Origin of the sequence: Phenylobacterium sp. VNQ135 (assembly GCF_049445735.1) — a bacterium.
Lineage (GTDB): Bacteria > Pseudomonadota > Alphaproteobacteria > Caulobacterales > Caulobacteraceae > Phenylobacterium.
Window position 1 is genome coordinate 215,291 of sequence record NZ_JBMSDS010000002.1, and the last position, 55,384, is coordinate 270,674.

The window sequence follows — 55,384 nt, forward strand, 5'->3', positions numbered from 1 at the left end:
CCGCCGCGTCCTTCTGGGCGCGGCTGATCGCGGTCGTGGCGGGCGCGGGCGTCATGGCGCTGGCCTCCCAGGTCGCCCTGCCGGCGCCCGTCGCGCCCATCACGCTGCAGACCTATGCGCTGTTCGTGATGAGCGGGGTGCTGGGCGGGTCGCTGACGCTCCGGGCCGTGCTGATCTGGCTGGCGGCGGCGGCGCTCGGCGCCCCCGTGCTCGCCGAGGGCGCGGGCGGACCGGACGCGCTTTTTGGGCCGACCCAAGGCTATCTGTTCGGCATGGCGGTGGCCGGCGGGCTCGCGGGCTACGCCGTTCAGCGCCGGTCGGACTGGGCGACGCTGCTCGCAGCCTTTCTCATCGGCCACGCCCTCGTGCTGGCGATCGGCTTCCTGGGGCTGCTCGACCGCATGGACGCCGGCTCGGCCTTCCGCGGCGGCGTGCTGCCGTTCCTGCCCGGCGCGGTGGTCAAAACCCTGGCGGCGGCGGCCACCCTGAAGGCGCTCGGGGTGGCGTTCGCCCGCAGAGCCGGGCTAGAGGCAGGCGAATGAAGTTCCTCGACCAGGTGAAGATCTATGCCCGCTCGGGCGCGGGCGGCGGCGGGGCCGTCTCGTTCCGGCGCGAGAAGTACATCGAGTACGGCGGCCCCGACGGCGGCGACGGCGGCCGCGGCGGCGATGTGTGGATCGAGGCGGTCGAGGGGCTGAACACCCTCATCGACTACCGCTACCAGCAGCACTTCAAGGCCGGCACCGGCGTGCACGGCATGGGCCGCAACCGCCACGGCGCGGCCGGCGAGGACGTGGTGCTGAAGGTCCCCGTGGGCACCGAGGTGCTGGACGAGGACAAGAACCTGATCGTCGACATGGACGAGCCGGGCAAACGCTTCCTGCTGCTGAAGGGCGGCAACGGCGGCTTCGGCAACACCCATTTCAAGGGCCCGGTGAACCAGGCGCCCCGCCACGCCAATCCCGGCCTGCCCGGCGAGGAGATGGCGCTGTGGCTGCGCCTGAAGCTGATCGCCGACGTCGGCCTGGTGGGCCTGCCGAACGCCGGCAAGTCGACCTTCCTGGCCGCCGCCAGCGCGGCCAAGCCCAAGATCGCCGACTATCCCTTCACCACGCTCGCGCCGAACCTTGGCGTCGTCGACCTCTCGGTGGGCGAGCGTTTCGTGCTGGCCGACATCCCGGGCCTGATCGAGGGCGCGCACGAGGGCGCCGGCATCGGCACGCGCTTCCTGGGCCACATCGAGCGCACGGCGGTGCTCATCCACCTGGTCGACGGGACACAGGAGGACATCGTCGGCGCGTGGCGGACGGTGCGCCACGAACTCGAGGCCTATGGCGAGGACCTGGCCGACAAGCCCGAGATCCTGGCGCTGAACAAGATCGACGCCCTGGACGACGAGATGCGCGCCGAGAAACAGGCCGAACTCGCCAGGGCGGCCGGCGCGCCGGTGCGGCTGGTCTCGGGCTTCACCGGCGAGTTCGTCACCGAGCTGCTGCGCGAGGCCTATGCCCTGGTGCGCCAGCGCAAGGCCGAGGCCGCCGAAGAGGCTCAGGCGCAATCCTCCGAGGGCTGGCAGCCCTGATGGAGCTGTCGTCGGCCAGGCGCGTGGTGGTGAAGGTCGGCTCGGCCCTGCTGGTCGGGCCCGACGGCGCCGCCCATTCCGGCTGGCTGGCCGACTTCGCCGCCGACGTGGCCCGGCTGCGGGCGCGGGGCCAGCAGGTGGTGGTGGTGAGTTCGGGCGCGGTGGCGCTCGGCCGACGCCGCCTCGGGCTGGCCAAGCGCGCCCTGACGCTCCCCGAGAAGCAGGCCGCCGCCGCGGCGGGTCAGTCCGCGCTGATGCGGGCCTGGGAGACGGCGCTGGAGCCGCACGGCGCGGTCTGCGCCCAGGTGCTCCTGACCCGCGACGACACCGAGGTCCGCCGCCGCTGGCTGAACGCCCGGGCGACGGTGGAAACCTTGCTTGCGCTGGGCGTGGTCCCGGTGGTGAACGAGAACGACACCGTCGTCACCGAGGAGATCCGGTATGGCGACAACGACCGGCTGGCGGCGCGCGTGGCGCAGCTGGTGGGAGCCGACGCCCTGGCGCTGCTGTCCGACGTCGACGGGCTCTACACCGCCGACCCGCGCAAGGACCCCGGAGCCCGGCACATCGCCCGCGTCCCCCGCCTGACGCCCGAGATCGAGGCGATGGCCGGCGGGGCGAACGCCGAGGGCGGCGTCGGAACTGGCGGCATGGCCACCAAGATCGCCGCCGCCCGCATCGCCGCGGCCAGCGGCTGCGCGACGATCATCACCGTGGGCAGCCGCAAGGCGCCGCTCGCCGCCGTCGAGGCCGGCGAACGCGCCACGGTCATCGAGCCGGCCACCACGCCGGCCGCAGCCTACAAGGCCTGGATCGCCGGCAGCCTCGCCCCGGCCGGCGTGCTGACCGTCGATGCGGGCGCGGCGGCGGCCGTGCAGAAGGGCAAGAGCCTGCTGGCGGCGGGCGTCCGCCAGGTGGAAGGCCGCTTCGACAAGGGCGACGCGGTCATCGTCCGGGACGAAGCGGGCCGTGAGATCGCCCGCGGCCTGACGCGCTACGAGGCCGAGGACGCGCGCCGGATCTGCGGCCTGAAGTCCGAGGCCATCGAGGACGCTCTGGGCTACACCTCCGGCCCGATGGTGCATGCGGACGATCTCGCTCTGGCCCAGGCCGCGCCGGCGGAGTAAGGCTCATCTTGAGCATATGGGGTCGGCGGTGGACGACGGCGGAACGAGCATGCGGGGCGCGGCCCGGCTGGAGGCCTTGAGCCCCGGCCAGCCGATCCCGTTCGGCGGCGACCGCGTGGCCTATGTGACGCCCGAGCTGGCGGCCGCCTTCAAGGCCGGCGACCGGCTGCTGACGGCCGACGGCGCCCTGCTCCACGTCCCCGCCGCCGAGCACGCCCTCGTGGAGGCCGCGGTCGGGCGCGCGGCGACCGCCTTCGCCCGCATGGGCGAGGTGACGGACTCCGCCATCAGCGCCTTCTTCGAGGCTTTCGCCGCACGCTTCGCCGATGACGCGGTGTGGGCGGGCATCGCCGAAGCCAACGTCCGGGATGTGGACGCCGCCAGGGCGCGGGGCCGCTCCACCACGCGGCTCCAGGTCTCCGAGACCATGCGCGCCGACATGGTCGCAGGCCTGCGGGCCTGGGCAGGCGCGCCGGCCTCGCGCGGCCGGGTGCTGGAGCGGATCGAGCATGCCGGCTGGACGGTCGAACAGGTGGTCGCGCCGCTGGGCGTCCTCGGCTTCGTTTTCGAGGGCCGGCCGAACGTCTTCGCCGACGCCACCGGCGTGATCCGCACCGGCAACACCGTCGTCTTCCGCATCGGCTCCGACGCCTTGGGCACCGCCCGGGCCATCGTGGCGCTGGCGCTCGAGCCCGCGCTCGCCGACGCCGGCCTTCCCGAGGGCGCGGCCGTGCTGGTCGACTCCGCCGCCCACGCGGCGGGCTGGGCCATGTTCGCGGACAGCCGCCTGTCTCTGGCGGTCGCGCGCGGCTCGGGCCCCGCCGTCGCCCAGCTCGGCGCCATCGCCCGGCAGGCGGGCACGCCGGTCAGCCTGCACGGCACGGGCGGCGCGTGGATGGTGGCCGGCGAGGCCGCCGACGCCGAACGGTTCTACGCCGCCGCCTACCACTCGCTGGACCGCAAGGTCTGCAACACCCTCAACGTCTGCTGCATCGTGGAGGCCCGCGCCGACGCCCTGGTCCCGGTGTTCCTGCAGGCGCTGACCGCCGCGGGCGAGCGGCGCAAGGGCTGCAAGCTGCACGTCGCGGAGAAGGACTTCGACCGGCTGCCTTCGGCCTGGCGCACGGCCCGCGCCACGGTGGTCCGCGCCGAGGGGCCGCGCGAAGAGGCCCTGGCCGAACCCCTCGCCGACGCCGACCTCGGCCGCGAGTGGGAGTGGGAGGAGACGCCCGAGGTCAGCCTCCGGATCGTTCGCGACGAGGCCGAGGCCGTGGCGCTGTTCAACCGCTACAGCCCGCATTTCGTCGCCACCCTGATCTCCGAGGACGCCGAGGCCCACAGGCGGTTCTTCGCCGCCGTCGACGCGCCGTTCGTCGGCGACGGCTTCACCCGCTGGGTGGACGGGCAGTACGCCCTGAACCGCCCGGAACTCGGCCTGTCGAACTGGGAGCACGGCCGCCTGTTCGCCCGCGCGGGCGTCCTGGCCGGCGACGGCGTGTTCACGGTGCGCAGCCGCGTGGCCCAGGCCGATCCCCACCTCGACCGCGCCGGCGCGCCGACGCCGCAGAGACAGCCTTGAGCGGCCGCATGTGGTTCGCAGGCCCCGCGCGGCGGGCCCCCGCGGCGGGCCGGCCGGCGGCGCTTCGGGTCGGGTTCCGCCTGGAGCGCGGCATGCGGGTCGGCCTGTTCGGGGGCTCGTTCAATCCGCCGCACGAGGGCCACGCCCACGTCGCCGAGACGGCCAAGCGGCGGCTGAACCTGGATCGGGTGATCTGGCTGGTCTCGCCGCAGAACCCGCTCAAGTCGCGCCACGAGACCGCCGACCTCGCCGAGCGGATGGCGCAGGCCGCCGCCGTTGCGCGCGGACCGGGCATGATCGTCTCCGACCTCGAAACGCGATTGGGGTCGGCCTACACCATCGACACCATCCGCTGGCTCAAGGCCCGTTATCCGGGCGTGAAGTTCGTCTGGATCATGGGCGCCGACAGCCTGGCGACCTTCCATCGCTGGCGCGGCTGGACGCAGATCATGCGCGAGGTGCCGGTCGCGGTGGTCTCGCGCCCGTGGATTTCGCTGAAGAGCCGGTTCTCGCCCGCCGCCCGCCGTTTCGCCTCGCGGCGTCTCCCCGCGCACCAGGTCCGCACCCTCGCAGACCGGACCCCTCCGGCGTGGGCGTTCCTGTTCGGCCGCTTCAACTTCCTGTCGTCGACGCTGCTTCGGGAACGACTGCGCCGCTCCCGCTCTTGATGTGATCGCGAGACCGGCTGACCGGGCGGCTCGCCCGTGCTAGGGTCTTTGATTGAGCGAGGACACCAAAGGAGCAACCCCGCTGCAACGTGAACCCGCGCCTAGTGCGCACGAGGCGCCGGCGTCCGCCGCCGACACCTCCTCGGACGACCAGGGTCCCATCGGCGCCCTGGAGGACCTGATCCTGGCCCGCCTGGACGAAGACAAGGCGCAGGACGTCGTACTCATCGACCTCAAGGGCAAGAGCCCCGTGGCCGACGCGCTCGTCGTGGCGTCCGGCCGGTCGCAGCGCCATGTCGGCGCCATGGCCGACCACCTGCTGCGCGCGCTGAAGGAGGCCGGCTACGGCAAGTGCCGGGTCGAGGGCATGCCCCATGCCGACTGGGTCCTGATCGATACGGGCGACGTGATCGTCCACCTCTTCCGGCCCGAAGTCCGAGCCTTCTACAACATCGAGAAGATCTGGTCGGTTGAGACCGGCGGCCACCGCGCCGCCAATTGAAGATCGCCATCGTCGCGATCGGGCGGCTGCCGCGCTCTCCGGAGACGGAGCTCGTGAAGCTCTATCTCGAACGAGCGACCAACGCGGGGCGCTCCCTGGGACTCGGCCCCGTGGAGGTGGTGGAGGTCGAAAGCCGCAAGCCCGGCAAGGGGGCGGAGGCCGAGGCGCTCGGGGCGCATCTCGCCGACAGTCACGTGATCGCCTGCGACGAACGGGGAAGGGCGCGGCCGTCTCGCGCCTTCGCCGACGAGATCGCCACCCTCAGGGATCGCGGCGTGCGGCGGCTGGTGTTCCTGATCGGCGGGGCCGACGGCCTCGATCCGGACCTCGTGGCGGAGGCCGACAGCAAGCTCGCCTTCGGGCCCCAGACCTGGCCGCATGCGCTGGCCCGCGCCATGCTGGCCGAACAGGTCTATCGTGCGGTCTCAATTCTGGCGGGTTCCCCTTATCATAGGGATTAGATGCACGGTCGGATCCTTCTTGTAGGAACCCTGGCGGCGGCGGCGCTCTCGGTCGTCGCGGCGGCGGCGACCAGCGACCGGCTACAACGCCTCAACCTGGCCGAGACCGAGATTTCCGCCGATCAGGCGGCGACCCGCCACCAGCTCGCCCGGCTGCTCTCGGTGCTGGAGCAGCTTGAACGCGATCCGCCGCCCGCCCTGCTGGTCTCGCCCAGCGACGCCAAGGACGCGGTGCGCGCAGCCATACTGGTGAAGGCGGTGACGCCGGAACTGCAGGTCCGCGCCAGGACCTACGCCCAGGACGCCGGAGAGGTGATGCGCCAACGCCGGCTGGCCGCAGTGCAGAGCGAGGCCCTGTTCGAGCGCGAAAGCCTAGCCGCGGAGTCACTGCCCGAGCCGGAGTCGAACGCGGGCCTGGCCTTGCGGGGCGCCGTCCGGCCCCGCCCCGAGGACGCGCTGCGGGCGCCGGCGACCCTGTTGGCGCCGGCCGCCGGGCCGATCGTCCGGCGGTTCGGCGAGCCCCTGGCCGGCGGGGGACGGGCCAACGGCGTCACCCTGGCGGTGGGGCGCGCCGCAAGGGTGATCAGCCCCGGCGAAGGCGTGGTGCAATATGTCGGCCCCGTGAAGGGCTGGGGCGTCATCGTGATTTTAAGACTAGCGGGCGGCTATCATCTCGTGTTGGCTGGCCTCGAAAGAACATCGGTCCAGGCCGGACAATCCGTCGCGGCGGGGCAGCCTGTCGGTTGGGCCCCCGATGGTCGACAATCGACTTCGGAACTCTATCTGGAGGTCCGGGAGCAGGGTTCGCCGGTCGATCCGGACCGGTGGTTGAACAAAAGAGCGGGCTGAACGCTGCTGTAAGGGAAGCGTCCGGGGGCCTGTCAGAACGCGGCGAGCACCGCGAAAGGGGAGCCTGAGGAAGGCGATGAAGAAGTACCTCCTGATCGGCGCGTCCGCGTTCGTCCTGGGCGCCGGATCCATGGCCTACGTCAGCCAGCAGGCGATCGCCTCGGCCGAGCCGCGAGCCAAGACCTACCGGATGCTGGGCCTGTTCGGCGACGTGCTGAACACGGTCGAGAACCAGTACGTGACCGACGTCGACGACACCAAGCTGATCCAGGCGGCCATCGACGGCATGCTGACGTCGCTGGATCCTCACTCGGGCTACCTCGATCCCGCGGACTTCGACGACATGCGCGATCAGACGCGCGGCGAGTACGGCGGCCTGGGCATCGAGGTCAGCAGCGAAGACGGCGTGGTCAAGGTGATCTCGCCCATGGACGGCACACCGGCCTTCAAGGCGGGGATCAAGGCCGGCGACTACATCACCGCCGTGAACGGCGAGAGCGTGCTTGGGCTGTCGGTCAACGACGCGGTCAAGCAGATGCGCGGCCGGCCCGGCGAGGCCGTGACCCTGACCATCGCCCGTGAGAAGTCCGACCCGTTCGACGTGAAGCTGGTGCGCGAGGTCATCAAGCCGAAGTCGGCGACCGCGCGGATGGAAGGCGACTACGGCCTGCTGCGCGTGGCGAGCTTCAACGAGAAGACGACCGACGAGGCGGAAGAGGCCTTCGCCGAGCTGCGCGCCAAGAACCCGAACATGAAGGGTCTGATCCTCGACCTCCGGAACAACCCGGGCGGCCTGCTCGACCAGGCGGTCGGCGTGTCGGACCTGTTCCTCGAAGGCGGCGAGATCGTCAGCCAGCGCGGCCGCGATCCGCGCGACGTGGAGCGGTACAACGCGCGCCCGGGCGACATCACCAACGGCCTGCCGATGGTGGTGCTGATCAACTCGGGCTCGGCGTCGGCGGCGGAAATCGTGGCGGGCGCCCTCCAGGACCGCAAGCGCGCGGAACTGGTCGGCCTGACCAGCTTCGGCAAGGGCTCCGTTCAGACCGTGATCCCGCTGCGCGGCGGCATCGACGGGGCCCTGAAGCTGACGACGGCGCGCTACTACACCCCGGCCGGGCGCTCCATCCAGAAGACCGGCATCGAACCGGACCTGGAAGTGGCGCTGACCCGTGACGAGGCCCAGGCGATCGCCAACCGCAGCTACCAGTTCTCGGAGGCCTCCTTCCGCAACGCGCTGAACGCCGACGAGGGCAAGGTGCGCCGCGGGGCCCATGAGCCGGCCGAGGCGCCGCCCGAGGCCTTCGACGAGAAGAAGGACTTCCAGATCGCCCGGGCGCAGGACGTGCTGAAGTACGGCTCGGTCGCCCAGACGCCGAAGCTGCCCAAGCCGCAGCCGAAGCTCGCCAGCATCGTGGCCAAGGACAAGGTGGCCGTCGTGAAGCCGCCGGCGACCACGACCCAGAAATAAGGCCGGTCAGCCACCGGCAGGCGAAGGGCGGCTCCCTCGGGCGCCGCCCTTTTCCTTTGCGGCCGCGGGCTTCTGGTTGATGCGGCGTTAACCATGTTGCGGGAGGCTCCTGGGCGAAGGAGCGTCCGCCCGTGGCGAACATCGCACTGCCGCAGATCAAGGCCCCCGCCATCAACCTGGGCGGCCTGCTGAAGAGCCCCTTCGTCGGCGTGGGGGCGGCCGCCGTGCTTTTCGTGGGCGCTGCGTTTGCGCTGCTGCAGATGCTGGGGCCGCTGGACGGCGGCGGCGGCCATGCGCGGCAGTCGCTCGACGAGGTCCTCCGCGCCGCTCCGCCGGGGTGGCGCGAGGCCCTGAAGCCCCTGCACGGCCCGGCGACGCCGCAGCCCGACGTGTTGCGGCTGTCGGAACGCCCGCTGGCGCCCATGGCCGGCGCGGGCTTCAACGGGCCGGCCTCGCCTCCGGTCCGGTCGCTGGCCGGCGGCGCGCTGCCGCCCGCTCCGATTGCCGGCTTCTTCGCGCCGGGCCCCGGTGGCCCGTTGCCCATCATCGCCCAGGACGGCCGCACGCCGGCCCAGGCCTATGCCCGCCCCTTCACGTCCAACGGCCGGCCGAAGATCGGGCTCGTGGTCGGCGGGCTTGGACTCAACGCGCGCGCGACCCGCCAGGCCATCGAGACCCTGCGCCCCGAGATCACCCTGTCCTTCGTGGTCTATGCCGAGGGCCTGCAGGGCTGGATCGACATGGCCCGCGCTCACGGCCACGAGGTGCTGCTGGAAGCCCCGCTGGAGCCGCTGGACTATCCTGACAACGACCCCGGCCCCTACACCCTGATGACCGACGCCTCGCCGCCGGAGACGGTGAAGAAGCTGGAATGGATCCTCTCGCGGGCGACGGGATACTTTGGCCTGACCAACTATCTGGGCTCCCGCTTCCTCGCCGACGACCGGGCCTATGAGGCGCTGGCCAGTTCGTTGCGGGCGCGCGGCCTGGCGTTCGTGGACGACGGCTCGGCGGTGCGCCGCGGCGGGAACCTGCCCCGCGCCACGGCCGAGCGGGTGATCGACGACCAGCTTTCGGCCGGCGCCATCGACCAGCAGCTGCTCGCGCTGGAGGCCGGCGCCCTGCAACGCGGCCAGGCCCTGGGTTCGGGCTTCGCCTATCCCGTCACGCTCGAGACGGTTGCGCGGTGGGCCGGCGAGGTGGAACAGAGGGGCTATCAGTTGGCGCCCGCCTCCGCCCTTACGACCCGCCAATGACCGACCTTTCGCTGTACCGCCCCAACGTCGGGGTGGTGCTGTTCCATCCCGACGGCCGCGCCTGGCTCGGCCGCCGCGCCGGCACGCCGCCGCCGCACAACTGGCAGTTCCCGCAGGGCGGCGTGGACGACGGCGAGGACCTGGAGGCCGCGGCGCGCCGCGAACTGGCCGAGGAGACGGGGGCGACCCGCGTCACCTACCTCGCCCGCACCGACGGCTGGCTGACCTACGATTTCCCGCCGCTGGTGGGCGAGGCGCTGCGGCGGGGCTGGAAAGGTCAGCGGCAGGTGTGGTTCGCCTTCCGCTTCGACGGCTCGGAGGATGAGTTCGACCTCGCCGCCCACCACCAGCCCGAGTTCGACGAATGGCGCTGGGGCTACCTCGCCGAGGCGCCCGGACTGATCGTGCCGTTCAAGCGGCCGACCTACGAACAGGTTGCCCAGGCGTTCGCGCCGCTCGCGGCGCCGATGCCGGCGAACAAGCGCGACAACTGAAACCCTCGACCGCCCGGCCGTGTTTGCGGCTACACTGTCCCTCAGAGCAATGGCTCCGGGGGGAGCGAGGCTTGATGACCACGGCGGTAATGGTCCACGGCGCGTTCTGCGGCGGCTGGGCTTTCGAATATTTCCGGGAGCCGTTCGAGGCGGCGGGCTGGCGCGTGCTCGCGCCGGACCTGCGCGGCCATGGCGACGGCGAGGCGGTGGCGGGCCTCTCCATGGAGGACTACGCGCGCGACCTGGAGCGGCTGTGCGCGGATCTCGCCGAGCCGCCGGTGCTGATCGGACACTCGATGGGCGGGCTGGTCTGCCAGATGGCGGCCCGGCGCATCCGGCCGAGCGCCATGGTCCTGCTCGCGCCGTCGCCGCCCTGGGGCGTGACGGGCGCCAGCGTGGAGGAGGCGATCACCGCCGCCGCCGTCGGCCTGCTGGACCCGTTCTGGTCCGGCGCGGTGGATCCCGACCGCGCCCTGATGCGCCGTCACAGCCTGGACCGGGTGCCGGCGCCCTACCGCGACGCGGTGCTCGCGCGGGTGCGGCCGGAGAGCGCCCGGGCGCTGCGCGAGGTGCTGAACTGGTGGATGGACCCCTTCATGACGACCAGCGTCGGTGCAGGCCCGCTGCCCGTCCCCACCCTGATCGTCGCCGGCGGGCGCGATCAGGTCCACCCCGCGGCTACGGCTCGCCGCACCGCCGAGCGCATCGGCGCCGCCTATCGCGAGGCCGCGGAGATGAGCCACTGGCTGGTCGCCGAACCGGAATGGGCGCAGGTGGCGGCGCTGGCGCTCGACTGGCTGGACGGTGAGCGCCGCGCGGCCGCCTAGGACGTCTTGGTCAGCAGCTTGAGTCCGAGAATGCCGGAGAGGATCAGGCCGACGCAGACGAGGCGCGCCACCGTCGCCGGCTCCTTGAACAAGACGATCCCCAGGATGACGGTGCCGGCCGCGCCGATCCCGGTCCAGACCGCATAGGCGGTGCCCAGCGGCAGGCTGCGCACGGCGACGCCCAGCAGGCCCATGCTCGCGGCGAGGCTGACGGCGGTGAACACCGTGGGTCCCAGGCGCGTGAAGCCTTCCGTGTACTTCAGGCCGACGGCCCAGCCGATCTCGAACAGGCCGGCGATGAACAGGACGACCCAGGCCATGCGAGGCCTCCTTCTTGCGACGGAGGTCGTCCTCCCGGGGAGAGGATCGCGCCGGGGTCGTCCCCGGCGCGCCGCGCCGCGCCTAGAGCTTGCGTTCCTGGTACTGGAAGGTGGCCAAGTCGTAGCCGCGGTTGACCGGGCTGTCGTCCGGCTTGCGAACCGTGGAGATGTTCAGGCCGATCGACTGGGCCGAGGACAGGTGCTCCCACGAGCGGCGGACACGCTTCAGGCCATCCGGATCGACCGGCTGGGTGTAGTTGGCGGTCGGGTCCAGCGGCGGCTGCTGCACGAAGGCGTAGATGTTCAGCGCCGAGGTGATCGGCGCGTCCTGGCCCTGGGCGAACCGGATCTCGCCGAAGCAGACGTCCTTGTTCGAGCCCTGGGGGTAGAGGACGATCTGGTAGGTCTTCGCGCCGCCGAGCGGCTTGGCCCACGTCTGGTCGCGGCGGTTCTGCTTGAAGCCGTTGGCCTTGGCCAGGTCGTCGAACTTGCCGCCGCGGACGGCCGGCTTGCAGACGTTGTCGATCACCGAGATCAGCGCCGCGCCGTCGCCGGTGGTGGGCAGGCTGGGCGGAGCCTGCGGGGCGGCCGCGGCAGGCGCGGCGGGCTGTTCGGCGGCCGGAGCCGGAGCAGCGGCCGGAGCCGGAGCGGCCGTGGCGGCCGGAGCGGCGGGTTGCGCGGCGGGCTGGGCCGGATCCTGGGCGCTGGCGGCGGTGGCCAGGCCGGCGGCGAGGACCAGGCTGGAGATGGCGAGACGCATGGACAGAGTTCCCCTGACTTCAGGCCGCGCATAAAACGTGAGCGGGGCGCCGGAGGCAAGGCCCGACGGCGCCCAACTCAAGGCGATTTTACCTCTGTCGTTTTATGCCGCTTCCGAAGCGTGCTCGGCGAGGATGGTGAGGCCTTCCGGCGTCACGTCGGCGAAGCCGCCGCGGACGTCGTACACCGTCACCTTGCCGTCGTGATGCACCCGGACCTGGCCTTCCTTCAGCGCCGTCATGAACGGCGCGTGGTTGGCCAGCACCCCGAAGTCGCCTTCGGAGCCCGGCGCGTCCACCTGGTCCACGAGCCCGGCGAAGAGCTCGCGTTCCGGGGACACCAGCGAGAAGTGGAGCTTGTCGGCCATCTTGCCTTACGCTTCCGACGCCAGCTTCTCGGCCTTGGCGACGGCCTCTTCGATGGCGCCGACCATGTAGAAGGCGGCTTCCGGCAGGTGGTCGTACTCGCCGTCGCAGATCGCCTTGAACGAGCGGATCGTGTCCTTCAGCTCGACGAAGGCGCCGGGCGTGTTGGTGAACTGCTCGGCGACGTGGAACGGCTGCGACAGGAAGCGCTGGATCTTACGGGCGCGGGCGACCGTCAGCTTGTCCTCTTCCGACAGCTCGTCCATGCCCAGGATGGCGATGATGTCCTTCAGCGCCTTGTACTGCTGCAGGATCTCCTGCGTGCGGCGGGCGACCTGGTAGTGCTCTTCGCCGATCACCAGCGGGTCCATGATCCGCGAGGTGGAGTCCAGCGGGTCCACGGCCGGGAAGATGGCCTGGGCGGCGATGTCGCGCGACAGCACGGTCGTGGCGTCCAGGTGGGCGAACGAGGTAGCGGGCGCCGGGTCGGTCAGGTCGTCGGCGGGCACGTAGATGGCCTGGACCGAGGTGATCGAGCCCTTGTTGGTCGAGGTGATCCGCTCCTGCAGGTTGCCCATCTCGGTGGCCAGCGTCGGCTGATAGCCCACGGCCGAGGGGATGCGGCCCAGCAGAGCCGACACTTCCGCGCCGGCCTGGGTGAAGCGGAAGATGTTGTCGACGAACAGCAGCACGTCCTTGCCTTCCACGTCGCGGAAGTACTCGGCCTGGGTCAGGCCGGTCAGGGCGACGCGGGCGCGGGCGCCCGGCGGCTCGTTCATCTGGCCGTACACGAGGGCGCACTTGGAGCCTTCGGTCGCGCCGTTGTTCTTCTTCGGGTCCACGTTCACGTTGGACTCGATCATCTCGTGGTAGAGGTCGTTCCCTTCACGGGTCCGCTCGCCCACGCCGGCCAGCACGGAGTAACCGCCGTACGCCTTGGCGATGTTGTTGATCAGCTCCTGCATCGTCACGGTCTTGCCGACGCCGGCGCCGCCGAACAGGCCGATCTTGCCGCCCTTGGTGTAGGGGCACATCAGGTCGATGACCTTGATGCCCGTGACGAGCACTTCGGCCGAGGTCGACTGCTCCGCGAAGCTCGGGGCCTCGCGGTGGATGGGCGAATATTCGGTGGTGTTGATCGGGCCGGCCTCGTCGATCGGCTCGCCGATGACGTTCATGATCCGGCCGAGCGTGCCCGGGCCCACCGGCACGCGGATCGAGGCGCCGGTGTCGACCACGGGCTGGCCGCGGGTGAGGCCCTCGGTGGTGTCCATGGCGATGGTGCGGACGGTGTTCTCGCCCAGGTGCTGGGCGACTTCCAGCACGAGGCGGAACGGCGCGCCGGTCCGCTGGTCGGTGTTGGAGGTTTCCAGCGCGTTCATGATCGCCGGCAGGTGGCCGGTGAACTCCACGTCGACGACGGCGCCGATGACCTGGACGATCTTGCCGGTGGCGACGGCTTGCGCGGCCGGGACTTGCGGCGCGGCGGCCTTCTTGGCGGGAGCCTTGCGGGCGGGCTTCTTGGCGGGAGCTTCAGACATGTCGGGCTCTTTCGGTGACTAGAGCGCCTCGGCGCCGGAGATGATCTCGATCAGCTCCTTGGTGATCTGCGCCTGGCGTGAGCGGTTGTACTGCAGGGTGAGGCTGGCGATCATGTCGCCGGCATTGCGGGTGGCGTTGTCCATCGCCGTCATCTGCGCGGCGAAGAACCCGGCCTGGTTTTCGAGGGTGGCCGAGAAGAGCTGGGTCGTGACGTTGCGCGGCAGCAGCGTCTCGAGGATCTCCTCCTCGCCCGGCTCGTACTCATAGACCGCGCCCTTCAGGTCGAGCGGCGCCTGGCCCCCGCCCACTTCCGCGGGGATGAGCTGGCGCGTGGTCGGAACCTGCGTCACCACCGACTTGAAGCTGGAATAGATCAGGTGGACGGTGTCCACCTCGCCCGCCTCGAACATCTCCTGGATCTTCGTGGAGACCTCTTCGGCCACGGCCAGCGAAGGATTGCCGCCCGCCTCGTAGGTGGCGATCAGGCGATCGCCCGCCAGGCGGCGCAGCTGGTCGCGGGCCTTGCGGCCGATGGTCAGGACGCGGACGTCCTTGCCCTCGGCCGACAGCGAATTGATCTTCTCGCGCGCGGCGCGGACGATCGAAGAGTTGAACCCGCCCGCGAGGCCGCGGTCCGAGGTCGCCACCACCACCAGGTGGCGGCGGTCCGAGCCCGTGCCGGCCAGCAGCTTCGGCGCGCCGTCGCCGGACACGCCGGCGGCCAGGTTGCCGATCACCGCGGCCATCCGCTGGGCGTACGGACGCGCGTTCTGGGCGGCGTCCTGCGCCTTCCGCAGCTTGGCCGCAGCGACCATCTGCATCGCCTTCGTGATCTTCTGCGTGGCTTTCACGCTTCCGATCCGATTGCGCATCTCCTTGAGGCTGGCCATCGCCGGCTACTCGCTCCCGGTCAGATCAGCTTCAGGCGAAGGTTTCGGCGAAGGCGGCCAGGGCCGACTTCAGCTTGTCTTCGACCGGGCCGAGATCCTTCTTGGTGCGGATCGTGTCGAGGATGTCCTGGTGCTTGGCGTGCATGTGGCTGAGCAGCTCGGACTCGAAGCGGCCGACCTGGGCGGTCGGGACCTTGTCGAGGTAGCCGCGGGTGCCGGCGTAGACGCTGACGACCTGCTCTTCCACCGACAGCGGCGAGTACTGCGGCTGCTTCAGGAGCTCGGTCAGGCGCTCGCCGCGGGCCAGCTGGCGCTGGGTGGCGACGTCGAGGTCCGAACCGAACTTCGCGAAGGCGGCCATTTCCCGATACTGGGCGAGCTCGCCCTTGATCGGGCCAGCCGCGGTCTTCATCGCCTTGATCTGGGCCGAGGAGCCCACGCGCGACACCGAGATGCCGACGTTCACCGCCGGGCGGATGCCCTGGAAGAACAGGTCGGTCTCGAGGAAGATCTGGCCGTCGGTGATCGAGATCACGTTCGTCGGGATGTAGGCCGACACGTCGTTGGCCTGCGTCTCGATGATCGGCAGGGCGGTCAGCGAGCCCAGGCCGTTGTCCTCGTTCAGCTTCGCGGCGCGCTCCAGCAGGCGCGAGTGCAGGTAGAACACGTCGCCCGGATAGGCTTCGCGGCCCGGCGGACGCCGCAGCAGCAGCGACATCTGGCGATAGGCGACGGCCTGCTTGGACAGGTCGTCATAGATGATCACGGCGTGCATGCCGTTGTCGCGGAACCACTCGCCCATGGCGCAGCCGGCGAACGGGGCCAGGAACTGCAGCGGGGCCGGCTCCGAGGCCGTGGCCGACACGACGATGGTGTACTCGAGGGCGCCGCGCTCCTCGAGCGTCTTCACGATCTGGGCGACGGTCGAGCGCTTCTGACCGATGGCCACGTAGATGCAGTAGAGCTTCTGGCTCTCGTCGCCGCCGGCGTTGATCTGCTTCTGGTTCAGGATGGTGTCGATGGCGACGGCGGTCTTGCCGGTCTGACGGTCGCCGATGATCAGCTCGCGCTGGCCGCGGCCGACCGGGATCAGGGTGTCGATCGCCTTCAGGCCGGTCTGCACGGGCTCGTGCACCGACTTGCGCGGGATGATGCCCGGAGCCTTCACGTCCACGCGGCGGCGTTCGGCCACGTTCTGGATCGGGCCCTTGCCGTCGATCGGCTCGCCCAGCGGGTTCACGACCCGGCCCAGCAGGCCCTTGCCGACCGGCACGTCCACGATTTCGCCGAGGCGGCGGACTTCGTCGCCTTCGCGGATGGCGCGGTCTTCGCCGAAGATCACGATGCCGACGTTGTCGCGCTCGAGGTTCAGGGCCATGCCCTTCACGCCGGCCGAGGGGAACTCGACCATCTCGCCGGCCTGCACGTTGTCGAGGCCGTAGACGCGGGCGATGCCGTCACCCACCGACAGCACGGAGCCGACGTCCGAAACGTCGGCTTCCTCGCCGAAGTTGGCGATCTGGGACTTCAGGATGGCCGAAATCTCGGCGGCGCGGATATCCATGGGCTTTACGCTCTCTTGAGGGCGAACTTGAGGGAGTCGAGCTTCGAGCGGAGCGAAGCGTCGAACAGACGGGAACCGACCTTCACCTTGATGCCGCCCAGCAGGGACGGATCGACGCGGGTCGTGATTTCAGGGTCCTTGCCGAGCGCCTGGCGGAGCGCCGCGGCCACGCCCTTGGCCTGGGCGGAGGACAGGGGAAGGGCGGTGACCACCTCGGCCGACACCGCGCCGCGCGCCGCGGCCGCCAGACGCTCGAAGCCGGCGATCGCTTCCGGCAGGGCGGAGGCGCGGCCGTTGGCGGCCACCAGGCCCAGGAACTTCTGGGTCGTGGGGCTGAAGCGCGCCTTGGCGGAGATCGCCGCCAGGCCCTTGCGCTTGTCCTCGGCGCTGAACGCCGGCGAGACCAGCAGCGTGCGCAGGTCCTTGCTGTCGGCGATCGCCGCCTTCAGGGACTTCAGGTCGGCCTCGACGGCGCGCACCTGGTTCTGTTCGTTCGCGAGGTCGAAGAGGGCCTGGGCATATCTGCCGCCCACATTCGATGCCTTGGAGTCGTCCGCCACTTAAAACTCGCCCGGTGCGTGTCATGAGCCGCTAGCGGAGCTTCCGTTGCGGCACTAAAAGCTTGAAAGCGCTTGAAAAAGGCACAACGAGCCAAAAGCCCGAAAGGCCCCTGGCCCAAAGCCGCGCGCCTACTAGCACGCGATCTTTTGCGCCGCAACCGAGGGGGCCCCGGCCGACGGCTTTTCTGTCCGACGACGGCGCCGCGGGGGCCGTACGCCCGGCGACCTTGGGCATAACACGCGAGCGTGAACCTACGCCGCAGGAACAGACCGCAGTTTCAAAGGGTTGGTGGTCGCTGCCGGGGACTGGCGCCGCGGCGGCCCGCGAACGTGCGCCGTCGGGGAGCGCGACGCGGCTGGTCCTCGGAGTCGCATATGTCCTTGAAGAGTTTCACCGGCGCTCGGGCGAAGGCCTGCGGCGAACGTCCGCTCCTGCACGTGGCGGAGGGCTGAACCATGGCCGGGACCATCCCCACCATCTCCATCGCCTCGGTTCCCGGAGGCCAGATCGGGGTCTCCGAAACCGGCCTGCCCGGCGGAAGCCAGGCCGGCCAGGCGCGCACCTCGGGCAGCTGGACCTTCACGATCAACGCCCCGGACGGCGTCGACGACCTGACCGTCGGAGGCTATCGCGCGATCACGGACGGCGTCTTCACCGCAGGTTCCATCGCCTTCGGGCCGGGCGTGCTCTCGGTGACCGGCTACAACCCGGCCGACGGATCCGTCACCGCCGCCTTCGAGATCACCTCGCCGTATCACAGCCCTCAGGCCGGGCCGCAGCAGCGCTACGGCGATTTCCTGAGCGCGCCGATCACGTTGAGCGATCGCGACGGCGACCATGCCCAGGCCAGCCTGGGCATCCAGATCCGCGACGACGAGACCCTGACGCTCAGCCAGGACAGCGCCACCGCGGTCGCTGGCGGCGCGGCAGTCACCGGCAATCTCATCACCGGCGGAACGCCCGACGTCTTCACCGCTGACGGCTTCGCAGGCGTCACGCGCATCGGCCGCATCGACGGCGCCTGGGTCTCCAAGGACGCCTCCGGCGCCTTCGTCTACCAGGGTCAATACGGAACGGTGACCGTCAGCGGGGCCGGCGACTACAGCTATGTCGCGCGGGCGGACGCGCCGGCCGGCTCCGTCGAACACATCACCTACTGGGCCGCGGACGGCGACGGCGACGAGGCGTACTCGTGGCTGCACATCCAGGTGCAGGGCGGCTCCAGCAGTTCGCCCGCAGAGGGACAGACGATCACCTCCCCCGGCCCGAACTCCACGCTGGCCGGCGGGGCGGGGGCCGACACCCTGACCGCCAGCCAGGGCGGCGACACGATCACCACCGGCGCCGGCGCCGACGTCCTGGTGCTGAAGGGCGCGCCGTGGTCGCCGCACGAGGTGAAGGACTTCACGCTCGGAACCGACAAGCTGGACTTCCAGGCCCTGAGCAGCGTCTACGGCGGCTCGGACCCCGTCCGCGACCGCTACATCACCTTCCTCGACGACGGCGCCGGCGGGACAAAGGTGCTCTACGACTGGGACGGCGCGGGCTCCCAGCAGCAGTGGCCCAGCTACGTCCTGCATCTGCAGGGCGTGTCGGCGCAGGGCCTGACGTGGACCGCGCTCGCCAATCCCGGCGGCGCCCCGCCGCCGGCCGACAGCCAGCCGTCGATCTCCGCCAATGCGGACGGGACCGGCGCGCTCGTCGTCACCGTCAGCGACGCCAACATCGCCAACGGCACCAATCCCGACGCCGCGGCCCTGACGCGCAGCGGCTTCATCTATCTGCGCGCCACCGATGGGATCGACGACTTCACGGTCAACCAGACCGCCGTGATCCGCGACGGCGCGTTCACCGCCGCGACGCTGACCTCGACTTACGGCAACGAGCTGCGCTTCACGTCCTTTGACGCCGCGACGGGCGCGCTCGCCTACAGCTACGTCCACAAGTACGCCAAGTCGCACTTCGAACCGGCGCCGGGCCAGGAGACCTCCGTCCTGGTCGAAGGCTTCAACCTGGTGCTGACCGACCGCGACGGCGACCGGGCCAACGTGGGCCTCCAGGCCCGCATCGAGGATGACAGGCCGATCACCCGCGACGACGCCGACACGGTGACCGCCGGCACGACGACGCCGGCCACCGGCAACGTCGTCACTGACGCGTCGGAGGGCGATTCGGGAGACGGCGACAGCGGCCGTGACCTGCGGGGGGCCGACCAGTCGAACCCCTATGGCGTCGCCTCGGTCAACATGGGGACCTCGAACGTCGGCTACGCGTCGAACGGGCAGTGGCAGCTGAACGGCCAGTACGGGACGCTGAAGCTCGGGATCGTCGGGGACTACACCTACACCCCGTTCAGCGGCGTGGCCGCGGGCGCGGTCGACACCTTCACCTACTATCTCAAGGACACCGACGGGACGCCGCCGGTTCCGGGCAAGCTGACCATCACCTTCACAGGCGGCGGCACGGGCGGCGGAAGCCCCGGCGGCGGGCAGACGATCGTCTCGCCCGGCCCGAACTCGACGTTGAACGGCGGCGACGGCGCGGACACGATCACCGCCGGCCAGGGCGGCGACGTCATTACCGGCGGCGCCGGCGCGGACTGGTTCGTGTTCAACAAGAACCCCTGGTCGCCGCACACGATCAAGGACTTCCACGTCGGCGAGGACAAGCTCGACCTGTCGGCCATGCTGCAGGCCGCGCGCTACACGGGAACGGACCCGGTGGCCGACAAGTACGTCTGGCTGCAGGACGACGGCGCGGGCGGCCTGAACGTGCTGTTCGACTGGGACGGCGCAGGACCCAATCCGCAGTGGCCGAACTTCCTCGCGAAGCTGGAAGGGGTCTCGGCGTCCACCACGACCTGGGCCCAGCTCACCGGCGGCGGCACGGGCGGGACCGCGGAACCGCCTCCTCCGCCTCCGCCCCCAGGCGGCGGCCAGACCATCACCTCGACCGGGCCGGGGGCGACGCTGACCGGCGGCGCGGGCGCCGACACGCTGGTCTCAAGCCGCGGCCAGGACGTGCTGACCGGCGGGGGCGGCGCGGACCACTTCGTCTTCAATCAGGAGAACTGGGCTCCGGCCCGGATCACCGACTTCGAGGACGGCGTCGACCGGATCGACATCCGCGGCATGCTGGACGCGGTGGGCTACACCGGGAGCGACCCGTTCGCGGCCGGCTATCTGAAGCTGATCGACGACGGCGCCGGGGGAACCAAGGTGCTGTTCGACAGCGACGCGGGCGGCCCCAATCCGCAGTGGCCCAACTACGTCTTCCAGGTGGAGAAGGTCGCGCCGTCCGCCCTCGGCGCATCGGACTGGATCTTCCAGTAGCCGGAAAAGAAAACCCCGCCGGCGGCGCCGGCGGGGCTGAGGCGACAGAGCTCGACTAGAGAGAGCTGCTGGGAGACTTACTGCTTCGCGAGCTGCGTACCGTCGGCCTTGGCCACGGCCTTGCTGTTGCAGTCGGCGAGCTTGGCGTCTTCGAGCGACTTGCGGCCCGCGAACGACGACACGGCGCCGACCTTCGAAGCGATGGTCTTGCAGGTCGCGGTGGCGAAGGTCTGCGAGGTGGGGGCCGTCGCCACGCAGGCGTCGGCTTCGCAGACGAACATCGCGCCGCCGGCGATGAACTTGGTCTTTTCGGCGACCGGAGCTTGCAGCTTCGCGGTCACGGCGTCGGCGGCGAAGGCAGAGCCGGCGGCCAGGGTGGTCAGGGCGGCGCAGGCGGCCGCAAGGGTACGGAGCTTCATCGAGAGCCCTCCAGCGTTTCGGGGAGTGGCGGCGTCCCTGCTCGAAGACGCCGGCCCCTTCCGCCGCGTGGGTTCGCCGCGGGTATCCCCACCCGCAGCGCACGACGAACTGAGCAACGTAAAGATAACGGTGTTAAGATCAGCTGCGCAACCGCTATTTGCGCAACGTTGCTATGCGGGAATGCAGAGCTGGCGTCCCCGGGAGCCGATGGACGGCGGCGGAGCCGGCGACGTTCACATCCCGTCAATCTTGTTTGGCGTTCCGTGCGCCTGGGATATGGCAGGGGCCAGAGCTGGGGCGGCTCCGAACGGTTAGGACGACGCTGAGATGGCCAATGCGGGACAGGGTGGTCGCGGACCCCGGCCGCCCCGGGAGAAGCGTTCGCCGCTGCAGGCGCTGATCTACTGGGTGCTGGTCCTCGGCGTCTGGGGCCTGATCTTCCTGGTGGCGTTCTTCGCGGTGTTCGCGGTCGACCTGCCGGACACCTCCAGCCTCTACGACGTGAAGCGCCAGCCTTCGGTCTCGTATCTGGACCGCTCGGGGGCCCTGGTGGCGGTGCGCGGCAGCCAGTACGCCCCGCCCGTCGACCTGGACCGCCTGCCCGAGTACGTGCCCGAGGCCTTCATCGCCATCGAGGACCGCTGGTACTACTGGCACTTCGGCTTCAACCCCTGGGGCATCGTCCGCAGCCAGATCTACAACATGCGGCGCGAGAGCGGCCCGCTGCGCGGCGGCTCGACCATCACCCAGCAGCTGGCGCGCAACCTGTTCCTGACGCCCAGCCAGAACTATCGCCGCAAGGCGCAGGAGCTGATCCTGGCCGTGTGGCTGGAGGCGCGGTTCTCCAAGAAGCAGATCCTCGAGCTCTATCTGAACCGGGTCTATTTCGGCGCCGGCGCCTACGGCATCGAGGCCGCCTCCCAGCGCTATTTCGGCAAGCCGGCCGAGCGGCTGACCCTGGGCGAAGCCGCCCTGCTGGCCGGCATGATGAAGGGCCCGTCGCGGTATTCTCCCGTATCGGCCACGGATCGGGCCGCGCGTCGCGCCACCGTCGTGCTCGACAAGATGGTCGAGGCGAAGTTCATCACCCCGCAGGAGCGCGAGGCCGCCTTCCGCACCAAGGTTCGCGTGAACCCGGTGCTGGCCAACCAGCGGGCGCAGTACTTCACCGACTGGGTCGACGATCAGGTCCGCAGCCTGGTGGGCGAGCCCACCGAGGATCTGGTGGTGGAGACCACCCTCGACCTGCCGCTGCAGGCGGCCGCCGAGCAGGCCGTCCAGCGCGGCGTCGCCGCCGCCAAGGGCCAGGGCGTGGAGCAGGGCGCGCTCGTCTCCATCGACGGAGAGGGCCGCGTCCGGGCCTATGTGGGCGGCACCAACTATCTGCAGACCCAGTTCGACCGGGCGACGATGGCAAGGCGGCAGGCGGGTTCCGCGTTCAAGCCGTTCGTCTACCTGGCCGCCATGGAGGCGGGCCGCACGCCCGATACGCCGGTCGTCGACGAGCCGGTGAAGATCGGCAATTGGGAGCCGCGCAACTACACCGGCGAGTACCTGGGCCCCATCAACCTTCAGACGGCGCTCGCCCAGTCGGTGAACACCGTCGCCGCACGGCTCGCCAACGAGGTCGGCACGTCGAACGTCGCGGCCGCCGCCCGCCGCCTGGGGATCACCTCGAACATCCAGCTCGATCCCTCCATGGCCCTTGGCGCCGTCGAGGTGAGCCCGCTGGAGATGGCCCAGGCCTATGCGCCGTTCGCCAACGGCGGCTTCCTCGCCAGGGGTTACGGTATCGAGCGGATCCGCACGTCGAGCGGCCGCGTGCTCTACGACCACAGCGTGGACCGGCCGCCGCGCCAGGCGGTGATCGGCCAGCCGGCGCTGGCCTACATGAACCAGATGATGCGGACCGTGATCGTCTCCGGCACGGGCACGCGGGCGAACGTCTCCGGCTACGACATCGCGGGCAAGACCGGCACCACCAGCGACTACCGCGACGCCTGGTTCGTCGGCTACACGGGCGGCTTCGTGACCGCCGTCTGGGTCGGCAAGGACGACAACAAGCCCATGCGCCGGGTGACCGGCGGCGGCGCGCCGGCCGGCATCTGGAAGGACTTCATGACCGCGGCCCTGCCCCGGCTGAAGGTGCAGCCCATCCCGGGCGGCATCGCGCCGGCGCCCGCCGAGCCCGACCCGATCGGCGACGTCATCGACGGCATCACCGACTTCTTCGGCGGCGACCGCGGCGAGGAGCCGAGGTCCGAGTTCGACGAGGGCCAGCCGCCGCCCCAGCGCCGCCGGGAAGAGGTTCCGTTCTAGCGGCCGATGCTACCGGCCGAAGGCGTGCAGCCGCGCGCCCTCGGCCCGCAGCCAGGCGCGATGTCGGCGCTCGTCGCCCACCAGACTGCGGACGTGCGCCCAGAAGCGCGGCCCGTGGTTCAGCTCCAGCAGATGGGCGCATTCGTGGGCGACCACGTAGTCGGCCACGTCGAAGGGCGCGAGCGCGAGGCGCCACGAATAGCGGATCGAGGCCGGCAGCCGTCCCGTCGCGGGACGGCACGAGCCCCAGCGCGACTTGGCGTCGGCGACCGTGACCTTCGGTACGGCCACGCCCAGGCGCTCGCAATGGAAGGCGGTGCGTTCGGCCAGCACCTCGGCCGCCTTGCGCTTGATCACGAGCATGACGGCCCGGGCGAAGCCCTCGCCCTCGCCCATGGCGGCGATGCGCGGGGTGGAGCCGTCCTCGGGCTCGATCCAGCGGGCGCGGCCGGCACCCTGCTCTAGCCGGACGGGCCGGCCCAGCACCTCGATGAGCTGCCCCGGCGCGAGCGGAGCGGCCTCGGGGAGTTCGGCCACGCGCTCGGCGATCCAGGCGGCGCGGTCGTGGGCGAAAGCGGCGGCCTCGGCGAGGCGGCGGGGGCTGGGCGCGGTGGCCACGATCTCGCGGCGCGTGCGGTCCAGGCGCAGCGACACGCGCCGCGCGCGGCGGTTCACCCGCAGGCGCACGACGGCGCCGGCGACCTGGAGTTCGTCTCCATCGTTGAAGGACGCGCGGAAGGGACCCACGCCCCTTACTTAGGCAGCGACGTCGCCCATGTCGAAGGCCTGATCGGTGCGACGGATGAACGCCCGGACCCGCGGGTAGATCTCCTCGCGGAAACGCTTGCCGTTGAAGACGCCGTAGTGGCCGACGTGCGGCTGGACGTAGTCCTCCTTCAGCTCGGCCGGGATCGACGAGCAGAGGTCGTGCGCCGCCTGGGTCTGGCCGATGCCTGAGATGTCGTCGTTCTCGCCTTCCACCGTCAGCAGGCCGATGTCCGAGATCCGGTCGGGACGCACGTGGCGGCCGCGGTGGTAAAGCTCGCCCTTCGGCAGCAGGTAGCGCTGGAACACCACGTCCACCGTCTGGAGGTAGAACTCCTCGGTGAGGTCGAGGACCGACAGGTACTCGTCGTAGAACTCCAGGTGCTTCTCGGCGCTGTCGCCGTCGCCGTCCATCAGCTGCTGCAGGTAGCGCAGGTGCGCTTCCTGGTGCTTGTCGAGGTTCATCGACATGAAGCTGGCGAGCTGGACGAAGCCCGGATAGACGCGCCGGCCCATGCCGGGATACGGGCCCGGCACGGTGTAGATCATGTTGCTCTCGAACCAGGCGAAGGGCCGCTCCTCGGCCAGCCGGTTCGTGACGGTAGGCGACAGGCGGGCGTCGATCGGCGAGCCCATGAAGGTCATGGAGGCCGGGCGGCTCTCCTCGCCGTCCTCGCTCATCAGCGCCGCGGCGGCGAGCACCGGCGGCCCGGGCTGGCAGACGGCGACGACGTGCGGGCGCGGCCCCAGGGCGCGCAGCATCTCGCGCACGTGGTCGATGTAGTCGTGGAAGTCGAAGCGGCCTTCCATCATCGGCACGTCGCGCGCGTTCGACCAGTCGGTGATGAACACCTCGTGGTCCTGCAGGAAGGCCTCGACCGTGCCCCGGAGCAGGGTGGCGTAGTGGCCCGACAGCGGCGCGACGATCAGCACCGCCGGCTCCAGCTCGCGACGGCCGGCGCGGCGCAGGTCGGCGCGGTCGCGGGCGAAGTGGGTCAGCCTGGCCCAGGGGCTCGACCAGACCTCGGTCGGGCGGACCCGCACCTCCTGGCCGTCGATGGCCACCTTGTCGATGCCCCAGGCCGGCTTGCCGTAGCGGCGGGTCAGGTTGGTGACGAGATCCGAGACGGCGAACAGCCGGCGGCCCGCCTCGGTCTCGGCCGCCGGATTCAGCGGCGAGCTCCAGAACTGGCGGGCGGCGAGGGCCGCAAAGCGGAATGGCGTGGAGGCGTGATAACCCGCCTCGTAGAGGGTGTAGAGCATGGACGCCCCATTATGCTGCGTCGCAACATAACATGTGAAGCGTAAAGAAGCTCCACACGCTTAAGCTGTCCGATCAGCAGCTTTCGGCGTTCGGGCCGGCCTTCATCGCGGCGGCGATCTTCGCGGCGGCCTGCTCGGGCGTCAGTTCGTACGGCAGGACGCAGACGAAACGGCCCTTGGGGCTCATGAGGTAGGTGTAGGAGGCGTGGTTCACGAGGTAGTCCTCGCCCTCGCCCTGCTTCGAATAATAGACGTGATAGGCCCTGGCGGCCCGATCCACCTGCGCCGGCGTGCCGGTGAGGCCCACGAGCTGCTTCGGGAAGGCGTCGTTCTTCACATAGGCGGCCACCTGCTCGACCGTGTCGCGCTGCGGGTCCACGGAGATGAAGACCGTCTGCAGGTCCTTGGCCTGGCCGCCCAGGAGGCGCTCCACCTCGGCCATCTCGAACAGCGTGGTCGGGCACACGTCCGGGCAGTGGGTGAAGCCGAAGAAAACCGCGCTCCACTTGCCCTTCAGGACATCCTGGTCGACGCTGGCGCCCGATGTGTCGACCAGCTGGAACGGTCCGCCCACGGCGGCGGTTTGCTCTCCCGAACCAAGGACGCCGCGACGGACCGCGAGGCCGGTGAGGATGGCGAGCGCGACAGCCAAGACCGCGACGAGCGCGAGGACACGCCTGGACATGCTTGCCTCCCTTCCTGCCTTTTCGAACGAGCGGCGCGGCCGCTCCGACGGGGCCTGAGCCGCGATGCCCGCAGCACCTGCGCACACGGCGGCGTCCGGTCCAATGGAAGGCGGGGATAGGACGGGCTCGCAGACCGCGCAAGGCGTGTGGGACCAGGCCGACGTCAGCCGCAGCCACCTGAGGGTCCGCACCCTCGTCACGCTGCGCTGGTGGGTGCTGGGGGCGCAGGCGGCGCTGCTCATCCTGCTGGGCCTCGGGCTGCGTTATCCCGCGCCCTACCTGCTGGCCGGCCTGATCGTGGGCGCCTGCGTCGCCTGCAACCTGGTTATCAGCCTCGTCTGGCCGCTTCAGCGGGTGACGAGCGATCGCGAGGGCATGGCCCACCTGGCCGCGGACGTCCTGCAGATCGCAGTGTTCCTGGGCCTGGTCGGCGGGACCGCGAACCCCTTCATCGTGCTGCTGATCGTGCCCGTGGCGCTGGCCGCCGCGACCCTGCCGTGGCGGGCCGTGCTGGCGGTCGGCGTGCTGGCCGCTTCGGCCACCCTGGCGCTGGTGTTCCTGTCGCTGCCGTTCCCGATGTCGGAGCCGCCCTGGCTGCCGCTCGAGCATCGGCTGGTGGCCGGCGTCGCCACCGTGATCGCCATGGGCCTGGTCGCCGTCTACGTCCGCCAGTCGGCCGAAGAGGCGGCGAGGATGGCCCTCGCCCTCGACGTCACCCAGGCGGTCCTAGCCCGCGAGCAGAGGCTCTCGGCCCTGGGCGCGCTGGCCGCCGCCGCCGCGCACGAGCTGGGCACGCCCCTCGCCACCATCTCGATCGTGTCGAAGGAGATGGTCCGGGAAGCGCCCACGGCGCAGGTCAAGGAGGACGCCGAGCTGCTGATCGCCCAGGCCGAACGCTGCCGCGAAATCCTCAAGCGGCTGTCGGAGACGCCGGACCAGGCCTCGGACGAGGTGCACGAGCGTCTGTCGCTGCGCCAGCTCGTCCAGGAGGTGATCGAGCCGCACGCCGCCATCAAGGACGTCCGGGTCGAGGCGATCGTCACCGGGGCCAAGGGCGTGAAGACCCCCGATATCCGCCGCCTGCCGGAAATCCTGCACGCCATGACCACCTTCGTGGAGAACGCCGTCGACTTCGCGACCTCGGAGGTGCTGGTCACCGCCCGGTTCGACGCCGACACTGTTTCGATGGAAGTGCGAGACGACGGGCCGGGCTTCGCGCCCGACATCTTGGCGAAGCTGGGCGAGCCCTATGTCACCAGCCGCCCCGGCGTGGAGGGCGGCCGCACGGGCCACGTCGGCATGGGTCTGGGATTCTTCATCGCCAAGACGCTCCTGGAACGGACCGGCGCCCAGGTCGCGTTCCAGAACGGCAAGCCGCGCGGCGCCGTGGTTTCGGCGCGCTGGCCCCGCCAGACCATCGAGGCGCCGAACGCGTGAGCGCAGCCAAGCTTGCGGAAATGCGTTCAGGTGCGACAGACTGTCGCAGTACAACCATAGGGAGCCCCTGCCCGGGGTCCAAGCATGACCGACCTGTCTTCCGACATCGCCGCGCTTCCTGACAAATCCCTGCTGGTCCTTGATGACGATGCGCCGCTGCGGAACCGGCTGGGGCGCGCCTTGGAGCAACGCGGCTTCGAGCCCACGCTGGTGGGCAGCGTCTCGGAAGCCATCGCCGCCGTCCGCGCCAAGCCGCCGGCCTACGCGGTGCTCGACATGCGCCTGGAGGATGGTTCGGGCCTGAAGGTGGTGGAAGCGGTGCGCGACGCCCGGCCGGACGCCAAGATCATCATGCTGACCGGCTACGGCAACATCGCCACGGCGGTGCAGGCGGTGAAGGCCGGGGCCGTGGACTATCTCTCGAAGCCGGCCGACGCCGACGACGTGGCTCGCGCGCTGCTGGCCCGCGGCGATGCGGCGCCGGCCCCGCCGGAAAACCCCATGAGCGCCGACCGGGTCCGCTGGGAGCACATCCAGCGGGTCTACGAGCTCTGCAATCACAACGTCTCCGAGACGGCGCGGCGGCTCAACATGCACCGCCGGACCCTCCAGCGGATCCTGGCCAAGCGCGCGCCGCGCTAGAGGGCGTTGGTCTCCACGCCCGCGGCCGTGAGGGCGGCGAGGCGGGCGAACGCCAGAGTCAGCGCCTTGCGCCGCGCGCCCGCGAGCGGCGTCACCGGCGCCTCGCGCAGGATCGCGCCGCCGAAGCCGTCGGCGACGATCAGGCCCGGCTCGTCCGGCAGGATGTCGCGCGGGAACTCCGGCGCCACGGCGAAGGCGAAGGCGTCGCAGTACGGCAGGTACTCGTGCCACTTCTGGTCGGTGCGGAAGTCGTCGACCCCCGACTTCACCTCGACGATGAACACCTCGCCCTTGGGGCCTAGCGCCATCAGGTCGGCGCGGCGGCCGTTCGGCAGGGTCACCTCTGCGAGCGGCGCATAGCCGAGCGCCGTCAGGAAGCGCGCGGCGCCGCGGGTGACGGCGGCGGTGGTCTCGGGCCGGGAAAAGGCGACGACGGTGACGGACACGTCCATGGCCGCCACTCTGTTCCGCCTACGTTCCAGAGGCAAGCGCCGCCGCCAGGTTTTTCGGCGGCGGCCCGGCCCTATTCGGCGGCGATGAGGACCTGCTTCGCGCGATCCTTGAAGTTGATCTCCTGGAGGTACTTGATGCCCTCCTCGGCGATGTCGTCGCCGACCATCCGGTCGCCCTCGCCGCGCAGCTCGTCGAGGTCGACGTAGGTGGCGTAGAACGCCTTGGTGCGGTCGGTGACGATCCCGGCGTTGACCAGCGTCTTCACGAGCACGCGGAAGATGTTGGTCTGCTCCTTCATGTTCTGGCGGCGGGTGTCGTCGGTGACGATCTGCGCCATCTCGGCGATCACCCGCTCGGGGTCGAGGCCAAACGCCTCGTAGAGGTCGCGCTGCTGGGTCGGCGCCACGAGATTGAAGAGCAGCGTCTGGAAGCAGTGCGCCGCCCACATCTCGATGATCTCGTGTTCCTTCTCGGTCAGGTGCGGGATGGTCCGGTCGGCCCAGATCTTCCCGAACTTGTGGTGGAAGGCCTCGTCCGTCATCACCAGCTGGGTCAGCTTCTTCGCCAGCGGGTCGTTGGTCTTGGCGTAGATCGTGGCGAAGGCGCCCATGGCCAGGCCCTCCACCAGCATCTGCATGCCGATGATCTTCTTGTAGACCTCGGGGCTGCCGATGATCTCGACCAGCAGGGCCTTCAGGGTCGGGCCGCATTCCACCGGCCGGCCCCAGCGCGCCTTGATGTACTTCGCGAAGGCCGTGACGTGGCGCGCTTCCTCGCGGGTCTGGTTGGCGGCGTACTCCTGCGCGCCCTGGTCCTTCAGCACATGGCAGAGGCTGGCCGACAGGTTCAGCGCGCCCTGCTCGCCGTGCAGGATCGAGGAGAAGGTGCGCAGCGTCGACTGGTTCACGAACCGGACGCGCGTCTTGTGGTCCTTGAGGTGGTTCGAGACGTAGTCCGTCTGCAGGGAGACGATCATCTCCTCCGGGAGGATCATCTCATTCTCCATGTCGAACGGCTCGGAGAAGTCGATGTACTTGGCGTCCAGCGGATCCCAGAAGTGGTCATGGGTCGCCGAGATGATCTTGTCGAAGGCCGTCGAGCGGGCGTTGTAGCGGTCGAGTTCGAGCATCGACTCGAAGTCGTCCGGCGCCACCGCGTCGTAGATGATGTCCTTGGTGATGTTGCCGTCGGCGGCCATGTGCTTCGCTCCTACCCTGTCGTGCGGCGCGCCCCCGCCGTCTCTTGAGCGGCAGCATGTGGCGGGACCGGCGTTCAGTCAAACAAAATGACGCCCCCGTCAGGTTTGCCCGCGACTACTCCGCGGCCGCCTCGATGGCGTGGATGTCGGCGTCGGACAGGCCGAAGTGGTGGCCGATCTCGTGCACCAGCACGTGGCCGACCAGCTCCTCCAGCGTGACGTCGCCGCGCTCGGCCCATTCGTCCAGGATCGGCCGCCGGTAGAGGAAGACGCGCGACGGTTGGGGCGAGACGTCGAACACGGACCGACGTCCGAGGTCGACGCCCTGGTAGAGGCCGGTCAGCTCGAAGGCGTCCTCGATGCCGAGCTCGTCCAGCACCGCCTGCTCGGGGAAGTCGTCGACGCGGAACACCACGTCCCCCGCCAGCCGGCGGAAGCCTTCCGGAAGATCTGCGAAGACGCGTTCGGCGATCGCCGCCAGGTCGTCCAGCGAAGGGGCGCGGCCCACGCGAAGCTCACTCATCGGGCATCACGATATGCGGCGCCTCGGGGGGGCGTGTCTCGAACAGGCCGATGTCCAGCGGCTGCTGCGGCTTGACGGCGCGCAGTGGGGCGCGGGCGATGGCGCGCAGGGTCTCGGGTTCCAGGGCCTGCCTGGACTTCCGCGCCTGGCGGGCCTGCGGCGCTTCCAGCGGGCGTTCGGCGGTGGGGACGCGCCAGTACGAGACCGTTAGCCGCCAGGCGGTCTGCGGCGGCGGCGCGGGCTTGGGCCAGCGGCGGCCGTCCTCGTACGTCGGCTCCACGGGCCCGGGCGGCCGGCCGGCCTCGGCCACCACCTGCTCGACGAGCTGGCAGTAGCGGTCCCCGGGCTCGGAGGGCTCCAGCCGCTCGGCGTAGGCCGCTAGGGCCGCCTCGCGGGTCGGGAACGCCGGCCCCGCCGGATCCGTGGTGAAGGCCACGTCCCCGCCGGCCCTGCGCCGGGCCTCGCTCTCGCGAGCCGCCCGGCCCAGCGGGCGGGAGAGCGCCTGCTCGGCGTTCGTGGCGACGGGATAGAGGATGGTCATGCGCCCATTCTTGCGAACTTTCCTCCACATAGGAACGCGCCATCACGTGCGGCAGGGCGTGACCCGCCGTAAGCTCCGAGGGAGTGATTCGCCGGGGCGGGGATGAGTTCGGACCAACTGATCCTGGCGGCGGCGGCCGGCGCGGTGTCCCTGGCCATCTCCGCCGTCCTTTGGGCGCTGGCGCAGCGCCGGCATAACCAGACGCGCCTGGACGAACTGACCGCCAGGCTCCGGGGCCTGGAAGCCCGGGCCGAGGCGGCGACGGCCTCGGCCGAGGCGTTCGATTCCGCCCTGCTCGCCGTCGAGGACGGTCAGGCCCTGCTGGCCTCCGGCGAGGAAAGCCTGGCGATCTGCGCCGAGGCGCTGGGTCTCGCCGAGGCCGAGCCGCAGGCGCTGCTGAACGCCCTGATGCGCGCCGACCCCGATCATGCCCGACGGCTGCGGGCCCTCTTCGAACGCGGCGAGCCTTGCGCCTTCGAGGTGCAGGGATCGGGCGGGGCGGTGGCGGTCGAGGGCCGCGCGGCCGGGGCCGTGGCCTGGCTGCGGGTCTCGGGCGTGCTGGGCGAGGACGCCGGCCTGCCGACGGCGCCCCGGTTCGCCGCCTTCCTGAGCTCGCGCGCCTGCCCGGCGTGGATCGCGGCCGCCGACGGCTCGCCCGTCTGGGTCAACGGCGCGTGGCTGAAGGCGGTGGGCGCCGAGAGCCTCGACGAGGCCGCCGGGCGCGGCGCGGCCTTCGACCGGGGCGCGGACGCCGTCGCGTCCGAGGCCGCCAACCTTGGCCAGAAGCGCGAGGCCGTGCGCTGGCTGTCGCTGGACGGCCGCCGGCGGGCCTTCCACATCGTCGCCCAGCCGCTGGAAGGCGGCGGGGTCGGCGTCTGGACCGACGACGTCACCGAGCTGGAGGAGCTGCGCGAGCAGCTCAAGCGCAACATCGAGGCGCACGACCAGACGCTGAACCGCATCGACGACGCCGTCGCCATCTTCGGCGAGGGCCGGCGGCTGATGTTCCACAACACGGCCTTCGCCGAGCTCTGGGGCCTGGAGCCCGCCTGGCTCGAGGAACGGCCGACGCACGGCGAGGTGCTGGACCGCCTGCGCCAGCGCCGCCGCCTGCCCGAGACCGCCGACTACGGCAAGTGGAAGGCGGCCGAGCTCGACCGCTACGAGAAGCTCGGCGAAGAGCCGGACGACATGTGGAGCCTGCCGGACGGGCGCACGCTGCGGGTCGTCCGCCAGCCGCACCCGATGGGCGGCATGCTGGTGCTGTTCGCCGACATCACCGGCGAGCTGAAGCTCAAGACACAGTACAACGCCCAGATCCAGATCCAGCAGGCCACGCTGGACAAGCTGTCGGACGCGGTGGCGGTGTTCGGCTCGGACGGGCGGCTTCGCCTGCACAACGAGAGCTTCGAGCGCTTCTGGGGCATCGGCCATGAGAAGCTGGAAGCGGCCGGCGACTTCGAGGGCGTCGTCGAACTCTGCGTGCCCAAGCTGCACGACATGGGCTTCTGGCGCGAGCTGAAGGGCCGGGTCGCCGACCCCGATCCCAGCGCGCGGACGCCGATGACCGGCGAGACCCGCACCTCCGACGACCGCATCGTGGAATATCGCTCCCGGCCGCTCCCCGACGGCGCGACCCTGATCGCCTTCACCGACGTCAGCGACGCCCGGCGCCTGGAGAGCGCGCTCGCCGACCGCGAGGCGGCCCTGTCCGAGGCCGAGCGGCTGAAGCGCGATTTCGTCGGCAACGTCTCCTACGAGCTGCGCACGCCGCTCACCACCATCATCGGCTATTCCGAGCTGCTGGAGCATTCCGGCGACGCCCTGCCCGAGCGCTCGCGCGGGCACGCGGCCGCCGTGAAGTCGGCGGCCACCCAGCTGGCCCGCTCCATCGACGACGTGCTGGACATGGCCCAGATCGACGCCGACGAGATGGCGCTCGACCTCGCCGACGTGAACGTCGCCGAGCTGCTGATCGGCGTCGTCAGTCGCTGGCAGAGGCCGGCCGAGACGGCGAAGGTCTCGCTCGTCATCGAGCGGCCGGACGACATCGGGCTGATCCGCGGCGATGCCCACCGCCTCGGCCAGATCCTGGATCACCTTGTGGAGAACGCGCTGACCCAGACGCCGGCCGGCGGCACGGTGACGCTGGCGGCCCGCAAGGCCCTGGGCGAGATCCAGCTGCAGGTGTCGGACACCGGCCGGGGCATCCCGTTCCACGTGCAGGCGCACATCTTCGACCGCTTCATCGGCCGCGAGCGCGGTGGGCCCGGACTGGGCCTCGCGCTGGTGAAGGCGCTGACCGAGCTGCACGGCGGTTGGGTGGCGCTGGAGAGCGAGCCCGGCGCGGGGGCGCGCTTCACCTGCCACCTGCCCGAGGGGGCCGAGGCGGTGACGACCCAGCGGGAGCTGGCGCTCTAGCCGAACGTCGGCGAGGCCATCAATTGACGCCCACGGCTACGTTTCCGGCCGGGTCGCGTTCATGCCGCATGGAGCGACCCTCGGCCTCGTCCGCCAGCCCGATCGACCCCCGTCTGGCGGAGCAGATCGTCCAAGGCGCCATCGACTACGCGATCTTCACGCTGGACTTCGAAGGGCGCGTCGCCTCGTGGAGCAGCGGGGCCGAACGCATCCTCGGCTATTCCGCCGACGAGGCTATCGGGATGGACTTCGCCGTCCTGTTCCTGGAGCCCGACCGCGCCGCGGATCGTCCGGCGGAGGAGCTGACGCGCGCGATCCACGACGGTCGCGCCGAAGACACCCGTTGGCACGTCCGCAAGGACGGCCAGACCTTCTGGGCGAACGGGGTGACCATGCGTCTGGCGGGCGCCCCGACGCTCGTGAAGGTCATGCGCGACGAGACCTCGGCCAAGCTCGCGGAGGACCAGCGCGTCCTGCTGCTGAACGAGCTGAACCACCGCATCAAGAACACCCTGGCGACCGTACAGTCGATCGTCGAACAGACGCTTCGCACCGCAGGGGTCGATGCGGCCACGCGCGAGACGCTCACCGATCGGCTGATGGCCCTCTCCGAGGCGCACAACGTGCTGGTCGCGGAGAGCTGGGCCGGCGCCGACCTCGAGGCCGTTCTTCGCCGAGCCCTGTCCCCGCATCAACGGACGGACGGCTCGCCCTTCGAACTGGAAGGGCCGCCCGTGCGGCTCAGCCCACAGCAGGCGGTGTCCATGTCGCTGGTCGTCCACGAGCTGGCCACCAACGCGCTGAAGTACGGCGCCCTGTCGGTCCCGAGCGGCCGCGTCGCGGTCACCTGGAACCTGGGGTACGACGAGCGCGGCGCGAGGCGCCTGGTGCTGCTTTGGCGCGAGGCCGGCGGACCGGCCGTTCAGCCGCCCGCGCGGCGAGGCTTCGGCAGCCGGCTCATCGAACGCAGCTTCGATCCGTCGCGCGACGGGCAGACGCGGCTGCTCTACGAGCCCGACGGCCTGCAGTGCGTCCTGGAACTCCTGCTCTCAGGGTCCGAGGAGCTTCCGATCCTGGAGGTGCGGGGCGATCCTGCCGCAGGAGCGGCTTCGACCACCTCGCGACGCCCGGCCTAGTGCTGGCTTTCCGGCATGCGGACGACGAGGCCGTCCAGGTCGTCGGAGACCTTGATCTGGCACGAGAGCCGGCTGTTCTCCTCGACGCCCTCGGCGAAGTCGAGCATCGACTCCTCCATGGCCGAGCGCGTGCCCGTCTTGGGCAGCCAGGCCTCGTCCACATAGACGTGGCAGGTGGCGCAGGCGCAGGCCCCGCCGCAGTCGGCGTCGATGCCCGGGATATTGTTCTTCACCGCGCCTTCCATGACCGACAGGCCCGGCTTCACGTCAATCACGTGCTCGGTTCCGTCGTGCTCGATGTAGGTGATCTTGGCCATGGATCCTCTCGCGGCCGCGTCTAGGCGGCGACCTCTTTCATGGAAATGGACGTGTCGGCAAGCTTGGCCTTGTCGACGGGCTTGCGGTTGAGGATGAGCTGCTTGCCCATCATGAACTCGGGCGGGGCGTTGATCGCCTCCACCGCCTGGAGCTGGTCCCCCTTGAGGTGGAAGACGGCGAACCTGGCGCTCGCCGGATCGCCGCGCAGGATGATCTCGTCGGCGTCGAAGGGGTAGCCGGCGATCTGGAGCTTCAGGTCGTACTGGTCCGACCACTGCCAGGGGCATTCGCCGGCCGGGCGCGGGCGGCCGGTGATCGCCGAGGCGGCCTGCTTGGCCTGCTCCAGGGCGTTCGGCACGCTCTCCATGCGGAACATGCGGTCGTAGATCGGCATCGGCCGGTGGGCGACGTCGCCGATGGCGAAGATCGAAGGGTCCGAGGTGCGCGCGTCGAGGTCGACCACCACGCCGCGGGCGGTCTCCAGCCCCGCGTCGGCGGCGATCTCGTCGTTCGGCGCCGCGCCCACGCCCACCACGACGGCGTCGCAGGCGATGGTGCGGCCGTCGGCCAGCTTCACGCCCGTGACGCGATCTTCGCCCTCGAAGCCCACCACCGAGCAGCCGAGCTCGAAGCGGACGCCATGCTTCTCGTGATAGCTCCGGAAGAATTCCGACAGGGCGTTGCAGGCCACGCGGGCCAGCAGGCGCGCCTCTCGCTCCAGCACCACGACCTCGGCGCCCAGGGCGCGCCCGGAGGCGGCGACCTCCAGGCCGATGTAGCCGCCGCCCACCACCGCGAGCGTCTTGCCCGGGCCGATGGCCGCCTTCAGCGCTTCGGCGTCGGCGGCCGTGCGCAGGGCCATGACGCCCGGCAGGTCCGCGCCCGGGATCGGCAGGGCGATGGCCCGCGCGCCGGTGGCGAGGATCAGGATGTCGTAGGAAAGCGTCGAGCCGTCGGAGAGGACGACCGTCTTCTCGCTGCGCTTGAGCTCCACGCCGCGGACGCCGGGCCGGAAGTCGATCCCGTGTTCGGCGTAGAATTCGAGCGGCTTCAACGCCAGCGAGTCCGCGTCCGCCTCGCCCTTCAGCCAGGCCTTGGAAAGCGGCGGCCGCTGATAGGGCGGGATCGGCTCCTCGCCCACCAGCGTGATGGGACCCTCATGGCCGTACTGACGGAGCAGCGCCGCGGCCGTGCCGCCGGCATGGCCGGCGCCCAGGATCACGATGTGGGCCTGCGGGTCGCTCATGGAACCTCGTTGCCCAAACTTGACGGCGCCGTCAACTTTCCGCCTGGAAAGGTGACCGTTAGACCACCCGCTCCACGAGCATCTTCTTGACCTCGGCGATCGCCTTCGCCGGGTTCAGGCCCTTCGGGCAGACCTGGGCGCAGTTCATGATCGTGTGGCAGCGGTACAGCTTGAACGGATCTTCCAGGTCGTCGAGGCGCTCGCCGGTGGCCTCGTCGCGGGAGTCGATGATCCAGCGGTAGGCGTGCAGCAGGGCGGCCGGACCCAGGTACTTCTCCTGGTTCCACCAGTAGCTGGGGCAGCTCGTCGAGCAGCAGGCGCAGAGGATGCACTCGTAGAGGCCGTCCAGCTTCTCGCGATCCTCGGGGGACTGCGCCCATTCCTTCTGCGGCTCGGGCGTCTCGGTCTTCAGCCAGGGCTCGACCGAGGCGTACTGGGCGTAGAACAGGGTCAGGTCCGGGATCAGGTCCTTCACCACCGGCATGTGCGGCAGCGGGCTGATCGCGACCTTGTCGCCCGGGCACTCGGCGTGGCCGTGGGTGCAGGCCAGCGTGTTGCGGCCGGCGATGTTCATCGCGCACGAGCCGCAGATGCCCTCCCGGCAGGAGCGCCGGAACGTCAGCGTCGGATCGATCGTGTTCTTGATGTGGATCAGCACGTCCAGGACCATGGGCCCGCACTGGCTGACGTCCACGTCATAGGTGTCCCAGCGCGGGTTGGCGCCGCTGTCGGGATCGTAGCGATAGACCTTGAACGTCTTGACGTTCGCAGCCCCCGCCGGCGCCGGCCAGTGCTTGCCGGCGGTGATGCGGGAGTTCTTGGGAAGGCGGATTTCGGCCATCTCGGATCTCTTCCTTCCGCCTTAGTACACGCGCGCCTTGGGCGGGAACGGCGCGATCTCGTTGGTCATGGTGTAGTCGTGCACCGGACGGTAATCGATCTTCACCGCGCCCGTCCGGTCGTCGAACCAGGTGAGCGTGTGCTTCATCCAGGTCTTGTCGTCGCGCTCGGGGAAGTCCTCGTGCGCGTGGGCGCCGCGGCTTTCCGTGCGGTTGTGCGCGCCGGTGACCGTGACGACCGCCTGGCCGATCAGGTTGTCCAGCTCCAGCGTCTCCATCAGGTCGCTGTTCCAGATCAGCGAACGGTCGGTGACCTTCAGGTCCGGCCGCTTGGACGCCACGACGTTCATGCGCTTGACGCCCGAGGCCAGGGCCTCACTCGTCCGGTAGACCGCCGCGTCCTCCTGCATCGCCATCTGCATTTCGAGGCGCAGGGCGGCCGTGGGCGTCGAGCCCTGGGCGTAGCGGAAGCGGTCCAGGCGCGCCAGGTGCGCCTCGGTCATGTGGTCCTTCAGCTCGGGCTGGGTGGCGCCGGCCTTGACCGTGTCGGCCGCCCGCAGCGCGGCCGAGCGGCCGAACACCACGAGGTCGATCAGGCTGTTGGAGCCCAGGCGGTTGGCGCCGTGGACGCTGACGCAGGCCGCCTCGCCGACAGCCATCAGGCCCGGCACCACCTGGTCGGGGTTCTTGCCGGCCTTGGTCACGACCTCCGAGTAGAAGTTCGTCGGGATGCCGCCCATGTTGTAGTGCACGGTCGGCAGGACCGGGATCGGCTCCTTGGTCACGTCGACGCCCGCGAAGATCTTGGCGCTCTCCGAGATGCCCGGCAGGCGCTCGGCCAGGATCTTCGGATCCAGGTGGTCGAGGTGCAGGAAGATGTGGTCCTTCTTCGGGCCCACGCCGCGGCCTTCGCGGATCTCCATGGTCATGGCCCGGCTCACCATGTCCCGCGGGGCCAGGTCCTTCACGGTCGGCGCATAGCGCTCCATGAAGCGCTCGCCCTCGGAGTTGGTGAGGTAGCCGCCCTCGCCGCGCGCGCCCTCCGTGATCAGACAGCCCGCGCCGTAGATCCCCGTGGGGTGGAACTGCACGAACTCCATGTCCTGCAGCGGCAGGCCGGCCCGCAGCACCATCCCGCCGCCGTCGCCGGTGCAGGTGTGCGCGCTGGTGGCCGAGAAGTAGGCCCGGCCGTAACCGCCGGTGGCCAGGATCACGAGCTGGGCCTGGAACCGGTGCAGGGTGCCGTCGTCCAGCTTCCAGGCGGTGACGCCCCGGCAGACGCCCTCGTCCATGATCAGGTCGAGGGCGAAGAACTCGATGAAGAACTCGGTGTCGTGGGCCAGCGACTGGCCGTACATGGTGTGCAGCATGGCGTGGCCGGTCCGGTCGGCCGCCGCGCAGGTGCGCTGGATCGGGGCCTCGCCGAAGTTCCGCGTCATGCCGCCGAACGCGCGCTGGTAGATCTTGCCGTCGGCCGTCCGCGAGAACGGCACGCCCCAGTGCTCCAGCTCATAGACCGCCGCCGGCGCGTTCCGGCAGAGGTATTCGATGGCGTCCTGGTCGCCCAGCCAGTCCGACCCCTTGACGGTGTCGTACATGTGCCAGCGCCAGTCGTCCTCGCCCATGTTGCCCAGCGACGCCGAGATGCCGCCTTGCGCGGCGACGGTGTGCGAGCGGGTCGGGAACACCTTGGTGATGCAGGCCGTCTTCAGCCCGGCCTGAGCGCAGCCGAGCGCGGCCCGGAGGCCCGAGCCGCCAGCGCCGACGACGACGACGTCGAACTTGTGGTCGATGAATTCGTAGGTCGACATCGGTCTCTCACGCGCCTCCCAGCGCGACCTTCAGCACGGAGAAGACGGCGAGCGCGCCGGCCAGTCCGCAGACGAAGAGGTTCAGGAGCAGGAGGCCCGTCTTGGTCAGGGTCTTGTGGATGTAGTCCTCCACCACGACCCGCAGGCCCGAATGCATGTGCCAGAAGCTGATGGCGAGCGTCAGCACCATCAGCGTCATGTTCAGGGGCGAGCCGATCCACTCGACGGCGCCATAGTAGTCCAGGGCGGCCAGCCGCATGACGGCGTAGATGGCCCACAGCGTCAGCGGGATCAGCGCCACCGCGCCGACGCGCTCGCCGATCCAGTGGCCGACGCCGTGCTTGGCGGAGCCGAGGCCGCGGGCGCGGGAAAGGGGCGTGCGATAGCTGGCCATCAGAACGCCCCCGCCATGCCGGCGATCACCCACACCGCGAGCGTCGCGGCGACCGTGAAGGCGATCACGCCCACGCCCGAGGCGTTCGCGCTCTTCACGTCCAGGCCGAAGCCCAGGTCCCAGGTCAGGTGGCGGATGCCGTTGCCCAGGTGGAAGAAGGCCGCAAGCGTCAGGCCGAACAGCACGACCTTGCCGAGGATGGAGCCCATCACCGCCTTGTAGGCGCCGTAGGTGTCGGGGCCGGCGGCCAGCGAGATCGCCCAGGCCGCCGCGATCAGGGCTGCGCCGTAGAGCGCGATGCCCGTGAAGCGGTGCAGGATCGACGTGGCCATGGTGAGGTGCCACCGCCAGATCGTCGTGTGCGGCGACGTCGGTCGCTCCCGCACCACCCTCGAAGCCTCAGCCATTCCTGCCCTGCCGTCCAAAAGTGTTCGAAGCTGGCCCGCTTGTAAGCCTGCGACCTGCGGTGTCAACGCAAGCTCGGCGCAGCATGCCTTCCTTCGCAAGCGCCGAAGTTTGCGCGCTTCAAGCTTCTGCACAATCTGTCTTTCCTGTAGCTTTCCTTCGCAGGAGACGAAGGATGCGGTTCGACCTGACCGACTTGCGCCTGTTCTGCGAAGTGGTTGACGCAGGGTCCATCACGGCCGGCGCCGAGAAGAGCGCGCTGGCGCTCGCGGCCGCGTCCACCCGGATCCGCAACATGGAGGCCGCGCTCGGCGCGCCCCTGCTCTCCCGCTCGCGCCAGGGCGTGGCGCCCACACCCGCCGGGCGCATGCTGCTGAAGCACGCCCGCACCATCCTCGCCCAGCAGGCCCGCATGCGGGAGGACCTCTCGGCCTACGCCGGCGGCTTCTCGGGCGAGGTGAAGGTGCTGGCCAACACCAACGCCCTGACCGAGTTCCTGCCCGAGGCGCTCTCCAGCTTCCTGGCCGACCACCCGCACGTCAGCGTCGACCTTGAGGAGCGGCTCTCCGACGAGATCGTGGGCCTGATCGCCGAGGGCGTCGGCGACATCGGCATCGTCGCCGGCACCGTCGAGGTGGGCGCGCTCCAGACCTATCCGTTCCGATCCGACCGCTTCGTGGTGGTCACCGCCACGCGCCATCCGCTCGCCACCCGGCGCAGCGTCACCTTCGCCGAGGTGCTGGACTACGACCTCGTCGGGCTCGAGCGGTCGAGCTCGCTCCAGCGGTTCCTCACCGCCAAGGCCGCCCGCGAGGGCCGCCCGCTCAAGCTGCGCGTCCAGCTCCGCAGCTTCGACGCGGTCTGCCGGCTGGTGGAATGCGGCGTGGGCGTGGGCGTCGTGCCGCGCACCACCGCCCACCGCTCGTCGCGCACCATGGCGCTCTCGATCGTCGAGCTGGACGACGACTGGGCGCAGCGCGAGCTGAAGATCGTCCTCCGCGCCGAGGACGAGCTTCGGCCCTACGCCCGGCAGCTGGTCGCGAGTCTGCGCGGCTAGGCGGCCGGATAGGTCCTGTCGGTCCAGGCAACGGCCTCGGCGGTCATCTCCTCGAGGACCGAGAGGTCAATGTCGGAGAGCTTCTTGACGTAGATGCAGCCCTTGCCGTGCGTCGTCTTGCCCAGCCGGGCGAGATGCTCGGACAGGCGTTCCGCATCGCACGTCAGGTACAGGCTGATCGCCGCCTTGCGGGGCGAGAAGCCCACCTTGCACATCCGTCCGCCGTGGCCGCTTTCATAGCGGTACGCATAGCTGCCGAAGCCGATGATCGAGGCGCCCCACATCGTCGCGGGCTCGCCCGTGACGCGGGCCATGAGCTCGGCGATCACGCGCGCCTCCTCCCGCCGGCGGTCGGATTCCAGGCCGTCGATGAATTGGTCGACGGTCATGGCGGTCGGTTTGGTCTTGATCTCGGCCATGGGCCGAGTTTGGCCTAACCCCGGTCTTCGAGCCAGTCCGCCGAGCGCATCTCCTGCAGCCGCGAGGCCGTCCGCTCGAACTCGAAGGCGCCGTCGCCTTCAGGGTAGAGCTTGATGGGCTCGGCCTCGGCCAGGACGACCAGCCGGGTGCGCGCCTCGTAAAGGGCGTCGATGAGGATGACGAACCGCCGCGCCTCCTCCCGCCGGCTGGGCGTGAGCTTCGGCACGCCTTCCAGGAACACCGTGTGGAAGCGTTCGGCGAGGGCCAGATAGTCGTTGGGTCCGAGCGCCACCGAGCAGAGGCTGGCGAAGCTCGCGCGCAGCAGGCCGCCGGTCGCGTGTGGGAATTCGATCCGCCGGCCCAGCACCTCGAGGGTCTCGCCGGTCTCCGGCTCCGGCCCCAGCATCTCCGCCCACAGCCTGTCGTACTGGCGCTCGTTGTCGGGATCGATGGGCGAGAACCAGGAGCCCGCCGCCCGCAGGCGGTCCAGCCGGTAGTCGTGCGGCCCGGCCACCGAGACCACCTCCACCTTCGACGTCAGGAGGTCGATGAACGGTAGGAAGAGCTGGCGGTTGATGCCGTCCTTGTAGAGCTGGTGCGGCTCGCGGTTCGAGGTGGCGACCAGGGTCACGCCGCGATCGAACAGCGCCTCGAACAGCCGCCCCAGGATCATGGCGTCGGCGATGTCGGTGACCTGGAATTCGTCGAAGCAGAGCAGGGTCGCCTCGCCGGCCACGACGTCGGCCACGGGCGGGATCGGGTCGTCGCCCTTGGCTTGGCCGAAGCGCGCCTTGCGCGCCGCCGCATCGCCCTTGCGCCAGGCGTCGATCAGGCGGTGGATCTCGCCCATGAAGACGTGGAAGTGGGTGCGGCGCTTCTTCGCCACGGGCGCGGTCTCGAAGAAGAGGTCCATCAGCATGGACTTCCCCCGCCCGACCGGCCCCACGAGATAGACGCCGCGCTGCCCCTCGGGCGCGGCGCGGCGGAACAGCGTCTTCAGCCCGCCGCCGGGCTGGGCGTTCGCGAGGTCGCCCTCCAGCCGCACGAGCGCCGCGAGAGCGGCCGCCTGCGCCGGGTCCGGACGGATCAGGCCCTCGGCGATACGGGCGTCGTAGGCGGCTTTCAGCGCGGAGGGCATCGGGCCTCGGCCTAAAGGCGCGAAGCGGCCGACGCAAGGAACAGCCGCGCGGCCACGGGGTTCAGATCATGACCAGCAAGAAGGAGCCTTCCAGATGGCCGACCATGACGATCGCCGTTTCGACCCCAGCGAAACCGACGCCAACCGGACCCGCATGCAGGGCGGCGGCGTGGGCGCCCGCGAGATGGATCAGCAGCGCGATCCGAACCGCTTCCAGACGGCCACGAACCCCGAGCAGCGCAGCTTCGAAGGCGATCTCGACGATACGACAAACGCCGATCGGCCGAGCCAGGCCGACTTCGGCGACACCGACCTGCGGGCGGCGAACAGCGGCGGCTCGGCCGGCGCCGACGGCTCCGCGCCGCCCGAGGAAAGCGCTGCGGCCCGCCGCGACGGCTGGGGCGTCGATCCCAACCTGGGGCGCAACGAGGCGGGCCTCGGCGACGTGGACGGGGATCTCGGCGCGGGCACCCCGCCCAACGTCGACGTCCACAAGCTCGGCCAGGATGACAAGCCGCAGCAGGACTGGGGCGACCCGGCCGACGAAGGCGCGACCTTCTCCTCGACCAACACCAACCGCGGCGGCCGCACCGAGCTCGAGCGCGGCCAGGGCGCCAAGACCCGCGCCCACAACAAGGACACCTTCAGCCGTCGGACCTAGCGCGAACGCCCCTTCTCCCCCTGCGGGAGAAGGTGGCCTGCGAAGCAGGTCGGATGAGGGGTCGATCCGGCCTCCATCCGAACGAAGAGGGGCCACGCACAGTCCGCGTGACCCCTCATCCGTCAGCCTCCGGCCGACACCTTCTCCCGCAGGGGGAGAAGGAAATGGCAGTCGCTACTTCATCGTCGGGATGACGAACGCCGAGTCCTCGACCGCGCCTTCGGGCCAACGGGCGGTGATCGTCTTCACCTTGGTGTAGAACCGCACGCCTTCCATGCCGTGCTGGTTCACGTCGCCGAAGGCCGAACGCTTCCAGCCGCCGAAGGTGTGGTAGGCGACCGGCACCGGGATCGGCACGTTGATGCCCACCATGCCCACCTGCACGCGGGCGGCGAACTCGCGAGCGGCGCGGCCGTTGCGGGTGAAGATGGCGACGCCGTTGCCGTACTGGTGGGAGCTCGGCAGGTCGAGCGCCTCCTCGAAGCTCTCGGCGCGCACGATCTGCAGGACCGGGCCGAAGATCTCCTCGTTGTAGGTCTTCATGCCCTTTTTCACGCCGTCGAACAGCGAGGGGCCGATGAAGAAGCCCTTCTCGTAGCCCTGAAGCGAGAAGCCGCTGCCGTCGACGACCAGCTCGGCGCCCTCGTCGACGCCCATCTGGATGTAGCCGGCGATCTTGTCCTTGTGCGCCTGGCTGACCACCGGGCCGTACTGGGCGGCGGCGTCGGTGGAGACGCCCACCTTCAGGGTCTCCAGCTCGGCCAGCACGCGCTCGCGCACCTCGTCGGCGGTCTTCTGGCCCACAGGGACGACCACCGGCAGGGCCATGCAGCGCTCGCCCGCCGAGCCGTAGGCCGCGCCGATGATGTCCTTGGTCGCCTGCTCCAGGTCGGCGTCGGGCAGGATGATCCCGTGGTTCTTGGCGCCGCCCATGGCCTGGACCCGCTTCCCGTTCGCCGTGCCGCGGGAATAGACGTAGTGGGCGATGTCGGACGAGCCGACGAAGCTCACCGCCTTGATGTCCGGATGATCGAGGATGGCGTCCACCGCCGTCTTGTCGCCGTGCACCACGTTCAGCACGCCCGCCAAGTCTTGCCCCACCTGGGCGCCCGCTTCCATCATGAGCTCGCCCAGGCGCACCGGGACCGTCGGGTCCTTCTCGGAGGGCTTGAGGATGAAGGTGTTCCCCGTCGCGATGGCGATGCCGAACATCCACATCGGGATCATGGCCGGGAAGTTGAACGGGGTGATGCCGGCGCAGACGCCCAGCGGCTGGCGCATGGAATAGACGTCGATCCCGGGGCCGGCGCCCTCGGTGTATTCGCCCTTCAGCGCATGCGGGATGCCGCAGGCGAACTCGATGACTTCCAGGCCGCGCTGGATGTCGCCCTTGCTGTCGGCGATGACCTTGCCGTGTTCGGACGACAGGATCTCGGCGAGCTCGTTCATGTTGGCTTCGACCAGCCGCTTGAACTCGAACATCACCCGCGCCCGCCGCTGCGGGTTCACCAGCGCCCAGGTCTGTTGCGCCCGAAGCGCCGAGGCAACGGCCTTGTCGACCTCGCTCTCGGTCGCGAGCTGCACGCGGGCCTGAACCTCGCCGGTGTTGGGGTTGAACACGTCGCCGTAGCGGCCGGACGCGCCCGCGACGGACGCGCCGTCGATGAAGTGGGTGATCTCACGCATGGGAACGGCTTTTAGGCTCACCCAGCGGCGCCCGCTAGTTGCCCCAGCGGCGCCGGGCGGCGAATGTGCGCCCATGACGGTTCTCCCCACCGCGCACGCCTGGAAGACCGGCCCGGCGCGGGACCACATCGTCGACGTGCTGATCGCCGAGCGGGCGCCGAAGCTAGCCGGTTCGGCGGCCTGGCCGCTGCTGCGTCCGCTGCTCTACGCGATGCTGGACTATGGCAAGGCGCGCCGGATGGCCGACGCCATCGCGCCGCTCCCCGGACGCGCGGCGCTGGACCACGTCGCTGAGCTGCTGTCGGTGAAGGTGTCGGCGAGCGGGCTGGAGCATGTGCCGGCGGAGGGCCGCGCCATCGTCGTCTGCAACCATCCCACCGGCATCGCCGACGGGATCGCGGTCTTCGATGCGCTGAAGGGGCTCAGGCCCGACATCTGCTTCTACGCCAACTCCGACGCCCACCGCGTCTGCCCCCGGTTCGACGATGTGCTGATCCCCGTCGAGTGGGTCGAGGCCAAGCGGACCCGGGAGCGCACGCGCGCCACCCTGCAGCTCACCCGGGAGGCGATGGAGGCCGAACGCTGCCTCTGCATCTTCCCGGCCGGTCGCCTCGCGCGCCGCCAGCCGGACGGCTTGCTGGCGGATCCGACGTGGATGCCCACCGCCGTCTCGCTGGCGCGGAAGTACGAAGCGCCCATCGTGCCGGTTCACGTGGCAGGTCCGTGGTCCACGCTCTTCCACGTCTTCAACGGCTTCTCCCAGGAGCTGCGGGACATCACCCTCTTCCACGAGCTGCTCAACAAGCGCGCCCGGCATTTCACCCTGACCATCGGTTCACCCATTGCGCTCGAGGCCCTGGCGGGCGATCCCGCCGAGGTGACACCAAGACTGAAACACCACGTCGAGCGCGTCCTGGTCGACGAGCCGGATCGGCGGTTCGCATGATCCTGGAAGCCGAGGGCGACTTCCGCTTAGGAGACGAGGCGGCCACGGCGCGGCTCGGCGCCGCCATCGCCGCCGAGCTGAAGACGGGCGAGGCCGTCTGCCTGACCGGCCCGCTGGGAGCCGGCAAGTCGACCCTGGCCCGGGCGCTGGTGCGGGCGCTGACGACGCCGACCGAGGACGTGCCCTCGCCCACCTTCACCCTGGTGCAGTTCTACGAAGGGCCGCGGCTGAAGGTCGCCCACTTCGACCTCTATCGCCTCTCGAATCCGGACGAGGCCTATGAGATCGGTCTGGACGAGGCGCTGGACGAAGGCGCCGCCGTCGTCGAGTGGCCCGAGCGACTCGAGGGCCGCCTGCCCGCGGACCGACTCGATGTAGAGATCGCGCCTTCGGAAGACGATGCAGACGGCAGGCGCGTGCGGCTGATCCCGCACGGGGCCTGGGAAGGACGAGGGCTTGAGTTCCGCGCCTGAGATGAACGACCGCGAGATCCTGAAGGCCGAGTTCCTCAAGGCCGCCGGCTTCGGCCAGGCGCGGCGCGAACCCATGGGCGGCGACGCCTCGACCCGCAGCTACGAGCGGCTGCATGCGGCCGATGGCGCGACCTTCATCTTCATGGACCAGCCGCCGTCGATGGAGACCGCGCCGTGTCCGCCGGGCGCGACGCCGGACGAGCGCCGGGCGCTGGGCTACAACGCCCTGGCCCGACTGGCCGCCGGGCGCGTGGACGCCTTCATCGCCACCAGCGGCTGGCTGCGCGACCAGGGGCTCTCGGCGCCGAAGATCCTCGCGGCCGACGCGCCGGTGGGACTGGCGGTGCTGGAGGACCTCGGCGACGACCTGTTCGCGCGGCTGATCGAACAGGGACAGGACGAGGCGCCGCTGTACGAGGCGGCCATCCAGGCCCTGGTGCGCATGCATGCCGCGAGCCCGCCGGACGTGCTGGCCTACGACGGCGCCGCCTGGCCGCTGCTGACCTACGACGAGACGGCGCTGGAGACGGCGGACCGGCTGTTCCTCGAATGGCTGCCCAAGCTGAGGCCGGGCCTCGATTTCGGCGGCGAGGCGGCGGCGGAGTGGGAGGCCATCTGGACGCCGATCCGCGCCCATGGGGCGGCCGGCGCGAGCGTCTTCTGCCACCGCGACTACCACGCCGAGAACCTGATCTGGCTGCCCGAGCGCCAGGGCGGCGCCCGCGCCGGCCTGCTCGACTTCCAGGACGCCGTGAAGGCGCACCCCGCCTGGGACATGTCGATGCTGCTGCACGACGCCCGCCGCGACGTCTCACCCGGGCGCGAGGCCGCGGCCCTGGCCGCCTATTTCGAACTCAGCCCGCATGTGGATCGCGCCCGCTTCCTGGCCGACTTCCATGCCCTGGGCGCGCTCAACATCTGCCGCATCCTCGGCATCTTCGCCCGCCTCGTGACCCGCGACGGCAAGCCCCGCTACGCCGCCTTCATGCCAAGGCTCTGGGGCTATCTCGATCGCTGCCTCGCCGACCCCGAACTGGCGGCGCTGAAGATGTGGATGGACCGGCACGCCGCCGAGGCCCGCGCGTGAGCGGCGCCCCGACGACCGCCATGGTTCTGGCCGCCGGCCTCGGCACCCGCATGCGGCCGCTGACGGACACGCGGCCCAAGGCCCTCGTCGAGGTCGCCGGCCGCACGCTGATCGACCGGGTGCTGGACGAGCTGGTCGCCGCCGGCGTCACCCGCGCCGTGGTCAACGTCCACCACTTCGCCGACCAGATGGAGGCCCATCTGGCGAAGCGGTCGGACCTGGAGGTGCTGATCTCGGACGAGCGCGCCGAGCTGCTGGACTCGGGCGGCGGCATCCAGCACGCCCGCCCGCTGCTGGGCGAGCACCCGATCTTCGTCGCCAACATCGACAGCCTCTGGATCGCCGAGGGCGAGCCGCCGATGGAGACGCTGAAGCGGCTCTGGGACCCCGCCCGCATGGACATCCTGCTGCTGTTGGTGAAGCGCGGCAACGGCATCGGCTTCGAGGGCCCGAACGGCTTCTTCATGGACGACGAAGGCCGGCTGACCCACTCGGTGAGACCTGAGCCGCCGACGCCCTACGCCAACATCGGCTTCGGCGTGCTGAAGCCGCAGGTGCTGGACGGCTCGCCCAAGACCGGCCCGTTCTCGATCCTGCCGGTCTGGCATGAGCTCCAGGCGAAGGGCCGTCTCCACGGCGCCGTGATGGACGCCTTCTGGATGCACGTCGGCGATCCCGCCGCCCGCGACGCCGCCGAACAAAGGCTGGGGCAGAGGCTCTCGTGACCGCCTTCTTCGAGCGTCCGGGTCCGCGCTGGTTCAACATCCCGGCGCACCGGCCGTTCGCCGACGACCTGGCCCGCGGCCTCTACGAGGCGCTGAGCCCGTTCGGCCCCGAGGCGCTGTCGGACGCCCTCGTCCTGACGCCGACCCGCAGAGGCGCCCGCGCCGTGGCCGACGCCTTCGTCCGGGCCGCGGACGGCCGCGCCGTCCTCCCGCCGCAGATGCGCCCGCTGGGCGACCTCGAGGCCGGCGAACCGCCCTTCGAACCCGGCGACCTGGCGCTCGACCTGCCCGCCGCCATCGACCCTCTGCGCCGCCGCTTCGAGCTGACCCGCCTGGTGGCCGAGAACTGGAGCCTGCTGCCCGGCCGCGAACTCACCGCCTCATCCGCCCTGGAACTCGCCGACGCCCTGGGCGGCTTCCTCGACAGCCTGCAGATCGAGGAGGTCGAGGCGGGCGAGAAGCTGGCGGGCCTCGTCGAAGCCGACCTCGCCGAGCACTGGCGGGTCAGCCGCGACTTCCTGGAAACCGCCCTGGTCGCGTGGCCGAAGCGGCTGGAGGCGCTGGGGGTCGTCGACGTCAGCGAACGGCGCGTCCGCCTGCTGCGCCGCCTGGCCGAGGTCTGGACCGCCAAGCCGCCCCAGGGCGTGCTGGTCGCGGCCGGCTCGACAGGCACCGCGCCCGCCACCGCCGACCTGCTGGCGGTGATCGCCGCCGCGCCGCGCGGCGCCGTCGTCGTGCCCGGCCTGGACGACAGCCTGGCCGAGGCCGCCTGGCGCGAAGTCGACGAACAGCACCCTCAGGGCGCCCTGCGCCGCCTCCTTGCCCGCTCGCGCATCGATCGCGGCGAGGTGGAGGTCTGGCCGGCCTCCCTCGCCCATCGCGCCCAGGGCCGCTGGCGCCGCCGGGTCGTCAACGAGGCGCTGCGCCCGCCGCGCGCCACCGCCGACTGGCTGCACGCCATCGAGCGGCTGCGGGCGGAGGCGGAGTCCGACGGCATCGACCCTGTGGCCGAGGGCCTCGCCGGACTGTCCCTGGCCAGCGCCCGCTCGGAAGAGGAGGCCGCCACCGTCGCCGCCCTGTTGCTGCGCGAGGCGTTGGAGACGCCGGACAAGACCGCCGCCCTCGTCACGCCCGACCAGGTCCTCGCCCGCCGGGTCGTCGCCAAGCTCGGCCGCTGGGGCATCGTTCCCGACTCCTCGGCGGGCGAGAGCCTTGCGGGCTGTCCGTGCGGCGTCCTGGCCGGGCTCGCGGCCCGGGCCCTGGTCGATCCGCTCGCCCCCGTCACCCTGCTGGCGCTGCTGAAGCACCCTTACGTCCGCCTAGGCTTCGAGCCCGCCGAGTTGGCCCGGCAGCGCAACGTGCTGGAGCGCTTCGCCCTGCGTGGCCCGCGCCCCTGGAGCTGGAGCATGGTCGGGGCCCGGCTGAGGGCGAAGGGCCATGCCGGGCTGCCCCTGGTCGAGCGGCTGGAGAGCGTCCTCGCCGCCCCGCCGGACGCCGGCGGCGTCGCCGATCTGGCGCGCGCCGTCACGGCTGTGATGGAGGCCCTGGCCGCCGACGCGCACGGCCGCACGGGCGAGCTGTGGAGCGGCCACGGCGGAGAGGCCATGAGCCGCCTGCTGGCTGGCCTGATCCACGAGACCCACGGCCTGCCCGAGGTCTCCGCCCGCGGTTTCGCCGACCTGCTGTCCCGCCTGATGCAGGGCGAGACGGTCCGCACCGGCGGCGCCACCCACCCGCGCCTGCGCATCCTGGGCGCCATCGAGGCCCGCCTGGTGCGCGCCGACCGGCTGGTGGTCGCAGGGCTGGAGGAAGGCGTCTGGCCCAGGGGCGCTCCGCTCGACCCCTTCCTGTCGCGGCCCATGCGCCAGACGCTGGGCCTGCCGCCGCCCGAGCGGCGCGTCGGCCTCGCCGCCCACGACTTCGCCCAGGCCGCGTGCGCGCCCGAGGTGATCCTGCTGCATGCCGAGCGGCGCGAGGGTCAGCCGGCCGTGAAGTCCCGCTGGCTGTGGCGCCTGGAGACCCTGGCCCGCGGCGCGGGCGTCGAGATCGCCGGTCACGCCGAGGCCCTGGCATGGGCCCGCAGCCTGGACGCCCCGGACGTCTACGAGCCCGTCAGCCGCCCCGCGCCCTGTCCGCCCCTGGAGGCCCGCCCCCGGGAGCTGTTCGTCACCCGCGTGGAGACCCTGACCCGCGATCCCTACGCCGTCTGGGCCCGCGACATCCTCGGCCTGCGCCTGATGGACCGGCCGGACGAGCCGGTGGAGGCCCGCGCCCGCGGCACCGCCATCCACGCCGCCTTCGAACGGCTCGCCCTCGACCACCCGGGCGACCTGCCGCCCAACGCCGCCGCCATCTTCGAGGCGCTCTACGTCGAGGAGCTGGAGAAGGCCGGGATGCCGCGCGAGGCGCTGGCCCGCGAGAGCGCGCTCGCCCGCGAGGCCGCCGCCTGGGTCGCCGAGCTGGAGGCGCGGCGCCGGGCCGACGGGCGCGCCATCCATGTCGAGAAGACCGGCAAGCTGCCGATCCGCGTCGACGGCCACGAGGTGGTGCTGGGCGCCAAGGCCGACCGGATCGAGGCCGACCCGCAGGGCTATGGCCACATCCTCGACTACAAGACCGGCCGCGCGCCCTCGCAGAAGGTGGTGGACGCCGGCTTCTCGCCCCAGCTCACCCTGACGGCGGCGATCCTGGCGCATGGCGGCTTCGCCGACATCGGCCGCCTGACGCCCGGCGAGCTGGTCTATCTGGAGGTCACCGGCCGCAAGCCCGCGGGTCGCGAGGAGGTCCGCGCCAGCGTGGACGAGAGCGCCGAGGCGGCCGAACGCGCCCTGGACGGCGCCCGCCGCCTCCTGGCGCGCTACTTCCAGCCGGACCAGGCCTACGTCTCCCGCACCGCGCCGCAGTTCGTGAAGACCTACGCCTCCGACTACGACCACCTGGCCCGCGTCTTCGAGTGGTCCACCAGCGGCGAGGAGGGCGAGGCGTGACGCTGCACATCGCCCCGCAGGATCACCAGCGCACCGCCGCCGACCCCGCCATCTCGGCCTTCGTCACGGCCAACGCCGGCTCCGGCAAGACCAAGACCCTGATCGACCGGGTGGCGCGCCTGCTGCTCATCGGCGCCGAGCCCGAGACCATCCTCTGCGTCACCTACACCAAGGCCGCCGCCGCCGAGATGCAGCGGCGGCTGTTCGCCAGGCTGGGCGGCTGGTCGGTGATGCCCGACGCGCCGCTGACCGAGGAGCTCGCCGATCTCGAGGGCCGCCCGCTGGACGCCTACGACGATCGCCGCCTGTCGGAAGCCCGGGCCCTCTTCGCCCGCGCGCTGGAGACGCCCGGCGGGCTGAAGATCCAGACCATCCACGCCTTCTGCGAGAAGCTTCTGCGCCGCTTCCCCCTGGAGGCCGGCATCTCGCCGGGGTTCCGGGTGATGGACGACGCGGCGGCCGCCTCCGTGGCCGCCGCCGCCCGCGCCGCCGTCGCCCGCCACGCGCTGAAGGGTGAGGGCCGCGTGGCCGAGGCCTACGCCCGGCTGTCGGTGGCGCTGGACTTCGGGTCCTTCCAGCAGATGTTCCTCGATTTCGAGGCCCGGCGCGGGAAGCTCGCGGCCTTCTTCGAGGCCCAGGGCGGCTACGACGGCGCCGTGGATTGGATCTGGACGACCTGCGCCCTCGCCCCGGGTGAAGACGCCGAGACCGTCGAGCGCGACGCCCTAGCCGCCCTGGACCGCAACCTCTGGCGCGCCGTGGGCGAGGCCCTGCAGGCCGGCACGGCCACCGACCAGAAGTGCGCCGGCCAACTGCTCGCCGTCGCCCGCGAGCCGACCTTCGCCGGCGCGCTCGCCGCGCTCTTCACCGAGAAGGGCGAGGGCACGCCCGCCACCTGGGTGGCCAAGACCTCGGGGCTGAAGGCCCACGAAGGCCTGCGGATGGCGCTGCTTACGGAACAGGACCGGCTCGCCGCCGCCCGCGAGCGGCTGCGCGCCGCCAAGGTCGCCGCCGACACCGTCGACGCCCTGACGCTGGCCGAGGCCTATCTGGCCGCCTACCGCATCGAGAAGGCCATCGCGGGCGCCCTCGATTTCGCCGACCTGATCGAGAAGACCCGCGCATTGCTGGCCAGCCGGCCGGCCGCCGCCTGGGTGCTCTACAAGCTGGACGGCGGCATCGACCACATCCTGGTGGACGAGGCGCAGGACACCGCCCCCGACCAGTGGGAGATCGTCCGCGCGCTCACCGGCGAGTTCTTCGCCGGCGACAGCATGCTCCGGCGCAGCGAGGCCGACCGGACCCTGTTCGTGGTCGGCGACGAGAAGCAGTCGATCTACTCGTTCCAGGGCGCCGCGCCCGAGCGCCTGCTGTCCGAGACGGGCCGCTACGTCGCCGAGATCGCCGCCGCCGGCCGCAAGGGCGCGGCCGTGCCGCTGCACGCGTCCTGGCGCTCGACGGTGGAGGTCCTGGGCTTCGTCGACGCGGTGTTCAGCACCGGCGTGCCGCCGGGCGTCGAGCCGCTGGAGCACATCCCGATGCGGGCCGGCGAGCGCGGCTGCGTCGACCTGTGGCCGCTGGAGCGGGAGCCGAAGGGCGAGGTCCGCGAGGCCTGGGACGCGCCCCTGGACGTCGAGGGCGAGGAAAGCGCGGTGAAGCGGCTGGCCCGCAACATCGCCTGCGAGATCAAGGCCCTGGTCGAGCGTGGCGACGCGGTCGTCGAACGCGGCAAGGCGCGCCCCGCATCGTGGGGCGACGTGCTGATCCTGGTGCGCAAGCGGGGCGGCCTCTTCGAGGAGATCCTTCGGGCGCTGAAGCACGCCGGCATCCCCGTGGCCGGCGCGGACCGCTTGGCGCTCTCCGAGCACATCGTCTTCGACGACCTGATGGCGCTCGCCCGGTTCGCGCTGTTCCCCGACGACGACCTGACCCTCGCGGCCCTGCTGAAGAGCCCGTTCTGCGGCCTGACCGACGAGGACCTGTTCCAGCTCGCCTGGAAGCGCGACCGCGCCGCGCTCTGGGACGTGCTTCGGGCGCGGGCCGACGAACATCAGGCCTGGCGCGCGGCCGCGGATTTCCTGGCCCGGATGCGTGAGACGGCCGGGGCGACGGGGCCGTTCGGTTTCTACAGCCGCGCCCTGGGACTACGCGACGCCGAAGGCCGCTCGATGCGGATGCGACTGCTGCGCCGCCTGGGCGCCGAGGCCGAGGACGCTCTGGACGAGTTCCTGGCCCAGGTGCTGGCCGCCGAGGGTCGCGGCGTCCACGACCTGGAGTGCCTGGCCGCCGACTTCGCCGGCCTCGACATCGTGGTCAAGCGCGAGCTGGAAGGCGGCCGCGACGAGGTCCGGGTCATGACCGCCCACGGCGCGAAGGGCCTGGAGGCGCCGATCGTCATCCTGCCCGAGACCACCGCCGAACAGGGCGCGCGCGGCTCCCCGATGCTGGAGACCGCCGACGGCGGCTTCCTGTGGTGCGCCAGCGGCAAGGGCGACTGCGAGGCCTCGGCCGCCGCGCGGGCGCTGCGCCAGGGCAAGGACGCCGAGGAATCGCTGAGGCTGCTCTACGTGGCGCTGACCCGCGCCCGCGAACGCCTGATCCTCTGCGGCCGCATCGCCGCCAACCGCAAGGAAGACGGCCTGAAGGGCTGGTGGGCGGCGATCAAGGCCGGCTTCGCCCACGAGAAGATCGCCCCGCACGTGCGGCCGGCGGCCTGCGGCGACGTGCTCGCCGAGCGGTATGGCCCCGACCCGCAGCCGCTCGGCCGGGTCGCCGAGACGGCGACCGGGATGGTCGGCTTGCCCGAGTGGACCGGCGTCGACCCCGCGCCCGAAGCCTTCGCCCGCTACGCCTCCCCGTCGGACCTGGGCGAAGGGACGGTCGTCGCCGCGCCCTCGCCCCTGGCGGCGGCCGGCGGCCTCGGCCGGTTCCGGCGCGGCGACATCATCCACCGCCTGCTGCAGGTGCTGCCCGACCTGCCCTCCGCCGAACGGCCGGGCGGCGCCCGCGCCCTCCTGGCGCGCGAACCCGACCTCTCCGACGACCAGCGCGCCGAGATGGCCGGCGCGGCGCTGTCGGTGCTGGAGGACGCCCGCTTCGCCGAGGTGTTCGGCCCGGGCTCCCGCGCCGAGGTGGCCATCGCCGGCTCCGCCGCCGCCCTGCCGCCGAACCTGAAGATCTCGGGCCGGATCGACCGGCTGGTGGTGCTGCCGGACCGCGTCCTGGTGGCCGATTTCAAGACCAACCGGCCCTCGCCCGACCGCATCGAAGACGCCGATCCCGCCTACCTGCGCCAGATGGCGCTGTACGCCGCCGTGCTCGCCGAAGTGTTCCCCGGACGCCGCATCGAGGCGGCGCTGGTCTGGACCGACGGGCCGAAGCTGATGACCGTTCCAGAAAAGCTGTTGACCCAGACGCTTGCCGAGCTCCGCCGTGGCGGTTGATACCTGGACCGCCTCCGCCTACATCGGCGGATCAAGAGGCGTTCGGCGGCGTTGAACCGCCAGCCGCGCGCGAGAGGAGTTTTCCTATGAGCACCGTGAAGGTCACCGACGCCACCTTCGAGACCGACGTCCTGCAGGCGCAGGGACCCGTGCTGGTCGACTTCTGGGCGGAGTGGTGCGGCCCCTGCAAGCAGATCGCCCCTGCCCTCGAGCAGCTCTCGGACGAGCTGGCCGGCAAGGTGACGATCGCCAAGCTGGACATCGAGGACAGCCCGACCACGCCCTCGCGCTACGGCGTCCGCGGCATCCCGACCATGATGCTGTTCAAGGGCGGCCAGATGGCGTCCATGAAGGTGGGCGCCATGCCCAAGCAGAAGATCCTGGAGTGGCTGACCGAGGCCGGCGTCGCCGCCTGAGTCCGTCCGTTCAGACCGGGTTTTCGGGGCCGCCTTCGGGCGGCCCTTCTCGTTTCGGCCTCTGCTTCAGCACGTACCAGCGCACGGCGCGGGTCGCGAACAGGAAGCCCACGACCCAGCCGATCAGCACCACGTCGGTGCGGCCGAACACCTCGATCAGAATCCACAGGATCAGCAGCGCCACGGCGAGCGTGATCAGGTAGTGGCGCGGCAGGGCGAAGCGCAGGCTGTAGGGTTTCGCGGGCATCAGGCGGGCCAGGTCTCGGGGCTCATCGCCAGCACCTCGCCGGCGAAATGCAGGCCCCCGCACACCAGGACATGCGGCGCGGGACCTTCCGCCGCAAGGGCCAGGCGCACCGCCGCCTCGACGTTCGGAGCCATTTCGGCGGGCAGCCCTGCCTGGACCGCCCCGACCGCGATGTCCTCGGCCGACGCCGCCTGGGGCGAATCGAAGGTGGTGGCGATCACCCGCGGACGCATCTCGGCGAAGGGGCGGAAGAAGCCCGGAGCGTCCTTTCGCGCGAACATGCCGGTGACGAGCGTCAGCGGTCGCGGGTCGCGATCGACGATGCGCGAGGCGGCTTCGGCCAGCGCCCGGCCGGCGTGGGGATTGTGGCCGCCGTCCAGCCAGAGGTCGGAGCCGCGCTTGCGGGCGAGTTCGGCGAGCGGGCCCGCGGTCAGGCGCTGCATGCGCGCGGGCCAGACCGCCGAGGCGACGCCCGCGCCCAGCACCTCGTCCGACAGCGAATGGTCGAAGGTCAGCGCGGCGGCGACGGCGAGGCCGGCGTTCTCGAACTGATAACCGCCGAACAGGCTGGGCGGCGGCAGGTCCAGCAGCCGGTCGGGCATCTGCACCAGCAGGCGGCCGCGCTCCTCCCAGGCGTCGAAATCGGCGCCCATCTGCAGGACCGGCGCCATCCGATCGTCCGCCTCCCGGGTGATCATCTCCAGCGCCTCTTCCATCTGGCGGGCGACGACCACGGGCCGGCGCGTCTTGATGATCCCCGCCTTCTCCCAGGCGATCTTGGCGAGGCCCGGCCCCAGCATCTCCAGGTGATCGTAGTCCACGGGCGTGATGACGCTGACGGCCGGGGCGTCGAAGACGTTGGTGGCGTCGAAGCGCCCGCCAAGGCCAACCTCCACGACGCACAGATCGGCGGGCGTCTCGGCGAAGGCCAGCAACGCCAGCACCGTGGTGATCTCGAAGAAGCTGATGTCGCCGCCGGCGTTGGCCGCCTCCACCCGCTCGGTCAGCGCCATGAGCTGCTCGTCGGTGATCAGCTTGCCCGCCAGCCGGATCCGTTCCGCGAAGCGGACGAGGTGCGGCGAGGTGAGCGCATGCACCCGCAGGCCCGCCGCCTCGCCGATGGCGCGCAGGT

53 protein-coding genes (2 of these 53 cut by a window edge) are annotated in these 55,384 nt (G+C 70.9%); 27 read left to right on the forward strand and 26 right to left on the reverse strand.

Features of this window, described 5'->3' with window-relative positions:
* From ACO2Q0_RS06790 to ACO2Q0_RS06845, 12 genes are all read left to right on the forward strand, one after another.
* A protein-coding gene (locus ACO2Q0_RS06790; protein ID WP_423350742.1) for a biotin transporter BioY crosses the window boundary here: on the forward strand, positions 1–542 show its 3' portion. It extends 28 nt beyond the left edge of the window; the window shows 542 of its 570 coding nt (coding positions 29–570); its start codon lies off the left edge, out of view; it ends in the stop codon at positions 540–542.
* Complete coding sequence (obgE, locus tag ACO2Q0_RS06795; RefSeq protein ID WP_423350743.1) at positions 539–1,582, forward strand: GTPase ObgE; 1,044 nt, start codon at positions 539–541, stop codon at positions 1,580–1,582. The genes ACO2Q0_RS06790 and obgE overlap by 4 nt, the downstream gene beginning before the upstream one ends.
* Entirely contained in the window at positions 1,582–2,709 is a 1,128-nt protein-coding gene (gene proB / locus ACO2Q0_RS06800) for a glutamate 5-kinase (protein WP_423350744.1), read from the forward strand. The genes obgE and proB overlap by 1 nt, the downstream gene beginning before the upstream one ends.
* A gap of 16 nt (positions 2,710–2,725) precedes the next feature.
* The gene (locus ACO2Q0_RS06805) at positions 2,726–4,288 is read left to right on the forward strand and encodes an aldehyde dehydrogenase family protein (protein WP_423350745.1); all 1,563 of its coding nucleotides are present in this window, start codon (positions 2,726–2,728) and stop codon (positions 4,286–4,288) included.
* Positions 4,289–4,296: 8 nt separating this feature from the next.
* Entirely contained in the window at positions 4,297–4,956 is a 660-nt protein-coding gene (locus tag ACO2Q0_RS06810; RefSeq protein WP_423351573.1) for a nicotinate-nucleotide adenylyltransferase, read from the forward strand.
* A gap of 52 nt (positions 4,957–5,008) precedes the next feature.
* A complete protein-coding gene (gene rsfS, locus ACO2Q0_RS06815) occupies positions 5,009–5,458 on the forward strand; it encodes a ribosome silencing factor (protein WP_423350746.1) in 450 nt (149 codons plus the stop codon).
* Entirely contained in the window at positions 5,455–5,919 is a 465-nt protein-coding gene (rlmH, locus tag ACO2Q0_RS06820) for a 23S rRNA (pseudouridine(1915)-N(3))-methyltransferase RlmH (RefSeq protein ID WP_423350747.1), read from the forward strand. The genes rsfS and rlmH overlap by 4 nt, the downstream gene beginning before the upstream one ends.
* Positions 5,920–6,768, forward strand: coding sequence for a murein hydrolase activator EnvC family protein (locus tag ACO2Q0_RS06825; protein WP_423350748.1), 849 nt, complete (start codon positions 5,920–5,922; stop codon positions 6,766–6,768).
* Positions 6,769–6,844: 76 nt separating this feature from the next.
* Positions 6,845–8,239 (forward strand): S41 family peptidase, encoded by a 1,395-nt coding sequence (locus ACO2Q0_RS06830; RefSeq protein WP_423350749.1) that lies wholly within the window; start codon positions 6,845–6,847, stop codon positions 8,237–8,239.
* A 131-nt stretch (positions 8,240–8,370) separates the two neighbouring features.
* The gene (locus ACO2Q0_RS06835) at positions 8,371–9,495 is read left to right on the forward strand and encodes a divergent polysaccharide deacetylase family protein (RefSeq protein WP_423350750.1); all 1,125 of its coding nucleotides are present in this window, start codon (positions 8,371–8,373) and stop codon (positions 9,493–9,495) included.
* Entirely contained in the window at positions 9,492–9,989 is a 498-nt protein-coding gene (locus tag ACO2Q0_RS06840; protein WP_423350751.1) for an RNA pyrophosphohydrolase, read from the forward strand. Before ACO2Q0_RS06835 ends, ACO2Q0_RS06840 begins: the two co-directional genes overlap by 4 nt.
* A 74-nt stretch (positions 9,990–10,063) precedes the next feature.
* A complete protein-coding gene (locus ACO2Q0_RS06845; protein ID WP_423350752.1) occupies positions 10,064–10,816 on the forward strand; it encodes an alpha/beta fold hydrolase in 753 nt (250 codons plus the stop codon).
* On the opposite strand, the gene sugE is transcribed toward ACO2Q0_RS06845, so the two are convergent.
* From sugE to ACO2Q0_RS06880, 7 genes are all read right to left on the reverse strand, one after another.
* Positions 10,813–11,136: a quaternary ammonium compound efflux SMR transporter SugE gene (sugE, locus tag ACO2Q0_RS06850; protein WP_423350753.1), complete on the reverse strand. Its 324-nt coding sequence runs from the start codon at positions 11,134–11,136 to the stop codon at positions 10,813–10,815. The two genes, ACO2Q0_RS06845 and sugE, sit on opposite strands and share 4 nt — an antisense overlap.
* 82 nt (positions 11,137–11,218) lie before the next feature.
* Positions 11,219–11,896 (reverse strand): hypothetical protein, encoded by a 678-nt coding sequence (locus ACO2Q0_RS06855; protein WP_423350754.1) that lies wholly within the window; start codon positions 11,894–11,896, stop codon positions 11,219–11,221.
* Positions 11,897–11,998: 102 nt separating this feature from the next.
* A complete protein-coding gene (locus tag ACO2Q0_RS06860) occupies positions 11,999–12,262 on the reverse strand; it encodes an ATP synthase F1 subunit epsilon (protein WP_423350755.1) in 264 nt (87 codons plus the stop codon).
* A 6-nt stretch (positions 12,263–12,268) separates the two neighbouring features.
* Positions 12,269–13,801 (reverse strand): F0F1 ATP synthase subunit beta, encoded by a 1,533-nt coding sequence (gene atpD, locus ACO2Q0_RS06865; RefSeq protein WP_423350756.1) that lies wholly within the window; start codon positions 13,799–13,801, stop codon positions 12,269–12,271.
* An 18-nt stretch (positions 13,802–13,819) separates the two neighbouring features.
* On the reverse strand, positions 13,820–14,692 hold the full coding sequence (locus tag ACO2Q0_RS06870) for a F0F1 ATP synthase subunit gamma (RefSeq protein ID WP_423350757.1): 873 nt from the start codon (positions 14,690–14,692) through the stop codon (positions 13,820–13,822).
* Between the two features lie 31 nt (positions 14,693–14,723).
* Positions 14,724–16,256 carry a F0F1 ATP synthase subunit alpha gene (gene atpA, locus ACO2Q0_RS06875; protein WP_423350758.1) on the reverse strand — a complete coding sequence of 511 codons (1,533 nt, stop codon included), beginning with the start codon at positions 16,254–16,256 and terminating at the stop codon, positions 14,724–14,726.
* 5 nt (positions 16,257–16,261) lie between these two features.
* The gene (locus ACO2Q0_RS06880; protein WP_423350759.1) at positions 16,262–16,816 is read right to left on the reverse strand and encodes a F0F1 ATP synthase subunit delta; all 555 of its coding nucleotides are present in this window, start codon (positions 16,814–16,816) and stop codon (positions 16,262–16,264) included.
* Positions 16,817–17,272: 456 nt separating this feature from the next.
* On the opposite strand from ACO2Q0_RS06880, the gene ACO2Q0_RS06885 reads away from it, so the two are divergent.
* Positions 17,273–20,149 (forward strand): type I secretion C-terminal target domain-containing protein, encoded by a 2,877-nt coding sequence (locus tag ACO2Q0_RS06885; protein ID WP_423350760.1) that lies wholly within the window; start codon positions 17,273–17,275, stop codon positions 20,147–20,149.
* Positions 20,150–20,226: 77 nt separating this feature from the next.
* Here ACO2Q0_RS06885 and ACO2Q0_RS06890 read toward each other — a convergent pair whose 3' ends face one another.
* Complete coding sequence (locus tag ACO2Q0_RS06890; protein ID WP_423350761.1) at positions 20,227–20,568, reverse strand: CC_3452 family protein; 342 nt, start codon at positions 20,566–20,568, stop codon at positions 20,227–20,229.
* A gap of 328 nt (positions 20,569–20,896) precedes the next feature.
* Between ACO2Q0_RS06890 and ACO2Q0_RS06895 the strand changes: the two genes are divergently transcribed.
* On the forward strand, positions 20,897–22,888 hold the full coding sequence (locus ACO2Q0_RS06895) for a transglycosylase domain-containing protein (RefSeq protein WP_423350762.1): 1,992 nt from the start codon (positions 20,897–20,899) through the stop codon (positions 22,886–22,888).
* Between the two features lie 9 nt (positions 22,889–22,897).
* Here the strand turns inward: ACO2Q0_RS06895 and ACO2Q0_RS06900 are convergent, their stop codons facing one another.
* The 3 genes from ACO2Q0_RS06900 to ACO2Q0_RS06910 all read right to left on the reverse strand — a co-directional run bounded on the left by ACO2Q0_RS06900 (position 22,898) and on the right by ACO2Q0_RS06910 (position 25,601).
* Positions 22,898–23,635 carry a M48 family metallopeptidase gene (locus tag ACO2Q0_RS06900; RefSeq protein ID WP_423350763.1) on the reverse strand — a complete coding sequence of 246 codons (738 nt, stop codon included), beginning with the start codon at positions 23,633–23,635 and terminating at the stop codon, positions 22,898–22,900.
* A 9-nt stretch (positions 23,636–23,644) separates the two neighbouring features.
* Entirely contained in the window at positions 23,645–24,916 is a 1,272-nt protein-coding gene (locus ACO2Q0_RS06905) for a polyhydroxyalkanoate depolymerase (protein ID WP_423350764.1), read from the reverse strand.
* A gap of 73 nt (positions 24,917–24,989) precedes the next feature.
* Positions 24,990–25,601, reverse strand: a complete 612-nt coding sequence (locus ACO2Q0_RS06910; RefSeq protein WP_423350765.1) for an SCO family protein — start codon at positions 25,599–25,601, stop codon at positions 24,990–24,992.
* 103 nt (positions 25,602–25,704) lie between these two features.
* On the opposite strand from ACO2Q0_RS06910, the gene ACO2Q0_RS06915 reads away from it, so the two are divergent.
* Positions 25,705–27,039 carry an ActS/PrrB/RegB family redox-sensitive histidine kinase gene (locus tag ACO2Q0_RS06915; RefSeq protein WP_423350766.1) on the forward strand — a complete coding sequence of 445 codons (1,335 nt, stop codon included), beginning with the start codon at positions 25,705–25,707 and terminating at the stop codon, positions 27,037–27,039.
* An 84-nt stretch (positions 27,040–27,123) separates the two neighbouring features.
* Entirely contained in the window at positions 27,124–27,681 is a 558-nt protein-coding gene (locus ACO2Q0_RS06920) for an ActR/PrrA/RegA family redox response regulator transcription factor (protein ID WP_423350767.1), read from the forward strand.
* On the opposite strand, the gene mmcB is transcribed toward ACO2Q0_RS06920, so the two are convergent.
* The 4 genes from mmcB to ACO2Q0_RS06940 all read right to left on the reverse strand — a co-directional run bounded on the left by mmcB (position 27,678) and on the right by ACO2Q0_RS06940 (position 30,396).
* Entirely contained in the window at positions 27,678–28,133 is a 456-nt protein-coding gene (mmcB, locus tag ACO2Q0_RS06925) for a DNA repair putative endonuclease MmcB (RefSeq protein ID WP_423350768.1), read from the reverse strand. The two genes, ACO2Q0_RS06920 and mmcB, sit on opposite strands and share 4 nt — an antisense overlap.
* Positions 28,134–28,204: 71 nt before the next feature.
* Complete coding sequence (locus ACO2Q0_RS06930) at positions 28,205–29,332, reverse strand: ferritin-like domain-containing protein (protein ID WP_423350769.1); 1,128 nt, start codon at positions 29,330–29,332, stop codon at positions 28,205–28,207.
* Positions 29,333–29,447: 115 nt separating this feature from the next.
* Positions 29,448–29,855: a metallopeptidase family protein gene (locus ACO2Q0_RS06935; RefSeq protein WP_423350770.1), complete on the reverse strand. Its 408-nt coding sequence runs from the start codon at positions 29,853–29,855 to the stop codon at positions 29,448–29,450.
* Positions 29,848–30,396, reverse strand: coding sequence for a hypothetical protein (locus ACO2Q0_RS06940; protein ID WP_423350771.1), 549 nt, complete (start codon positions 30,394–30,396; stop codon positions 29,848–29,850). The genes ACO2Q0_RS06935 and ACO2Q0_RS06940 overlap by 8 nt, the downstream gene beginning before the upstream one ends.
* 102 nt (positions 30,397–30,498) lie before the next feature.
* Between ACO2Q0_RS06940 and ACO2Q0_RS06945 the strand changes: the two genes are divergently transcribed.
* On the forward strand, positions 30,499–32,817 hold the full coding sequence (locus tag ACO2Q0_RS06945; protein WP_423350772.1) for an ATP-binding protein: 2,319 nt from the start codon (positions 30,499–30,501) through the stop codon (positions 32,815–32,817).
* 68 nt (positions 32,818–32,885) lie between these two features.
* Positions 32,886–33,953, forward strand: coding sequence for a sensor histidine kinase (locus ACO2Q0_RS06950; RefSeq protein WP_423350773.1), 1,068 nt, complete (start codon positions 32,886–32,888; stop codon positions 33,951–33,953).
* On the opposite strand, the gene ACO2Q0_RS06955 is transcribed toward ACO2Q0_RS06950, so the two are convergent.
* Genes ACO2Q0_RS06955 through sdhC form a run of 6 tightly spaced genes read right to left on the reverse strand, consistent with a single transcriptional unit; the run spans position 33,950 to position 38,968 of the window.
* Complete coding sequence (locus tag ACO2Q0_RS06955; protein WP_423350774.1) at positions 33,950–34,270, reverse strand: 2Fe-2S iron-sulfur cluster-binding protein; 321 nt, start codon at positions 34,268–34,270, stop codon at positions 33,950–33,952. The two genes, ACO2Q0_RS06950 and ACO2Q0_RS06955, sit on opposite strands and share 4 nt — an antisense overlap.
* 20 nt (positions 34,271–34,290) lie before the next feature.
* Positions 34,291–35,517 (reverse strand): NAD(P)/FAD-dependent oxidoreductase, encoded by a 1,227-nt coding sequence (locus ACO2Q0_RS06960; RefSeq protein WP_423350775.1) that lies wholly within the window; start codon positions 35,515–35,517, stop codon positions 34,291–34,293.
* A gap of 58 nt (positions 35,518–35,575) precedes the next feature.
* Positions 35,576–36,358, reverse strand: coding sequence for a succinate dehydrogenase iron-sulfur subunit (locus ACO2Q0_RS06965; RefSeq protein ID WP_423350776.1), 783 nt, complete (start codon positions 36,356–36,358; stop codon positions 35,576–35,578).
* Between the two features lie 21 nt (positions 36,359–36,379).
* Positions 36,380–38,167, reverse strand: a complete 1,788-nt coding sequence (gene sdhA / locus ACO2Q0_RS06970; RefSeq protein WP_423350777.1) for a succinate dehydrogenase flavoprotein subunit — start codon at positions 38,165–38,167, stop codon at positions 36,380–36,382.
* 7 nt (positions 38,168–38,174) lie between these two features.
* Positions 38,175–38,561: a succinate dehydrogenase, hydrophobic membrane anchor protein gene (sdhD, locus tag ACO2Q0_RS06975; protein ID WP_423350778.1), complete on the reverse strand. Its 387-nt coding sequence runs from the start codon at positions 38,559–38,561 to the stop codon at positions 38,175–38,177.
* Complete coding sequence (sdhC, locus tag ACO2Q0_RS06980; RefSeq protein WP_423350779.1) at positions 38,561–38,968, reverse strand: succinate dehydrogenase, cytochrome b556 subunit; 408 nt, start codon at positions 38,966–38,968, stop codon at positions 38,561–38,563. The genes sdhD and sdhC overlap by 1 nt, the downstream gene beginning before the upstream one ends.
* A 173-nt stretch (positions 38,969–39,141) precedes the next feature.
* On the opposite strand from sdhC, the gene ACO2Q0_RS06985 reads away from it, so the two are divergent.
* A complete protein-coding gene (locus ACO2Q0_RS06985) occupies positions 39,142–40,023 on the forward strand; it encodes a LysR substrate-binding domain-containing protein (protein WP_423350780.1) in 882 nt (293 codons plus the stop codon).
* Here ACO2Q0_RS06985 and ACO2Q0_RS06990 read toward each other — a convergent pair.
* Both ACO2Q0_RS06990 and zapE read right to left on the reverse strand, forming a co-directional pair.
* Positions 40,020–40,442: a DUF1801 domain-containing protein gene (locus tag ACO2Q0_RS06990; RefSeq protein WP_423350781.1), complete on the reverse strand. Its 423-nt coding sequence runs from the start codon at positions 40,440–40,442 to the stop codon at positions 40,020–40,022. The genes ACO2Q0_RS06985 and ACO2Q0_RS06990 overlap by 4 nt on opposite strands.
* Before the next feature lie 14 nt (positions 40,443–40,456).
* Positions 40,457–41,581 carry a cell division protein ZapE gene (gene zapE / locus ACO2Q0_RS06995; protein ID WP_423350782.1) on the reverse strand — a complete coding sequence of 375 codons (1,125 nt, stop codon included), beginning with the start codon at positions 41,579–41,581 and terminating at the stop codon, positions 40,457–40,459.
* 94 nt (positions 41,582–41,675) lie between these two features.
* On the opposite strand from zapE, the gene ACO2Q0_RS07000 reads away from it, so the two are divergent.
* Positions 41,676–42,242, forward strand: coding sequence for a hypothetical protein (locus ACO2Q0_RS07000; protein WP_423350783.1), 567 nt, complete (start codon positions 41,676–41,678; stop codon positions 42,240–42,242).
* Positions 42,243–42,416: 174 nt separating this feature from the next.
* Here the strand turns inward: ACO2Q0_RS07000 and ACO2Q0_RS07005 are convergent, their stop codons facing one another.
* Positions 42,417–43,928, reverse strand: a complete 1,512-nt coding sequence (locus ACO2Q0_RS07005; protein ID WP_423350784.1) for a CoA-acylating methylmalonate-semialdehyde dehydrogenase — start codon at positions 43,926–43,928, stop codon at positions 42,417–42,419.
* Between the two features lie 73 nt (positions 43,929–44,001).
* On the opposite strand from ACO2Q0_RS07005, the gene ACO2Q0_RS07010 reads away from it, so the two are divergent.
* The 7 genes from ACO2Q0_RS07010 (at position 44,002) to trxA (ending at position 54,005) form a co-directional block, all read left to right on the forward strand.
* A complete protein-coding gene (locus ACO2Q0_RS07010; protein ID WP_423350785.1) occupies positions 44,002–44,874 on the forward strand; it encodes a GNAT family N-acetyltransferase in 873 nt (290 codons plus the stop codon).
* Positions 44,871–45,347 carry a tRNA (adenosine(37)-N6)-threonylcarbamoyltransferase complex ATPase subunit type 1 TsaE gene (gene tsaE / locus ACO2Q0_RS07015; RefSeq protein ID WP_423350786.1) on the forward strand — a complete coding sequence of 159 codons (477 nt, stop codon included), beginning with the start codon at positions 44,871–44,873 and terminating at the stop codon, positions 45,345–45,347. The genes ACO2Q0_RS07010 and tsaE overlap by 4 nt, the downstream gene beginning before the upstream one ends.
* Position 45,348: 1 nt before the next feature.
* Positions 45,349–46,434, forward strand: a complete 1,086-nt coding sequence (amgK, locus tag ACO2Q0_RS07020) for an N-acetylmuramate/N-acetylglucosamine kinase AmgK (RefSeq protein ID WP_423351574.1) — start codon at positions 45,349–45,351, stop codon at positions 46,432–46,434.
* Entirely contained in the window at positions 46,431–47,159 is a 729-nt protein-coding gene (locus tag ACO2Q0_RS07025) for a nucleotidyltransferase family protein (protein ID WP_423350787.1), read from the forward strand. Before amgK ends, ACO2Q0_RS07025 begins: the two co-directional genes overlap by 4 nt.
* On the forward strand, positions 47,156–50,146 hold the full coding sequence (addB, locus tag ACO2Q0_RS07030) for a double-strand break repair protein AddB (RefSeq protein ID WP_423350788.1): 2,991 nt from the start codon (positions 47,156–47,158) through the stop codon (positions 50,144–50,146). Before ACO2Q0_RS07025 ends, addB begins: the two co-directional genes overlap by 4 nt.
* Positions 50,143–53,589, forward strand: coding sequence for a double-strand break repair helicase AddA (gene addA, locus ACO2Q0_RS07035; protein ID WP_423350789.1), 3,447 nt, complete (start codon positions 50,143–50,145; stop codon positions 53,587–53,589). The genes addB and addA overlap by 4 nt, the downstream gene beginning before the upstream one ends.
* Positions 53,590–53,675: 86 nt before the next feature.
* Positions 53,676–54,005 carry a thioredoxin gene (trxA, locus tag ACO2Q0_RS07040; RefSeq protein WP_423350790.1) on the forward strand — a complete coding sequence of 110 codons (330 nt, stop codon included), beginning with the start codon at positions 53,676–53,678 and terminating at the stop codon, positions 54,003–54,005.
* 10 nt (positions 54,006–54,015) lie between these two features.
* On the opposite strand, the gene ACO2Q0_RS07045 is transcribed toward trxA, so the two are convergent.
* Positions 54,016–54,252, reverse strand: coding sequence for a hypothetical protein (locus tag ACO2Q0_RS07045; protein WP_423350791.1), 237 nt, complete (start codon positions 54,250–54,252; stop codon positions 54,016–54,018).
* Positions 54,252–55,384 carry the 3' portion of a bifunctional folylpolyglutamate synthase/dihydrofolate synthase gene (locus ACO2Q0_RS07050; RefSeq protein WP_423350792.1) on the reverse strand. Its footprint extends 229 nt past the window's final position, so the window shows 1,133 of its 1,362 coding nt (coding positions 230–1,362); the start codon falls outside the window, past its right edge; it ends in the stop codon at positions 54,252–54,254. Before ACO2Q0_RS07050 ends, ACO2Q0_RS07045 begins: the two co-directional genes overlap by 1 nt.

Bases quoted from the DNA above. Each gene is read 5' to 3' on its own strand.
- obgE (WP_423350743.1), top strand. From the start codon at position 539: ATGAAGTTCCTCGACCAGGTGAAGATCTATGCCCGCTCGGGCGCGGGC.
- proB (WP_423350744.1), top strand. From the start codon at position 1,582: ATGGAGCTGTCGTCGGCCAGGCGCGTGGTGGTGAAGGTCGGCTCGGCC.
- ACO2Q0_RS06805 (WP_423350745.1), top strand. From the start codon at position 2,726: ATGGGGTCGGCGGTGGACGACGGCGGAACGAGCATGCGGGGCGCGGCC.
- ACO2Q0_RS06810 (WP_423351573.1), top strand. From the start codon at position 4,297: ATGTGGTTCGCAGGCCCCGCGCGGCGGGCCCCCGCGGCGGGCCGGCCG.
- ACO2Q0_RS06825 (WP_423350748.1), top strand. From the start codon at position 5,920: ATGCACGGTCGGATCCTTCTTGTAGGAACCCTGGCGGCGGCGGCGCTC.
- ACO2Q0_RS06830 (WP_423350749.1), top strand. From the start codon at position 6,845: ATGAAGAAGTACCTCCTGATCGGCGCGTCCGCGTTCGTCCTGGGCGCC.
- ACO2Q0_RS06840 (WP_423350751.1), top strand. From the start codon at position 9,492: ATGACCGACCTTTCGCTGTACCGCCCCAACGTCGGGGTGGTGCTGTTC.
- ACO2Q0_RS06845 (WP_423350752.1), top strand. From the start codon at position 10,064: ATGACCACGGCGGTAATGGTCCACGGCGCGTTCTGCGGCGGCTGGGCT.
- sugE (WP_423350753.1), bottom strand. From the start codon at position 11,136: ATGGCCTGGGTCGTCCTGTTCATCGCCGGCCTGTTCGAGATCGGCTGG.
- ACO2Q0_RS06855 (WP_423350754.1), bottom strand. From the start codon at position 11,896: ATGCGTCTCGCCATCTCCAGCCTGGTCCTCGCCGCCGGCCTGGCCACC.
- ACO2Q0_RS06860 (WP_423350755.1), bottom strand. From the start codon at position 12,262: ATGGCCGACAAGCTCCACTTCTCGCTGGTGTCCCCGGAACGCGAGCTC.
- atpD (WP_423350756.1), bottom strand. From the start codon at position 13,801: ATGTCTGAAGCTCCCGCCAAGAAGCCCGCCCGCAAGGCTCCCGCCAAG.
- ACO2Q0_RS06870 (WP_423350757.1), bottom strand. From the start codon at position 14,692: ATGGCCAGCCTCAAGGAGATGCGCAATCGGATCGGAAGCGTGAAAGCC.
- atpA (WP_423350758.1), bottom strand. From the start codon at position 16,256: ATGGATATCCGCGCCGCCGAGATTTCGGCCATCCTGAAGTCCCAGATC.
- ACO2Q0_RS06885 (WP_423350760.1), top strand. From the start codon at position 17,273: ATGGCCGGGACCATCCCCACCATCTCCATCGCCTCGGTTCCCGGAGGC.
- ACO2Q0_RS06890 (WP_423350761.1), bottom strand. From the start codon at position 20,568: ATGAAGCTCCGTACCCTTGCGGCCGCCTGCGCCGCCCTGACCACCCTG.
- ACO2Q0_RS06895 (WP_423350762.1), top strand. From the start codon at position 20,897: ATGGCCAATGCGGGACAGGGTGGTCGCGGACCCCGGCCGCCCCGGGAG.
- ACO2Q0_RS06905 (WP_423350764.1), bottom strand. From the start codon at position 24,916: ATGCTCTACACCCTCTACGAGGCGGGTTATCACGCCTCCACGCCATTC.
- ACO2Q0_RS06910 (WP_423350765.1), bottom strand. From the start codon at position 25,601: ATGTCCAGGCGTGTCCTCGCGCTCGTCGCGGTCTTGGCTGTCGCGCTC.
- ACO2Q0_RS06915 (WP_423350766.1), top strand. From the start codon at position 25,705: ATGGAAGGCGGGGATAGGACGGGCTCGCAGACCGCGCAAGGCGTGTGG.
- ACO2Q0_RS06920 (WP_423350767.1), top strand. From the start codon at position 27,124: ATGACCGACCTGTCTTCCGACATCGCCGCGCTTCCTGACAAATCCCTG.
- mmcB (WP_423350768.1), bottom strand. From the start codon at position 28,133: ATGGACGTGTCCGTCACCGTCGTCGCCTTTTCCCGGCCCGAGACCACC.
- ACO2Q0_RS06930 (WP_423350769.1), bottom strand. From the start codon at position 29,332: ATGGCCGCCGACGGCAACATCACCAAGGACATCATCTACGACGCGGTG.
- ACO2Q0_RS06935 (WP_423350770.1), bottom strand. From the start codon at position 29,855: ATGAGTGAGCTTCGCGTGGGCCGCGCCCCTTCGCTGGACGACCTGGCG.
- ACO2Q0_RS06940 (WP_423350771.1), bottom strand. From the start codon at position 30,396: ATGACCATCCTCTATCCCGTCGCCACGAACGCCGAGCAGGCGCTCTCC.
- ACO2Q0_RS06945 (WP_423350772.1), top strand. From the start codon at position 30,499: ATGAGTTCGGACCAACTGATCCTGGCGGCGGCGGCCGGCGCGGTGTCC.
- ACO2Q0_RS06950 (WP_423350773.1), top strand. From the start codon at position 32,886: ATGGAGCGACCCTCGGCCTCGTCCGCCAGCCCGATCGACCCCCGTCTG.
- ACO2Q0_RS06955 (WP_423350774.1), bottom strand. From the start codon at position 34,270: ATGGCCAAGATCACCTACATCGAGCACGACGGAACCGAGCACGTGATT.
- ACO2Q0_RS06960 (WP_423350775.1), bottom strand. From the start codon at position 35,517: ATGAGCGACCCGCAGGCCCACATCGTGATCCTGGGCGCCGGCCATGCC.
- ACO2Q0_RS06965 (WP_423350776.1), bottom strand. From the start codon at position 36,358: ATGGCCGAAATCCGCCTTCCCAAGAACTCCCGCATCACCGCCGGCAAG.
- sdhA (WP_423350777.1), bottom strand. From the start codon at position 38,167: ATGTCGACCTACGAATTCATCGACCACAAGTTCGACGTCGTCGTCGTC.
- sdhD (WP_423350778.1), bottom strand. From the start codon at position 38,561: ATGGCCAGCTATCGCACGCCCCTTTCCCGCGCCCGCGGCCTCGGCTCC.
- sdhC (WP_423350779.1), bottom strand. From the start codon at position 38,968: ATGGCTGAGGCTTCGAGGGTGGTGCGGGAGCGACCGACGTCGCCGCAC.
- ACO2Q0_RS06985 (WP_423350780.1), top strand. From the start codon at position 39,142: ATGCGGTTCGACCTGACCGACTTGCGCCTGTTCTGCGAAGTGGTTGAC.
- ACO2Q0_RS06990 (WP_423350781.1), bottom strand. From the start codon at position 40,442: ATGGCCGAGATCAAGACCAAACCGACCGCCATGACCGTCGACCAATTC.
- zapE (WP_423350782.1), bottom strand. From the start codon at position 41,581: ATGCCCTCCGCGCTGAAAGCCGCCTACGACGCCCGTATCGCCGAGGGC.
- ACO2Q0_RS07000 (WP_423350783.1), top strand. From the start codon at position 41,676: ATGGCCGACCATGACGATCGCCGTTTCGACCCCAGCGAAACCGACGCC.
- ACO2Q0_RS07005 (WP_423350784.1), bottom strand. From the start codon at position 43,928: ATGCGTGAGATCACCCACTTCATCGACGGCGCGTCCGTCGCGGGCGCG.
- ACO2Q0_RS07010 (WP_423350785.1), top strand. From the start codon at position 44,002: ATGACGGTTCTCCCCACCGCGCACGCCTGGAAGACCGGCCCGGCGCGG.
- tsaE (WP_423350786.1), top strand. From the start codon at position 44,871: ATGATCCTGGAAGCCGAGGGCGACTTCCGCTTAGGAGACGAGGCGGCC.
- amgK (WP_423351574.1), top strand. From the start codon at position 45,349: ATGAACGACCGCGAGATCCTGAAGGCCGAGTTCCTCAAGGCCGCCGGC.
- trxA (WP_423350790.1), top strand. From the start codon at position 53,676: ATGAGCACCGTGAAGGTCACCGACGCCACCTTCGAGACCGACGTCCTG.
- ACO2Q0_RS07045 (WP_423350791.1), bottom strand. From the start codon at position 54,252: ATGCCCGCGAAACCCTACAGCCTGCGCTTCGCCCTGCCGCGCCACTAC.